The following is a 56,753-nucleotide window of genomic DNA, read 5'->3' on the forward strand; positions in this document are numbered from 1 at the left end:
GCCCAGAGCGCCGCGCCGACGATGCCCAGAGCGCCGCGCCGACGATCGTCTCGGGCAGCGGCAGGGGCAGGGCGGCCTGGCCGCAGCGTCGGATCAGCCGCGCGACGGTGGCGGCCGGGAGGCCGATCCCGCCCTCCGCCTCGGGCACCAGCGCCAGCGGCAGGCCGCCCGCGGCGAGCGCCGTCCAGAGATCGCCGGGCCAGGCGTCCGCATCCGTGGCCCCGTCGCAGGCCGACAGCAGCGTCGGCGTGAGGTTCTGGGCGAGCAGCCGCTCGACCTGATCCAGGACGATCCTGGCAAGCTCGTCGCCGGCACCGTCCGCCGCGTGTTCGGTCCCGCTCATCGCAGCCCCAGCCCCCGGGCGATGACGCCGCGCAGGACCTCACGGGTGCCGCCGCGCAGCGTGAAGGACGGCGCCCGCAGGGTCACGCCGCCCAGCGCCTCGCGGAAGGCGTCGCCCTGCGCCGTGAGGCTCGGCTCGACCGGCACGAGCCGCCGGGCGATCTCCGGCACCGCGCGCTCGAAGCTGTTGCCGACGTCCTTGACCAGAGCCGCCTCGACGCCCGGCACGATGCCCCGGTCGAGGAGGCGGGCCACCGAGGCCGACATGCCCAGCAGCGCGGTGAGCTGCGCCACCATCCGCCCGGTCTCGACCGCCTGGAACCGGTCCGGTTCCGGCCCGATCCGGTCGATGAGTTCGACGAGCAGCCGGTAATCCGACAGGAAACGGTCCGGCCCCGAGCGCTCGAAGGCGAGTTCCTCCGTGACGAGACCCCAGCCCGCGCCCTCGGCGCCGACCCGCATCGCGTCGGCGACGCGGTAATCGGTGAAGAACACCTCGTTGAACTCGTGGTGGCCCGACAGGTCGAGGATCGGCCGCACCGTCACCCCGGGGGCCGCCATGTCGACGATGAACTGGGTCAGGCCGCCGTGCCGGTCCGGCCCGGGCTCCCCCGTCCGGACGAGGGCCAGCAGGTAATCGACCTGATGGGCGTTCGTCGTCCAGATCTTGGAGCCGTTGATCACCCAGCCGTCGCCGTCGCGCACCGCGCGCGTCCGCACCGCGGCGAGGTCCGAGCCGGAATTCGGCTCGCTCATGCCGATGCCGAAGGCGCAGTCGCCCCGGCAGATGCGCGGCAGGATCGCCCGCTTGGCCGCCTCGGTGCCGTGCCGCAGGATCTGCGGTCCGGATTGGCGGTCGGCGATCCAGTGCGCGCCGCAGGGGGCGCCGGCGGCCAGCATCTCCTCCGTGACGACGAAGCGGACCAGGCCGGAGCGGGCGTGACCGCCATAGCTTTCCGGCAGGGTCAGGCCGATGAACCCGGCCGCCCCCGCGCGCCGGCTGAAGGCGGCGTCGAAGGTCGTCCAGGAGGTCCGGTGCGGCACGAAATGCCCGGCCGCCAGCTCGGCGTCCAGGAAGGCGCGGACGGAAGCGCGGGCGGCCTCGGCCTCGGCCGGAAGCGGCTCGGCATTGAAGCGGAAACTCTGCATCGGGGTTGTGTACTCGGCCGATCGTGCGGGTGGCGCCGGATCGCGCCGCTCAGCTCCCGTCGCGGCCCTGGAGGCCGGGAAAGAAGATCTCCTGCCAGTCGCTCGGCACCTTCCGCAGGAAGCCCTGCGTCGCCATCGCCTTGGCGAGGTTGACCATGCCCTTCGGCGCCACGTCGTAGACGATGGTCCCGTCGGTGAGGATCGCCTCGACCTGGGCGCGATCGATCTGAACCTGCTCGGAGGCGAGATAGATCGCCGCCGCGCGTTTCGGATCGCTGCGGATCAGCGCCACCGCATCCTCCATCCCGGCCAGGATCGCCTGCGCGACCTTCGGATTCGCATCGACGAAGCCCTGCTTGGCGTTCAGCGTCGCGGCGGTGATGTCGCCGTCGCCGATCAGGCCGGTGGAGGTCATGATCGCGCGCAGCTTGGGGTCCGCGCGCAGGACCTGCGTGAACGGCGGCGTCGAGAAGTAGCCGGCGATGCCCTGGCCGGCCCGCATGGCCGCGGTGGCGTCCGGATGCGGCAGGCTCACCATCAGCGCGTCGGCCTTGGCGGCATCGCCGAGCTGCTGCGCCGCCGCGATCCGCAGCAGGATCGCCTGGGGCGAGTTGAAGGCCGGGACCGCGATCTTGTCGCCGAAGGTGAAGTCCTTGAGCGCGGTGACGCCGGGCTTGCCGGTGAACAGCGTGTAGACGACCGAGCTCAGGGCGGTGAGGCTCTTGATCTGCTGGCGCCCGCGGGTCTTGTCCCAGGCGATCAGGGCGCCGGCGGAGCCGAGGGTGCCGAGCTCGACGCTGTCGGAGAGCAGCGCGTCGTTCATCGCCGTCGAGCCGCTGAAGCGGGTCAGCGTGACCGACAACCCGTCGAGCCCCGCCGCCTTGGCGCGCTTGTCGAACAGGCCTTCGCTCTGCGCGATCATCACCGGCAGGTAGACGAGGCCGTATTGCAGGCCGATGCGGACGGACGTCGTCTCGGCGCGCACCGCTCCCCCGACGACCGGTAGCATCAGCGCGGCGGCGAGGAGGCGCGCGGCGACGGCCGCGAGGCGGATCGGCATCGGCATTCCTCCCGGACAGGGCCGCATGTGTCGCGCGGTCTCCGGTGCCGGTCGGTCAGGCCAATCCGGCACGCGGAGAGTAGGGCAGAGGGCGGATCCGGCTTCAACCGCCATCGCCCATCTGTTGAAGAATATCACATGTGTGATGGAAGGCCGCGATCGCTCCGGCGCTATACTGCCGCCACGCGGCGACGCAGGCTCATGCCGCCGCCACCGGGGGATGCGCCGACCATGCGCCGCGAACACCACGAACCCTGTCGCGGACGAAAGGGGTCGGTTCGACCCGGGGGGCGAGCGGTGCCGATCCCGGGAACACGGTCCCGCGGGTTCGGGCGTGGGTGAGCGCGGCCGGACATCCGGCGCGATCGACGCGGGCCATGCGTGCACGGACCTGACCGTCGGGGCCGATCCGGCCGGCTCGGATCTGACCCTGGTGAAGTCCGCCGGACGGGTACTGCAGATCCTGGAGCTGTTCGACGAGATCCAGCGCGAGGCGCGCGTCTCCGAGATCGCGACCCGGCTGAACGTCCCGCAATCCTCGACGTCGGTGCTGCTGAAGAGCCTCGTCCGCCTCGGCTACCTCGACTACGACCCGGCGAGCCGCAGCTTCCTGCCGTCGCCCCGGGTGGCGCTCCTGGGCGCGTGGCTCGACAAGGGGCCGGTGCGCGACGGCAGCCTCGTGCGGATGCTCGAGCACCTGTCGGAGCGCGCGGGCGGCACAGTGATCCTCGCCGCGCGCAACGCGATCTTCTCGCAATACGTCCACGTCCTGCAGGCGCGCACCGCCATGCGCTTCCACGTCCCGCCCGGCACGCGCCGCCTCGTCATCTGGTCGGCGACCGGCACCGCGCTCCTCGCCGACAGCCCCGAGGCCGAGATCGGCCCGCTGGTCCGCCGCACGAACGCGGAGGCCCCGCCGGAACAGCCGCCGATCGCGCTCGCGGCCGTTCTGGCCAACCTGGCGCGGCTGCGGCGGGATGGGCACTTCTTCTCCCGCGGCCTCGTCACGCCGGGCGCCGGCTCGATCGCGGTGCCGCTGCCCAGGCGCATCGACGGCAAGGGCCGCCCTCTGGCGGTCGCGGTGTCCGGTCTGCTCGACGACTTCGTGCGTCGGGAAGCGGAGATCGTCGCGACGATCCACGACGCGGTCGCGCGGTTCCTGCCGGAGGAGCCGGGACACGACAGTCAGGCCGACGGCCTGGACGGGCGCGACAGGCCGCCTCTCCCGCTCGGGCGAGGGGACCCGCGCCTCATTCTGTGACGATGGCGTCGCTGTCGTGGACCGTGGCCGGAGGATCCGTCGCGGCCCTTAACCCTTTGTTTGACCCGTTCTCGCGCCGAACCGGTGACCGCGTCGGCGAAGAGCGCTCCCAGGCCGGCCGGCTTTGGCCTCCGAGGCCCGTGCACGGCTGCAGATCAAGGATTGCGGGGCTGCAGAGCACGGCTCCGCGCTAGTGAAGCTCAGAGCCCTGCAGCCTCGAACGCGACCAAGCGGAGACGTCATCATCGTGCCCGGCGCCCCAACCGCGCGCAGTTCCGAGCCGCCCGAGACGCCGTCGCGTCCGACGCTCACCGGCAATGCCGCCCTCGGCGTGACGCAGATCATCCTGTGGGGCGGCACGTTCTTCCTCACCGCGGTCGTCTCGGACCCGATCGTGGCGGATACCGGCTGGCCGCAGGCGATGGTGGTGGGCGCACTCTCGCTGGCGATCTTCGTCTCTAGCCTTCCGGCGCCCTTCGTCGGCCGCATGATCCGGCATCGCGGCGGACGGCCGGTCCTGGTGGTCGGCGCCCTGATCGTCGCCGCAGGTCTGGCTCTGATGGCGGCCGCGCAGAGCCTGCCGGTCTTCCTGATCGCCTGGGTGATCGCCGGCCTCGGCATGTCGGCGAGCCTCTACGACCCGCTCTTCGCGGCGATCGGCCAGGCCTATGGCGGTGCCGCGCGCGGGGCGATGACCCAGATCGCGATCTCGTCGGGCTTCGCTGTGTCACTGTGCTGGCCCGCGACGCGCGTCCTGGTCGATCACGTCGGCTGGCGCGGAGCCTGCCTCACCTACGCGATTCTGTGCGGCGCCGTGGTGGTACCGCTCTTCGCCTGGGCGCTCCCGTCCCTGCGCCGGGTCGCGGTCGAGCCGGCGGTGGCGCCCCGGCCCTACGAGCCGGCCGGCTCGGCCGGAGCCGCGCGCCTGCCGGCCGAGCGCCTCCTCGCCGTGACCTTCACGATGGCGGCGATGATCATGACCGCCGCCTCGGTGCAACTGCTCAACCTGCTCCAGATCCTGGGCGTCGGCGGGACCGCTGCGGTGGCCCTGACCGGCCTGATCGGTCCCGCCCAAGTGGGCGTGCGCGTCGTCGAACTCGCCTTCGGGCGCCGCGCCCATCCGGCCTGGTCCCTGCTGCTGTCGAGCGCCAGCGTCGGGCTGGGGCTCCTGCTGCTGGCGACGATCCCGTCCCTGGCGTGGCTCGCGATGCTGCTCTATGGCGCTGGCAACGGCATGCGCACCGTCGTTCGGGGCACGCTGCCGCTGGCGCTCTACGGACAGGGCGAATACGCGGCCGCGATGGGCCGGCTCGCCCGCCTCCCGCTCCTCGGCCAGGCGATCACGCCCCTGGCCTGCGGCTACATCGCCGAAGCGTTCGGCCTCCTGCCGCTGCTGGAGGTGATGCTGGCTGTGGCGGCGATCAATCTCGGCCTGTCCCTCTGGGTGTTCGGCTTCGCGATGCGCCGCCCGAGCGTGCCGGCCTGATCGGCGGGGGTAGACCCGATTTTGCCTGATTGACAGATTGTCGGACGATGTGCTCCATTCTGCTCGCGGATGAGATGCATCCGCGAGGAAGAGCCGGGTCAACCGGCCGCCTGAAGGAAACGCCCGCATGGACGCAGAGATCTACAAGATCTACGCGATCAAGTACGCGCATCATCACCGTATGGCCCGCGAAAACTTCATCGGCGGGGACATCCACGATGGCCCGATGCCGATTGATTACTTCGTCTGGGTCGTGGTCGGCGGCGGCAGGACGATCGTCGTCGACACGGGCTTCGACCGGGCGATGGCGACGAAGCGGGGCCGCGACATCGTGCGGCCGGTCGAGGAGGGCTTGGCCCGGATCGGCATCGACCCACTGCAGGTCGAGGACGTCGTCCTGACCCATCTGCACTACGACCATGCCGGCAACCACGACCTGTTTCCGAAGGCCCGCTTCCATGTCCAGGAACGCGAGATGGCCTTCTGCACCGGCCGGTGCATGTGTCACCCGGAGGTCCGCCACCCCTTCGCCGCCGAGGACGTGAAAGTGATGGTGGACCGGCTGTTCGATGACCGCGTCCGCTTCCGCGAGACGACCGACACGCTCTATCCGGGGATCACCCTTCACCGGGTCGGCGGCCACTCGGACGGCCTGCAGATCGTCCGGGTCCGGACCGCGCGCGGCTGGGTCGTGCTGGCCTCCGACGCCGCGCACTTCTACGCCAATATCGGACGCCGGCTCGCCTATCCGATCGTCTACAACGTCGGCGACATGTTCGAGGGCTACCGGACTGTCCGGCGTCTGGCCGAGTCCGAGGATCACATCATCCCGGGACACGATCCGCAGGTTCTCGCGATCTACCCGCCGGCAGCCGACGACGTCGCCGGCTGGATCGCGCGCGTCGACCTGCCCCCGACCGCTTCACCGACCACCTGACCGGAGGATTCCATGATCGTCGAGATGCGCGTCTACTACTGCGCCCCGACCCGCTTGCCGGCCCTGCTGGAGCGGTTCCGCTCCACGACGCTCGGCTTCTTCCAGAAATACGGCATCGAGCAGATCGGCTTCTGGACCACACTCGTCGGTCCCGACAACCACGCGCTCACCTACCTGCTCAAGTGGGACGACATGGCGCAGCGCGAGGCTCGCTGGAACGCGTTCCAGGCCGATCCGGACTGGATCGCCGCCCGCGCCGAGACCGAGAAGGACCGGCCGATCGTCGCCCGGATCGAGAACACCTTCCTCACCCCCACGGACTTCTCTGCCCTGCGCTGACGGGGACACGCGACGCCGGACCCGTCCGGTGGTCGCCCAGAAGGACAGTCACGGCATGGAACAGAGAACCATCGGCTTCATCGGTCTCGGCATGATGGGCGACCCCATGAGCCGGTGCCTCGCCAAGGCGGGGCACGCGCTCCGCCTGCTCGACGCGGATGCGGCCCGGACCGACGCGCTCGGCCGGGACCTTGGCGCGACGACCCTGACGCGGGAGAACGCGGCCGGGCTCGACCTGCTGATCACGATGCTGCCGAACTCGGCCATCGTCGAGGCGGTGCTGCTCGATGGGGGCTGGGCCGACGCGCTCACGGCCGGCGCCACCGTGATCGACATGAGCTCGTCGGAGCCGGTGCGGTCCCGCGCCCTCGGCGAGCGGCTTGCCGGAAAAGGGCTCGGCTATCTCGATGCGCCGGTCTCGGGCGGCGTGCGGCGGGCGGTGGACGGCACGCTCGCGATCCTCGTCGGCGGCGAGGCGGATCTCCTCGCCCGCTGGCGGCCGGTGCTGGAAGTGATGGGCACCTCCGTCCTGCATATCGGCCCGGCGGGAGCGGGCCATGCCGCCAAGGCGCTGAACAACTTCGTCTCCGCCGCGGGCCTGCTCGCCACCGTCGAGGCGCTGCACGTGGCGCAGCGCTTCGGGATCGCGCCGGAGGCCATGACCGATGTGCTCAACGCCTCGTCCGGGCGCAGCAACACCTCCGAGAACAAGGTGAAGCAGTTCATGCTCAGCGGCAGTTTCGCCTCGGGCTTCTCGCTGAAACTGATGGACAAGGATCTCGGCATCGCCGGTGCCCTGGCCGAGTCTGTCGACTACCCGCTCGGGTTCGGCCGGCACTGCATCGAGACCTGGCACGCGATCGCCGGGGTGGTCGAGCCCACGGCCGACCACACCGAGATGTACCGCCTGCTGGCCAAGGGGGCATGAGACGATGGCGCTCCCGGATCTGAGCCGCTTCTACATCGACGGAGCCTGGGTCGAGCCGGCCGCGGGCCGGCCGTTCCCGCTGATCGATCCCGCCACCGAGACGGCGTTCGGCACCCTCGCGCTCGGCAATGCCGAGGACGTCGACCGGGCCGTCCGCTCGGCCCGCGCCGCCTTCCCGGCCTTCTCGGAGACGGCGCCCGCCGCGCGCGTCGCGCTGCTGCGCCGGATCCTCGCGCTCTTCGAGGAGCGGTTCGAGACCTTCGCCGAGACGATCCGGCAGGAGATGGGCTCGCCCATCGGTTTCGCCCGCAAGGGTCAGGCGGCGCGGGGGCCGGCGCACCTCAGCGCGCTGATCGAGGTGATGGAGCGCTTCGCCTTCGAAGAAGATCGCGGCACCACCCGGATCCGGCGCGAGCCGATCGGCGTCTGCGGCCTGATCACGCCGTGGAACTGGCCGATCAACCAGATCGTCGTGAAGATCGCCCCGGCGCTCGCGGCCGGCTGCACGATGGTACTGAAGCCCAGCGAGTACTCGGCCGTCAGCGCGATGCTGTTCGCGCAGGTCCTGCACGACGCGGGCGTGCCGCCGGGCGTGTTCAACCTCGTGAACGGGGACGGCCCCGGCGTCGGCGCCGCGATCGCCGCACATCCGGGGATCGACATGGTCTCGTTCACCGGATCGACCCGCGCCGGGATCGAGATCGCCCGGGCGGCGGCCCCGACCATCAAGCGTGTCGCGCAGGAGCTCGGCGGCAAGTCCGCCAACATCCTGCTCGAGGACGTCGACTTCGAACAGGCGGTCCGGCGCGGCGTCGCGGCCTGCTGCACCAATTCCGGCCAGTCCTGCTCCATCCCGACGCGGATGCTCGTGCCCAGGGCGCGCATGGACGAGGCGGCCGCCATCGCGGCCGAGGCCGCGTCCGGTTTCAGGCTCGGCCCGACCGCGGATCCCGAGACCGACCTCGGCCCGGTGGTCAATCGCAGCCAGTACGAGCGGGTCGTGGGGTTGATCCGCACCGGCATCGCGGAGGGCGCGCGGCTCGTCGCCGGCGGCCCGGAGCGGCCGGACCACCTCGCCCACGGCTTCTACGTCCGCCCGACCGTGTTCGCCGACGTGACCCCCGACATGACCATCGCGCGCGAGGAGATCTTCGGCCCGGTCCTGTCGATCCTCGCCTACGACAGCGAGGACGACGCGGTGGCGATCGCCAACGGGTCGCGCTACGGGCTCGCCGCCTACGTGCAGGGGCGGGACCGCGACCGGGCGCGCGCGGTGGCGCGGCGGCTGATCGGCGGGCAGGTCCACATCAATTATCCGCCCCCGGACGTCCACGCGCCCTTCGGCGGCTACCGCCAGTCCGGCAACGGCCGGGAATGGGGCGAGGCGGGCCTCCTCGAATACCTCGAGACCAAGGCGATGATCGGCTTCGGCCTCGATTGACCAGCGCCGGCCTCTCGGCCCGCGCACGACGGCCGGCGGCTTCGCGCGTCGGCCACGATCAGGAGAACGATATGTCCGACGAGAGCGAGCTATTCGGCAAGGGTTTCGAGAACCGGAAGACCGTCCTCGGTGCCGCCCACGTGGAAAAATCCTGGGCCAACGCCGACGCGTTCAATCGCCCGGTCCAACAGCTGGTGACCGAATATTGCTGGGGCGCGGTCTGGGGCGACAAGACGCTGCCGTTCAAGACCCGCAGCATGCTCAACATCGCGATGCTGACCGCGATGAACCAGCACCACGAACTCGCGGTCCACGTCAAAGGCGCCCTCAACAACGGCGTGACGAAGGACGAGATCCAGGCGGTGCTGATGCAGGCACTCGTCTATTGCGGCGCCCCGGCGGCGCTCGCCGCCTTCCGGACCGCATCCGCGGCGATCGCCTCGTGGGACGCGGAGCAGGCCGGCGGACGCTGATCCCGCGGACCGATGCGCGGGCGCAAGCCCGCGCCTCCAGCACCGACGCAGTCAAAAAAATGCGCGGCACGATCACAGGGAGGGAGACGCCATGACGGTCACGTCGGCAGCCTTGGCAACGGATTCGGCGGGAGCGGTCTCGCCCGCGTCCCAGTCGATCGAGGAGAGGCGTCGGAGCGCTATCCGGGGTGCGTTCTTCTCCGAATACATCGACATGTTCGACATCTACCTGCCGGTGGTCGCGCTGGCGCCGGTGATGTTCATGTTCCAGCCGAAGAACCTGTCCCCTCAGGTGGAGACGGTCCTGGCGTCGCTGGTCTTCATCACCACCTTGCTCGGCCGCCCGATCGGCGCCCTGATCTTCGGTCTCATTGCCGACAGGGTCGGGCGCCGGGCCGCCTCGATCTACTCGGTGGCGGGCTTCGGCGTGATCACGCTGCTGATCGGCCTGCTGCCCGGCTACGAGACGCTCGGCCTCGCCTCGTACATCCTGCTGGTCCTGCTGCGGTTCCTCGACGGCATCTTCCTCGGCGGCGGCTACACGGGGGCGATGCCGCTCGCCATCGAGTATTCGAAGAAGGACAAGCGCGGCTTCGTCGGCGGACTGATCATCGCGGGCTTTCCGGCCGCCTATGTCAGCATCAACCTTATCACGATGCTGATGTTCTACCTGTTCCCGCTCAACGGACCCGGGTCGCCCTATACGGTCTGGGGCTGGCGGATCCCCTTCATCGTCGGCGCGGCGCTGGCCGGCCTGCTCGCCCTCTACTACGTCCACAAGGTCTCGGAATCGGAGGTCTGGAAGAAGGAGGCCGCCGCCGGGGCAGTCCAGGCCGAGACGTCGCCCATGTCGGGGCTGCTGTCCGGGAAGGGCGGCCGCGATCTCCTGCAAGTCCTGCTGCTGATGACCGGATTCTGGATGACCCAGAACATCATCACCATCTACATGCCGACCGGATTGCTGGTGAAGACCCTGCACCTCAACGGCTTCGCGCTGACCGCGACGCTGATGATCTGCTACACGATCCTGTTCTTCAGCTATATCGGCTCCGGCCTGCTGGGCCAGCTGATCGGCCGCCGACGCTTCTTCGTCATTGCCGGCCCGCTGATCGCGACCGTCGGCGCGTGGATCCTCTACACGCTGACCGTCACGCCCGAGATGGCGTTCGGGACCCGCGTGCTGCTGGTCAGCGTCCTGGCGGTCATCGTGACGTCGCCCTGGGGCGTGATCGTCACCTACATCAACGAGCGCTTCGCCACGGATGTCCGCGCCACCGGCTTCGGCATCGGGTTCAGCCTCTCGGTGGTGATCCCGTCCTTCTACGCCTTCTACATGGACTGGCTGAGCGCGCTGATGCCGCTCGCGCTGACGCCCGTGGTCCTGCTGATGATCGGCGGCGTGATCGGCACCGTGGGCGCGCTGATCGGCCCCGAGACCAAGGACGTCGATTTCGGCACCGGCCACTGAGCCGGCCGCCGCGCGGAGGACGCAGCATGAACGGGAATCGGATCGGCTTCATCGGGCTCGGCAACATGGGCGGCCGCATGACGCGACGCCTGACCGGGGCGGGCATCGCGGTCGTCGGCTTCGACACAGACCGGGAGGCCGCTTCCCGCTGGGGCGCGACGGCCGCCGCCTCCGCGGGCGCGGTCGTCGGAGAGGCCGACGTGATCCTGATGTCCCTGCCCGACAGCAAGGTGGTCGAGCGCGTCGTCCTCGGCGACGGCGGCATCCTCGCTAGATGCCGGGACGGGCAGATCGTCGTCGATCTCAGCACGGCGGCGGCGAGCTCGACGCGCCGCATCGCCGCCGCCCTGGCCGAGCGCGGCGTCGCCTACGTGGACGCGGGCATCTCGGGCGGCGCGGCGGCGGCCGAGACGGGCACGCTGACCCTGATGGTCGGCGGCGATCCGGCGGTGATCGACCGGCTCGGCTGGGTGTTCGCGCCGATCGCCCGGACGGTCGTCGTCATGGGCGGCTCCGGGGCAGGCCACACGACCAAGCTGCTCAACAACTTCCTGAACGCCGTCAGCCTCGCCGCCACCGCGGAGGTCATGGTCGCGGGCAAGAAGGCCGGGCTCGACCTGCACCGGCTCCTGAAGGTGCTGAACGCCTCCAGCGGCGTCAACTTCGCGACGCTGAACCGTTTTCCGAAGATCGTGGACGGCGATTACCTGGAAGGCGGCCTGACCGGCAGGCTGATGACCAAGGACGTCGTGCTCTACGCCGATCTCCTGCACGAACTCGGGGTCGCCTCACTCAACGCGTCCGGCCCGATGGCGAGCTTCGGCCTCGCCACGGCGCTCGGCTACGGCGACGTCATCTCCAACCGCGTCGTCGATGCCATCGGCGACATTTCCGGCGGCGTCCGGCTCCACGAGAACTGAGAGGATACGATGCAGATCTTCCACGGCCGCGAGAAGAGCGCGAAATCCGAGAGCCGCGGGGCGACCTTCACCGGACAGGTCTGGGCCGACCCGGTGATGCCGTCGACGGGCGGCGTCACCATCAACAACGTCTTCTTCACCCCGGGTGCGCGGACCTTCTGGCACACGCACGCGCAGGGCCAGATCCTGCAGGTGACCGCCGGCAAGGGCTGGATCTGCGTCGCGGGCCAGCCGGCGCAGCCGATCCGGGCGGGCGACACCGTCTGGATCCCCGCGGACGAGCGGCACTGGCATGGCGCGGCCGCCGACAGCTACCTGCTCCACACGGCGATCTCGCTCGGCAAGACCGACTGGCAGGACGAGGTGGTCGAGGCCGATTACGCCGGAGCCACGGCATGACCGGGACCGCGCCGAACCCGGAAGCCCTCCGGCACGCCGTCGCGGAGCAGCTCGGTTACTGGGACGAGGCGCAGGTCGCGCTGGCCGATCTGTCGCCCGGCTTCCTCGACGCCTGGGCTCGGTTGGCGACGGTCCCGGTCCGCAAGAATTATCTCGGCGCGAAGGACCGCGCCCTGATCGCGCTCTCGGCCGCGGCGGCAGCGACCCACCTGTACGCGCCCGGCGTTCGCCGCCAGATCCGCAACGCCCTCGACGCCGGCGCGACGGCCGACGAAATCATGGAGGTCCTGGCGCTGACGGCGACCCTCGGCATCCACGCCTGCAACATCGGCGTGCCGCTGCTGCTGGAGGTGCTGGAGGAGGCCGGCCAGCGGAGCGGCCCCGCGCCGCTGACGCCGCGGCAGGAGCAGCTGAAGGCGGATTTCACCCGCGACCGGGGCTATTGGCACACGTTCTGGGACGGTCTCCTCGAACTCGATCCCGACCTGTTCGAGGGGTATCTCGACTTCTCGGCCTGGCCCTGGCGCCACGGCGTCCTGACGCCGAAGATGAAGGAATTCGTCTACTGCGCCTTCGACGCGGCGGCGACGCACCTCTACGTGCCGGGCCTGAAGATGCACATGAAGAACGCCCTCGGTTACGGCGCGACCCAGGAAGAACTCATGGAGGTCCTCGAGATCGTCAGCCTGATCGGCATGCACGGCGCGGAGCTGGCCGCTCCGATCCTGCGCGACGAACTGGCCGCCCGGCGCCGGGCCTGACGGCCGAACCGGCCGACCGGACGACGGGCGCGACAACAGGCCGGCCTCGGGGCACATCTCGCAGCCTGCCTTGCCACCCGACGGCGCGCCATGCCACCCGTTCGGCTCGATATCGATCCGTGAACGCCAGGCGATGAACAAGATCAGGGCCATCCAGCCGGATACGCTCCGTCGAAAGGTGGAGGACGCAGTGCGCGAGGCGATCACCTCGGGCGTCTACGCGCCTGGCGAGCGGCTGATCGAGCGCGAATTGTGCGAGGGGCTCGGCGTCAGCCGCGCCTCCGTCCGCGAGGCTCTGCGCAGGCTGGAAGCCGAGAAGCTCGTCCATACGGTCCCGCATCGCGGCCCGGTCGTGGCTTCGATCTCGGTGGAGGAAGCGCGCCAGCTCTACGCGCTGCGCGCCGTCCTGGAGGGCTACGCGGCGCACGAATTCGCCATCCAGGCTTCGGACGCGGCGATCCTCGCGTTCGGGCAGGCGGCCCGGCTTCTGCGTGAGGCGGCCGGCAGCGGCGACACCGATCGCGTCCTGCGCGCCAAGGGCGTCCTGTACGATGTCATGCTCAGCAATTGCGGGAACGCTCTGGTCTGCGAGATCCTTCGCGGCTTCTACTCACGGATCAACCTGCTGCGCGCGACATCCCTGATGCATGCCGAGCGGCTGCCACACAGCCTCGCCGAGATCGACGCCCTGGTCGAAGCGTTTCAGGCCCGCGACGCCGCGAAAGCGGAGGCCCTGGCCCGACTCCACGTGACCAATGCGTGCGCGGTCGCCCTGAAGCAACTCGCGTTTCGTACCCAGCAGCAGACGCTCGATGCGGTAAGCTGAGTCGGCGTTGGTCTGTGGCTCAACGGGTCCCCCATCCCGCAGACCGGCAACAAGACTCGCGCCGAAACGTTGATCGACCTGCGCACGGCAGAGGTGACCCACGGGCCGCGGCGCGCGTCCGCGGGGGTCGCGCACGTCCCGCTGGAATGGGTCGACGGCGACAGCCACCGCCGGTCGCTCGAACCTGTCGGGGACGGGCCTCCCGCTCAGGTCGAGGTCCAAGCCTTGGCCGCCCGACCCAAACCGAGCGGCCTCCGGGAAACCCGACGCGGTTCAACACGCAGCTCTGGCCACAGATCGGCGTGGCCGACGCGCCGGTCGCGTGGCGCCGCGCCCTCGACCTTGCCGCGCGCAGCATGAGGCTCCCGGGCGGCTACGACTTCAACGATGACCGGACGGTGTCTGGATCGAAGGCATGGCGCAAGCCGCCCTGACGCTGCGGGCGCTGGGCCGCCGTCAGCAGACGGATCAGCTCCTCGATGGTCTCCGGCGCGAGGTCTCGCCGACGGGGTAGCTCTACGCTTCGAGCATCCCCCGCCTTACAGCGTGGCCAAGCGGCCGCACTACCTGCACGGCGTGTTGAACTGGTTGTGCAAGCCGTTCATCGTCCTGAGGCTGGCAGCACCGTCGATCTACTGGATCTTCGACATCCCGGCCTTCGAGGCGGACTACCTCTCCTTCCTGCGCTACGGCGTTCCCGCCCTCCTGGCGCTTTGGGTCTACGGCGGCTGGATCTCAGGCCGGCGTACGCTGACCCTATTCATGGAGGTGACCCACATCATGACCGCCCTGGCGATCACCCTCAGGCTCGCCTCGGCGGCAATCCGCCCCTTCGGTCGGCCCTTCAAGGTGACCGATAAGGGCGGTGACCGCGCGGTATCGATCGTACGCTGGCGCATGGCGGCGGGGTTCGGAGGGATTGCCCTCCTGTCGGCCGGCTCGATCGGGTGGTCCTTCGCATCCCCCTACGGAGCCACGGAGATCGCGCCGATCGACTTCTTCAACCTGATCTGGGCGGGCGTGGAGATGCTGTTCAGCTTCGTCGCGTTCCTGGTGTGCTTCGAGCGTCCGCGCGGGGCGGAGCGGTTCGTGGTCGGCGAGCCGACCCGGATCGAGGTCGACGGGTCCATGTACTCGGTGACGCTGGCGTGTCTGGGCCTGGAGAGCGCCCTCCTGCAGGCCGTGCTGCCGGACGGCGTGGCGCCCGGGACGCCGATGACGGCATGGATCGAGGAGGCCGGCTGGGTCTCGGCCCGCTTGGCAGAGTCGGTCGATGCCCGGATCGAGATCCGCCTCGACCCCGATTCCCAGCAGCGCAGAGCCCTGATCTTGCGTCTGTTCACAACGGCCATCGATCCCATCGCCCGCAGCGCCGACCTGGGCGTTGCCTTGCGCAGCCTCGCGCATCGATGCTTCCGGGCCGGCTGATCCGGTCCGCTGCGGTGACGCCAGGGGCGCGATCCCGATGCCGACCGTCGCACCGGCCGGGGGCTGCCCCCGGCCGTGCGGCCTGGTGCCGCGCGGGCGGGCCGGAGCAGGTCGCCGGCCCCGGGGGTGGCCAGCCGCCGGACGGGACGCGCGACCCAGCCCAGTCCTTTTAGACTATAGGAGCCAACCAGTTCGGCTGCTAACAGGCGCCCTGCAACCGCGACCGACCCGGTGAGAAGGCGAACCTCGGCTTGAACTTTCAAAGCGGCGCGGCCCAGAGCCTCGACCTGACGGCCTGTGATCGCGAGCCCATTCACGTCGTCGGCAGCATCCAGCCGCACGGGTTCCTGCTCTGCCTCGATTCCCGGTCCCGCGCCATCGTCCAGGCCAGCGCGAACGCGCCCGCGGCGGCGGCGGTCGGGACGATCCTCGACGCAGCGCTGCCCGACCTCGCCGCGGTGCTGCATCACTACCTCGACGCGGCGGAGCCCCACGACGGGGCTCTCTACCTCCGCACCGTGACGTTGGAGTCGGGCGGCGGACGCCAGGCCTACGAGGTGGCGGCGCATCGGGTCGACGACCTCGTGGTGGTGGAACTCGAGGAGATCGACGCGGCCGCAGTCGATTTCGGCGCCGACGTGCTCACCCCGCGCCTGCGGGCCTTCGTGGAGCGCCTGCATACCGCCCGCACCGTCGAGGACCTCTGCCAGTTCGTCGCCGAGGACATCCGCCACATCACGGGTCTCGATCGCGCCCTGGTCTACAGGTTCGACCGGGACTGGCACGGCACAGTGCTGGCGGAGGCCGGAAACGGCGTGCTGCCCTCCTACCTCGACCTGCGCTTCCCCGCCTCCGACATCCCCGTCCAGGCGCGGGAACTCTACCGGCGGAACCGCCTGCGCATCATCCCGGATGCCGGCTATGGTCCCGTGCCGATCCGGCCGACCACGACGCCGACGGGCAAGCCCCTCGACCTCAGCCAGTCAGTGCTGCGCTCGGTCTCGCCGGTCCATGTCGAGTACATGCGCAACATGGGCACGATGGCCTCCATGTCAGTGTCCATCCTGGTCGACGGCGCGCTCTGGGGCCTGATTTCCTGCCACAACCGCGAGCCCAAGCGCGTGCCGCTCCAGGCGCGCAATGCGTGTGACGTGCTCACCCAGATCTTCGCGCTGCAGCTCGCGGCCCGCGAGCGGGCCGCCCAGTCCGAGACGCGGCTGGCGCTCGGCGCCGTGCAGGCGCGCCTGCTCGGCTTCATGGCCGAGGAGGACAGCTTCGTCGACGGCCTGCTCAACCATCCCGACGACGTCCTGGCCCTGGTGAACGCGTCCGGTGCCGCGGTGGTGACGGCGGACCGCTGCCGGCGCCTCGGGGCGACGCCGACGGAGTCCGAGGTGCGCACCCTGTACCGCTGGCTGTCCGAGCGCGCGGACACGGACGAGGTCTTCGCCTCCGAAGCCCTGTCGGAGGCGTTTCCGCCCGCCGCGTCCTTCGCCGAGCGGGCGAGCGGCCTGCTCGCGATCTCGGTCTCGAAGAAATACGCGAGCTACATCCTCTGGTTCAGACCCGAGGTCGTGCGGACGGTCAAGTGGGGCGGCAACCCTGTGAAGGCCGTCGAGCCCGACCCCGCCGGGGGATCGGACCGGCTGCACCCGCGCAAGTCGTTCGAGATCTGGAAGGAAACCGTGAAGGGGCGCTCCCTGCCCTGGTCCGTTCCGGAGGTCGAGGCCGCCAAGGACCTGCGCGCCTCGGTGCTCGGCATCGTGCTGCGCCGGGCGGAGGAACTGGCCAGCATGAGCGAGGAGCTGCAGCGCTCGAACAAGGAACTGGAGGCCTTCTCCTACTCGGTCAGCCACGATCTGCGCGCGCCCTTCCGCCACATCGTCGGCTACGCGAACCTGCTCAAGAACCGCGAGGGGGCCACCCTGTCCGACAAGGGCCGGCACTACGTGGAGACGATCATCGAGGCGGCCTTCTCGGCCGGAACCCTGGTCGACAGCCTCCTGGCCTTCTCGCAGATGGGCCGGCACGCCTTGAACAAGGTCTGGGGCGACATGAACGCCCTGGTCGAGGAGGTCCGCCGCAAGGTTCTGCGCGACGTCCCGCCCGACCGGACCCTCCGCTGGGAGATCGCGCCCCTCGGCCGTGCCTACGGCGACCCGGTGATGCTGCGGCTCGTCCTCGAGAACCTGCTGTCGAACGCCGTGAAGTACACCCGCGACACCCGGGAGGCGGTGATCGCCGTGGGCAGCCTGCCGCCCCGGGACGGGGAGGCGGTCTACTACGTCCGCGACAACGGCGCCGGCTTCGACATGGCCTATGTCGACAAGCTGTTCGGCGTCTTCCAGCGCCTGCACCGGGTCGAGGAGTTCGAGGGCACCGGCATCGGCCTCGCCAACGTCCGCCGCATCGTCGAGCGCCACGGCGGACGGACCTGGGCCGATGGAACGCTCGGTCGGGGCGCCACCTTCTACTTCACCCTGCCCCTGCGGGAGGAGGCACACTGAGATGGCGGGACTGAAGCCCATCCTCCTGGTCGAGGACAACCCGAACGACATCGAGCTGACGCTGGCGGCCCTCGAATCGAGCCAGCTCGCCAACGAGATCGTCATCTGCCGCGACGGCGCCGAGGCCCTCGACTTCATCTACCGGCGGGGTGCGTACGAGAAGCGGCTGGCCCAGGATCCCGCCGTGGTCCTGCTCGATCTGAAATTGCCCAAGGTCGACGGGCTGGAGGTGCTCGCCAGGATCAAGGGCGACCCGGCCACCCGCAAGATCCCCGTGGTCATGCTGACCTCCTCCCGCGAGGAGACCGACCTGGTGCGGTCCTACGACCTCGGGGTGAACGCCTTCGTGGTGAAGCCCGTGGGCTTCGATGAGTTCTTCGTGGCGATCAAGGAGATCGGCGTGTTCTGGGCGCTGCTCAACGAGCCGCCGCCGTTCCGGGGAGGCTGGCCATCGAACGCGTGATCGGAAGCGCCGCGGGCTCGCTGCGCATCCTCCACCTGGAGGACAGCGACCTCGACGCCGAGCTGATCGAGGCCGAGCTGGAGATGCTCGGGCATCCGATCGAGATCGAGCGGGTGATGACCCGCGACGACTTCGCCCGCTCGGCGATGCCCGGCCGGCACGACCTGATCCTGGCGGACTACGTTTTGCCGACCTTCGACGGGGTAAGCGCCCTCGGCATCGCCCGGGCGCAATGCCCGGACATCCCGTTCATCTTCTGCTCGGGCACGCTCGGCGAGGACGTGGCCGTCGAGGCCCTGAAGAACGGCGCCACCGACTACGTCGTCAAGCAGCGCCTCGACCGGATGCCGCGCACGATCGTCCGGGCGCTGGCGGAGGCGCGGGCGCGTGCCGACAAGCGCGCCGCCGAGGCCGCCCTGCAGGCGCTCAACGAGACGCTGGAGGTGCGCATCGCCGAGCGCACCCGGGAACTCGCCGAGGCGAACGCCGCCCTGCAGGCTCAGATCGTGGAGCGGGAGCGGGCGGAGGACGCCCTGCGGCTCGCCCAGCGCCTCGACGCGGTCGGGCAGCTCACGAGCGGCGTCGCGCATGACTTCAACAACCTGCTCACGGTCATCGCCGGCAACATCGAGTTCCTGGAGCGCGCCGTCTCGGACGCCCGCTCGAAGCGCCGCCTCGACATGATGCGCGGAGCCGCCGAGCGTGGTGCCCGGCTCACGGCGCAGCTTCTCGCCTTCTCCCGGCGCCAGCGCCTGGAGCCGACGCCCGTCAGCCTGAACCAGACGGTCGGCTCGATGCGCGACCTGCTGCAGAGTTCCATCGGCGGCGCGGTCCGGATCGAGACGACGCTCCAGCCCGACCTGTGGCCGGCCCTGGTCGACGCCACCCAGATCGAACTCGTGATCCTCAACCTCGCCATCAACGCCCGCGACGCGATGGCGGTCGGCGGCCGGCTCGCCATCGAGACCGCCAACGTCAGCGTCACCGGGGCGCCGACGCGGCCCGAGCAGCCGTCGCCCGGCAGCTACGTCATGGTGGCGGTGAGCGACACCGGCACCGGCATGACGCCGGACGTCCTCGCCCGGGTGTTCGAGCCGTTCTTCACCACCAAGGAGGTCGGCAAGGGATCGGGTCTCGGGCTCGCCCAGGTCTACGGTTTCATCAAGCAGTCCGGCGGCGGCATCCGCATCGACACGGCTGCCGGCGAGGGCACCTCGATCAAGGTCTATCTGCCGCGGGCCGCGGAGACGGCGGCGCCCCGCGCCCTGGTGCCGATGGAAGCCGCGCGCCCGCGCCCGCCCGGGAACAAGCCCCAACTCCTGGTGGTCGACGACGACCCCGAGGTGCGCGAGGTGACCACGACCCGCCTGGTCGAGGCCGGCTACGCCGTGCGCGAGGCGGCCTCCGGCCTCCAGGCCCTGGCCGCCCTCGAGGCGGACCCGGGCGTCGACCTCGTGGTGATGGATTTCGCCATGCCCGGCATGAACGGGGCCGAGACGGCGGTGGAGATCCGGAAGCGCTGGCCGGCGCTGCCGGTGCTGTTCGTCACCGGCTTCGCCGATACCACGGCGCTGACGGAGGCCGGCACCGTCGGGGCCGACGGGATCGTGCTGAAGCCGTTCCGGGTGGGCGAGCTCGAGGGCAAGGTCGCCGCCGCGCTGGCGGCCCGCCCGACGGCACAGCTCCGCCTGATCTCGGGCCGCGACAAGAGCGCCTGAAGCGCCCGCGCGGCGGGCCGCCGGACGGCGCGACGCCGCCGGCCCGGTTGCGCCGCACCGCGTGCTGGGGCACCGATGGGGTGCGGACGCCGCGCGGCCCGCCACGCCGGCGCGATGGCCGCCGCCTCGGCCGGTCCTGCGACCGGTCCGGTGGTGTGAGGCCAAGGGACACACACCGTGGAGCCCGTCTGGATCCGATGTCTGAGATCGTGAGGACCGCGTTTCCACCCTTCCTCGCGGATGGCGGGGAGATGGGTGCCCGGATGCGCGCCCACGACTGGTCGGGTTCGCCGCTCGGACGGCCGGAGCGCTGGGCGCCCTGTCTGCAGGCGACGGTGAGCCTGATGCTCGGATCCCGATTCCCGATGTTCGTGGCGTTCGGACCCGACCTCGTGTTCCTCTACAACGAGGCCTACGCGGAGATCCTCGGCGACAAGCATCCCGCGGCGCTCGGCGACCGCTTCTGCAACATCTGGTCGGAGATCTGGCCGGAGATCAGGCCGCTGATCGACTCGGCGCTCGCCGGCGCGGCGACGTGGTCCGAGAACATGCCGCTGGTCATGAACCGGAACGGCTACGACGAGCCGACCCGGTTCACCTTCTCCTACTCGCCGGTGCGCGACGAGGCGGGCCGGGTCGCCGGCATGTTCTGCGTCTGCACGGAGACGACCGGCCGCGTCCGGGCCGAGGAGCGCCTGCGCGAGGCGGAGGCGCGGATCCGCGCGCTGACCGACCACCTCCCGGGGGGCTACGTCTTCCAGCTGGCCACCCCCCTCGACGGCTCGGACCGGCGCTTCCTCTACGTCTCGCAGGGGTTCGAGCGCATGACCGGCGTGGCGGCCGAGGCGGCGCTCGCCGATCCGGCCGCCGCCTACGACCTGATCCTGCCGGATTACCGGGCCGGGATCGCCGCGGCGGAGGCGACCGCCATCCGCGACCTCGCGCAGTTCGACGTCGAAGCGCCGATGCGGCGCCCGGACGGGAGCCTCGTCTGGACCCGTATCATCTCGGCGCCCCGTCGCGTCGGCGACATCGTGATCTGGGACGGGCTGCATCTCGACGACACGGCGCGGCGGCGGACCGAGGAGCAGCTGCGGGAGAGCGAGCGGCGCCTGCGGCTCGCCACCGAGGCGGCGGAGATCGGCCTCTGGGACGTCGACGTCGTCGCCGGCACCCTGTTCTGGCCGGCGCGGGTCAAGGCGATGTTCGGGATCTCGGCCGACGTGCCGGTCTCGATGGCCGATTACTACGCCGGCCTGCATCCCGAGGACCGGGAGGCCACGAGCGCGGCCTACGCCTCCGCCCTCGATCCGGTGCGGCGTGCCGTCTACGACGTGGAGTACCGTACCGTCGGCCTGGAGGACGGCATCGTGCGCTGGGTCGCCGCCAAGGGGCGCGGGATCTTCGAGGACGGGCGCTGCGTGCGCGTGGTCGGCACGGCGATCGACATCACCGCCCGCAAGCAGGCTGAGGAGGCCCTGCGCGCCAGCGAGGCGCAGTTCCGCGTCCTCTCGCAGGTGCTGCCGAATTTCGTCTGGGCGACCGACGCGGCCGGAGCCGCGGACTGGTTCAACGAGCGCGTCTATGCCTATGCGGGCCGGCCGCCGGGCAGCCTCGACGGCGCCGGGTGGCGGGCGGTCATCCATCCCGACGACCAGGAGCGGGTGGCCGAGGAATGGCTGGCAGCGGTCCGGTCGCGGACCGACTACCAGTCCGAGTATCGCCTGCGGCGCGCCGACGGGACCTTCCGCTGGTTCCTGGCGCGGGCTCAGCCGGTCCTGGCGGCCAATGGCACGGTCGCCCGCTGGGTCGGCACCAGCACCGACATCGACGACCAGAAGCGGCTCATGGCCGAACTCGTGCGCTTCAACGAGACCCTGGAGCAGCGCGTGGCCGAGCGTACGGCCGAGCACGACCGGGTCTGGCGCAACTCGCGCGATCTGCTCGCCGTGGTCGGAGCCGACGGCATATTCCGCGCCGTCAACCCGGCCTGGCACTCCATCCTCGGGCACGAGCCGGCCGAGGTGGTGGGCCGCAGCTTCCTGGACTTCGTCTGGCCCGAGGATGCGGATCCGACCCAGGCGGCGCTCGACGCGGCCGCCGCCGCGCACGACCTCACCGACTTCGAGAACCGCTACCGGCACAAGGACGGGACCCCCCGCCTGATCTCCTGGCGCACCTCTCTCGAGGGGGACCGGGTCTACGCCTACGGCCGCGACATCACCGCCGAGAAGGTCCAGGCCGAGGCGCTGCGGCACGCCGAGGAGGCGTTGCGGCAGTCGCAGAAGCTGGAGGCGGTGGGCCAGCTCACCGGCGGGGTGGCACACGACTTCAACAACCTGCTCACGATCATCCGCTCGTCGGTGGACTTCCTGCGCCGGCCCGATCTGGCGGAGGAGCGGCGCTCCCGCTACCTCAACGCCGTCTCGGAGACGGTGGACCGCGCGGCCAAGCTGACCGGGCAGCTCCTCGCCTTCGCGCGGCGGCAGGCGCTGAAACCCGAGACGCTCGATGTCGGGGCGCGGCTGCGCAGCGTGGCCGACCTGCTCGACACGGTCACGGGCGCCCGCATCACCGTCGTGACCGACCTGCCGGACCATCCCTGCTTCATCCGGGTCGACCTCAGCCAGTTCGAGACCGCCCTGGTCAACATGGCGGTGAACGCCCGGGATGCGATGGACGGCGCGGGCACGCTGACCCTGCGGCTGCGCTGCGGCGCGGCGCTGCCGCCGATCCGCGGCCATGCCGGCGCGCCCGGCCCGTTCGCGGCGGTCTCGCTCACGGATACCGGCTCGGGCATCGGGCCCGACGTGCTGGCCCGGGTGTTCGAGCCGTTCTTCACCACCAAGGAGGTCGGCAAGGGGACAGGCCTCGGCCTGTCCCAGGTGTTCGGCTTCGCCAAGCAATCCGGCGGGGACGTCGCGGTCGAGAGCGCGCCCGGCCGCGGCACCACCTTCACGCTCTACCTGCCGCAGGTCGAGCCCGAGGGCTCCGGCGGCGACGCCGCCGCCGAGACGGACGCCGTCGATCCCGGCGGCGCGGGGCAGCGGGTGCTGGTGGTGGAGGACAACATCGAGGTCGGCCGCTTCGCCACGCAGATCCTGGAGGATCTCGGCTACGAGACCACCTGGGCGGCGAATGCCGAGGCGGCCCTGGATCAGCTCGGGACCGACGGCGCGGTCTTCGACGTCGTGTTCTCCGACGTGGTCATGCCCGGCATGGGCGGGATCGCGCTGGCCCGGCTCCTCCGGGAGCGGATGCCGCACCTGCCGGTGGTGCTGGCCTCCGGCTACAGCCACGTCCTCGCCCAGGAGGGGACCCGCGGCTTCGAGCTGCTGCACAAGCCCTACTCCGCCGATCAGGTCTCCCGCATGCTGCGCAAGGTCATCGGCGCCAAGCGGGTGCAGCCGAAGGGCGGGCGCCCCTGACGTCCGGGCGGATCGGGGATCGGGTGACGCTCGTCCGGGCTCCGACAGGCTGACGATCGCGGCGCGGGGCCTAGATCAGGGGCATGCCCCGTCCTCCGCTCCCCATGACCCGCGCCGCCGGCCTCGAGGCCCTGGCCGCCTTCCTGTCCGGCCCCGGCGCGGCCTACGCGGCGGACCGGAACACGGATCGCGGACCCGACGGGACCCCGACGACCTCGGTGCTGTCGCCCTACCTGCGCCGCCGGCTGCTGACCGAGGACGAGGTCGCCCGGGCGGCGCAGCGCGCCTTCGGCCCGAAGGGGGCGGAGAGCTTCGTCTCCGAGGTGTTCTGGCGAACCTACTTCAAGGGTCACCTCGAGACCCACCCGGGCGCCTGGACGGCCTATCGCGACGGGCTGGCAGCGGCGCGGGCGCGTCTCGCGGCCGAGCCCGGCCTGCGCCGGACCTACGAGGGGGCCGCGGCGGGGTGCACGGGGCTCGACGGCTTCGACGCCTGGGCCGCCCAGCTCGTCGAGACCGGCTGGCTGCACAACCATGCCCGCATGTGGTTCGCGTCGATCTGGATCTTCACCCTGCGCCTGCCCTGGGAACTGGGGGCGGACCTGTTCCTGCGGCATCTCCTCGACGGCGATCCGGCCAGCAACACCCTGTCCTGGCGGTGGGTGGCGGGCCTCCACACCCCGGGCAAGTCCTACCGCGCCCGCCGCGACAACATCCGCCGCTACACGGAGGGCCGCCACGATCCCGCCGGGCTCGACGAGACGGCCGCGCCGCTGGAGGAGGCGATGCCCCCGCGGGAGGTGCCCCTGGCCCCCGCCGACGCCCCGCCGGACGGCGCGGCCGCCCTGCTCCTGCACCTCGACGACCTTCATCCGGAGAGCCTTCCGCTCGGGGCCGCGCGCGTGGTCCGGATCGGCGGCCTCCTCGCCCACGCGGAGGGGGCGGCCGACCGGGTCCGCGCGGCCGACGCGGCTGCCCTGGCCGATGCCCTGGGCCGGGCGGAGGCCCATTTCGGCTGCGCGGCCGCGCCGGTGCGGGAGGGCTGGGCCGGCGACCTGCCCGTGGTGACGGCCTGGACCCCCGTCGGCCCCTCGGCGGACGCCCTGCCGCAGGGCTGCCTCCGGGTTCGCCGGGCCTGGGATTCCGCGGCCTGGCCCCGGGCGACCCGCGGCTTCTTCCGCCTCCGCAGCGCCATCCCCGACCTGATGGAGGCCTGACGCCGCAGGCGGGCGTCGCCCCGCGCTCGCGACGCCATGTGTCCGGGACAGCGGGACGACGCCCGCGCCCGGAGGTTCCGCCATGGACAGGGTCCTGTACGCGCTCGTCACGATCCTGGAGTCGGTGCTCGGGATCTTCGGCGTGCGGGCGCTCTACGAGCAGCCGGCCTACACGGTGGTCGAGCGCCTCGACCGCGGGGTCGAGATCCGGGGCTACGCGCCCCGTCTGGCGGTCGAGACCGACGCCCGCGGCCAGGGCGACGGCGCCGCCTTCGGGCGGCTGTTCCGCTACATCGCCGGCGCGAACCGGGCGGGCGCGCGCATCGCCATGACCGCGCCGGTAGAGAGCGACGGGCAGCGCATCGCCATGACGGTCCCGGTGGAGCAGGACGGGACCGGCACGATGCGGTTCTTCCTGCCGCGCGCGGTGGCGGCTGCCGGCGCGCCCGCGCCGACCGAGTCCGGGATCCGGCTGGTTGAGGTCCCGGCCGAGCGGATCGCGGCGTTACGCTTCTCGGGGCGCCTCACCCCGGAGGCGCGGGCCGCGCAGACGCGCGTCCTCACCGACGTGCTGTTGGCGGCCGGCCGGAGAGCCGACGGGCCGCCGTTCGTCATGGGATACGATCCGCCCTTCGCGATCCCGTTCCTGCGTCGGAACGAGGTGGCCGTCCGCCTCGCATCCCTGTGAGTTCCGGGGCCGGCCAGCCCCGGCGGTCGCGCCGGATCGGCCCGCCCGCGTTCGTTGCGCAATCATCCCGGGTAGATCGTCTGAATACTCCCAATACCTGGAGATAAGCTTCTGATTTTGTGATCTTTTGGACACATTGACCGCCATTCGAGCATCCGGACCGCAGAAGACGGGGATTAAACAAAATGTGAGTTGAGGTCCGGATCCGACCCGACATCAGTCAGGCTCGCGCAGCCGACGAGAAGCGGCGCGCCATGAAGTCAGGTTGGGGGAAGACATGCACGCCCTACGAGGCAGCTTGATCGCGTCGGTGGCCCTGCTGCCGGTGGCCGCCCAGGCTCAACAAGCCGTCACGCTCGGGGAGATCAGTGTCGTCTCGACGTCGCCGGTGGGTGCGGGCGGCGGCAATTCCAGCGGCGCCCAGATCCTCGACACCGACGCCCAGACCGCGCCGACGCTGCCGGCACCGGCCGGCGGGGTGCGCCTGCGCGGCGCCGAGCAGCCGCTCAACAAGATCCCCAGCACGGTGGAATCGGTCACGGCGCGGCAGATCGAGATCGACCGGGGCTCCGACAACGTGATCGCCACGCTGGCGCGGCAGACGCCCGGGGTGAACCTCAGCGACTCCCAGGGCAATTCGAACCGGGTCGATCTCACCTACCGCGGCTTCACCGCCTCGTCCGTGCAGGGCGTGCCGCAGGGGCTGGCGGTCTACCAGAACGGCGTGCGCATCAACGAGGCGTTCGGCGACGTCGTCAACTTCGACCTGATCCCGCCGCAGGCGATCCAGCGCATCGACGTGGTCACCGGCAACCCGGTCTTCGGCCTCAACGCCATCGGCGGCGCGGTCAATTTCCAGATGAAGAACGGCTTCACCTGGCAGGGCACCGAGATCTCGGCCTGGGGCGGCTCGGATGCCCGGACGGCCGGCTACGTCGAATACGGCAAGATCTCGGACAACTGGAGCTTCTACTTCACGGGCGACGGCCTGAACGACCGCGGCTGGCGTTACGAGAACCCGAGCACGATCGGGCGGCTCTACGCCGATCTCGGCTACCGCTCGCAGGATTCGGAGTTCCACCTGATCGGGCTGGCCGCCCGCAGCTTCTACGGCGCGGCGGCCGCCACGCCGGTGGACTTCACCCACATCGATCCGCGGGCGATCTTCACCAACCCCCAGACGCAGACGACCCAGGTCGGCTCGCTCCAGCTCACCGGCCGGGTCGACCTCTCGCCGACCTGGGACATCGCCGGCAACGCCTATTACCGGCGCTTCAGCGAGCGGTACGTCGACGGCAACCAGGGCAACTTCGAGAACTGCAGCAGCCGCGGCAGCTTCCGGGGCTTCCTCTGCTACCAGGACGACGCGTTCAACGTGAACGCGCCGCCGGCCAGCCAGGCGGCCGCCCGCCGCGCCTACGCCAACCAGTTCACGATCCTGGGCCTGAACGGCCGGCCGATCCCCTTCCGCAACGTCCCCTACGGAACGATCGACACCACCTTGACCGAGGCCGAGGGCTACGGGGGCTCGCTGCAGGCCACCAACCGCGACCGGATCCTCGGCCTGCCCAACACCTTCGTGGTCGGCGGCAGCGTCGATGCAGCGACGTTCGCGTTCAAGTCGCAGAGCACCCTGGGTGTCATCAACCCGGATCTGTCGATCACCACCGATCCAAACAACCCCTATTACGGGATCATCCCCGGGCTCGGGACCTCCTTCCTCCGGACGGCGGCCGCCCTCGGCATCGCCCCGACCTCGGTCACCGGGTCGACGCTGTATCTCGGCCTCTACGCCACCGACACGCTCGACCTCACCGACCGCCTGTCGCTCACCGCGGGCTTCCGCCTGAACTACGCGCGGATCGAGACGCACGATCAGACCACCTTCGCGCCGGACCTCAACGCCGCGCACGAATTCACCAAGGTCAACCCGCTGGCGGGCCTGACCTACCAGTTCGACCCGGCGCTCAACCTCTATGGCAGCTACTCGGAGTCGAACCGGGCGCCCACGCCCCTGGAGCTGTCCTGCGCCAACCCGAGCCAGCCCTGCCTGCTGCCGAACTCGCTGGTGTCCGACCCGCCGCTCAAGCAGGTCAGCGGCCGGACCTACGAGGTCGGCTTCCGGGGTGTGATCCCGAGCTTCCTGTCGGGCGGCGCACTCACCTACAAGGCCGGCGTCTTCCGAACCGACCTGACCAACGACATCATCGCGATCGCGGTCGGCGGCAACGCGGCGCGGGCCTATTACACCAACGTGCCATCGACCCGGCGTCAGGGCATCGAAGTCGGCGGTGAGTACGCCGTCACCCCCGACCTGATGATCTATGCCAACTACGCCCTGATCGACGCGACCTTCCAGTTCGACCAGACCCTGTCCTCCCCGAATAACCCGCTGGCCAATGCCGACGGATCGATCGAGGTGCGCAAGGGCAACAAGATCCCGCTCATTCCGGATCACCAGATCAAGGCCGGATTCGAGTACAGCATCACGCCGAACTGGCGGCTCGGGCTGAACGTGTCGGCCTTCTCCGCCTCCTATTACCGGGGCGACGAGTCGAACCTCAACCGCAAGCTGCCGGCCTACTACGTGATGAACCTGACGACGAAGTACCAGGTCACCAAGAATCTGGAGATCTTCGGACTGATCACGAACCTGACCAACAACCGCTACGCCACGTTCGGCACCTTCGCTCAACCGGGGGCGATTGCCGGCAGCCTGTCGATCAACGATCCGCGGACCACGACCCTGGCCCAGCCGCTGTCGCTCTATGCCGGCCTGACCTACCGGTTCGGAGCGGACCCGGTGCCGATGGCCCCGGAGCCGATCATCCGGAAATACTGATCCCGTTTCCGGGACACTGATGCGAGGCGCCGCGGGGGATGCGGCGCCTCCGCCCTGATGACGCGCCTGCCGTCCGCGGCCGGCCGGCGGGTCGCCTCGCTGCAAACCCAGGTGCCGGCGCTCCCCCCTCCGGTCACGAAGCGCCCCACGCCGTGCCTCTGCACCACCACTGCCGACCGCGGCGACGAGGGAAGGGCCTGAACGGCCCCCCGCCCAACCCTGCGCGATCTCCTGCGCAGGACCCTGACGGCGCGATCCCGGGCGACGCCAGCGCAGGGAACGGCGCCCCCGCCCGCGCCTACGACGCGGACGGCCGGCTCGTGATGCGAGCTTCGACCGCGGCGACCGTGAGAACGCGCCCTCGGGCAGCGGGGAGGTCCACGCCGGACGCCCCCCCGCGCCGCGCTCAGGCCGCGTCCGGCATGCGGTCGAGGAGCTTGTCGAGGGTGATCGGATAGTCGCGCACGCGGATGCCGGTCGCGTTGTAGACCGCGTTCGCCACCGCGGCGGCGATCCCCGAAATGCCGAGCTCGCCCACACCCTTCGCCTTCATGGGCGAGGACATCGGATCGACCTCGTCGAGGAAGATCACGTCCTGGTGCGGGATGTCGGCATGGACCGGCACCTCGTATCCGGCCAGATCGTGGTTGGCGAAGAAGCCGCGCTTCGTATCGACCGCCAGCTCCTCCATCAGGGCTGCCCCGGCGCCCATGACCATCCCGCCGATGACCTGGCTGCGGGCCGATTTCGGATTGAGGATGCGCCCGGCCGCGCAGACCGCCAGCATCCGCCGGACCCGGATCTCGGCGGTGTCGACATCGACGCCGACCTCGACGAAATGCGCCCCGAAGGTCGAGACCTGCTGCGACTTCGAGAACTTGCCGAACTCGATCGCGTCCTCGGCCACGAGCTCGCCGTCGGCAGCGGCCTGGGCCAGCGGGATGGCGCGGTTGCCGGCGCGGACCTCGCCGTCCTCGAACACCGCGTCGGTGGCGTTGAAGCCGAGCTTCTGCGCGACCGCCTCCCGCAGCTTCACGCAGGCCGCGTAGACGCCCGCGGTCGACGAGTTGGCGCCGAACTGGCCGCCCGAGCCCGACGAGACAGGGAAGTCCGAGTCGCCGAGCCGCGCCACGACCCGGTCGAGGGGCACGCCCATCATCTCGGCGGCGGTCTGCGCGAGGATCGTGTAGCTGCCGGTGCCGATGTCGGTCATGTCGGTCTCGACCGTGACCGTTCCGGTGCCGTCCAGGCGCACCCGGGCGCCCGACTTCATCACCATGTTGTCGCGGAAGGCCGCCGCCATGCCGAGGCCGACGAGCCACTGCCCGTCCCGAACCTGACCCGGCTTCGGGTTGCGCTTGGCCCATCCGAACCGCTCGGCGCCGAGCCTGAGGCAGCCGACGAGGTCGCGGTGGGAGAAGCGCAGGTCCGGCTGGGTCGGGACGACCTGCGTGTCGTTGCGGATGCGGAACGCCACCGGGTCGAGGCCGAGCTTCTCCGCCATCTCGTCCATGGCGACCTCGAGCACCGCCAGACCCGGAGCCTCGCCGGGGGCGCGCATGGCGTTGCCCTCGGGCAGGTCGAGACGGGCGAGCTTCATGGCGGTCAGGCGGTTCGCCCCCGCGTAGAGGTACTTGGTCTGGTTGACCGCCGTCTCGGGATCGCCGTCCGGCAGGTTGCCGGAGGTGCTCTCGTGGGCGATCGCCGTGATGGTGCCGTCCCGCGTCGCGCCGATCCGGACCCGCTGGATCGTGGCCGGGCGGTGCGTGGTGTTGTTGGCGATCAGGGGACGCGTCAGCGCCACCTTCACGGGGCGGCCCGCCGCCTTGGCGGCCAGCGCCGCCAGCACCGCGTCGGCGCGCACGAACAGCTTGCCGCCGAAGCCGCCGCCGACATACGGCGCGTCGAGGCGGACCTTGTCCTTCGGCAGGCCGAGCATCTTGGCGAGGCTGCCGTGGCCCCAGCCGATCATCTGGTTGGCGGTCCAGAGCGTGACGCGGTCGCCGTCCCAGGCCGCCGTCGTGGCGTGCGGCTCCATCATGGCGTGGCTCTCGTCGGCGGTCGTGTAGGCCGCGTCGAGGGTCACGGGCGCCTGCGCGAAGGCCCCCTCGAAGTCGCCGACGCGCTCCTCGCCGTCGCCGCCACTGCCCTCGCCGGTCCCGGCCGGGACCGGCTCGGCGGTCTTCGCCGCCGCCGCGAGGTCGAAGGCACCCGCCTCGGGGGCGTAGTCGACCTCGACCAGGAAGGACGCCGCCCGGGCCTGCTCGAAGGTCTCGGCCACCACGACGGCGATCGCTTGGTGGTAGTGCTGGATCACGTCGCCGCCGAACAGGTAGGCGACGTTCATCACGCCGCGCTCGATCCGCGGCGTGTCGAGGGTGGTGACGACCGCGATGACGCCGGGGGCCTGCCGCGCGGCCGCGGTGTCGATGCCGCGGACGCGGCCCTTGGCGATGGCCGAGCCGAGCACGTAGCCGTAGGCGGCCTCGGGCGCCGCGTCGTGGCGCTCGTAGGCGTAGGGGGCGGTGCCGGTGGTCTTGTACTTGCCGTCGATGCGGTCGGTGGCGTGGCCCACGACCTTGAGGCGGTCGATCGGGTTCGGGCCGGCGGGGGTGTCGAACTTCATGGCTCAGGCCCTCGCTTGATTGAGCGCGGCGCCGAGGGTCCGCTCGGCGAGCTTCAGCTTGTAGGCGTTCTCGGGGGTCGGCTTGGCGCCGGCGAAGACCCGGTCGGTCACCGCCTTGGCGCCCTTCGGCAGGTCGGCCTCGGCCGCCTCGTCCCGCCAGGGCTTGGCGGCGACGCCGCCGAAGGCGACGTGCCCGGTGCCGTCCTTGGCCAGGATGGCGGCCACCGAAACCAGCGCGTAGGCATAGGAGGCCCGGTCGCGGACCTTGCGGTAGATATGCGTGCCCTCGACCGGAAGGGGCAGCGTCACCGCGGTGATCAACTCGCCGGGCTTGAGGTTCGTGTCGCGCTCGGGCGCGTCGCCGGGCAGGCGGTGGAACTCGGCGATCGAGATTTTTCGCGCGGCGCCCTCGGCGTCGATTGTCTCGACGGTGGCGTCGAGCACGCGCATGGCCACCGCCATGTCGCCCGGATGCGTGGCGATGCAGGCCTCGCTGCCGCCGATCACCGCGAGCTGGCGGCTCACTCCGTCCAGCGCCGAGCATCCAGAGCCCGGCTGGCGCTTGTTGCAGGCCTGGGCCGTATCGTAAAAATACGGGCAGCGGGTCCGCTGCAGCAGGTTGCCGGCGGTGGTCGCCTTGTTGCGCAGCTGGCCCGAGGCGCCCGCGAGAAGCGCGCGGGCGAGGACCCCGTACTCCTTGCGCACCCGCGGATGGGCCGCGAGGTCGGTGTTGCGCACCAGGGCGCCGATGCGCAGGCCGCCCTCCGCGGTCGCTTCCACCCTGTCGAGGCCGAGGCCGTTCACGTCCACGAGGTGGCGCGGGGTCTCGATCTGCAGCTTCATCAGGTCGAGGAGATTCGTGCCGCCGGCGATGAACTTGGCGTCGGGCGTGCGGGCCACGGCGGCGGCGGCCTCGGCAGGCGTATTCGGGCGCTCGTACGTGAAGGACTTCATGCCTGCCCCCCGGCGACTTCGGTCATCGCCGCGACGATGTTGGAATAGGCGCCGCAGCGGCAGATGTTGCCGCTCATGCGCTCGCGGATCTCGGCCTCGGTGACCCGGGGCGCGGCGTCGAGGTCGACGGTGACGTGGCTCGGGATGCCGGCCTTGATCTCCTCCAGGACGGCCACGCCCGAGCAGATCTGGCCCGGGGTGCAGTAGCCGCACTGGTAGCCATCGTGCTTCACGAAGGCCGCCTGCATCGGGTGGAGGGTATCGGGCTGCCCGAGCCCCTCGATCGTGGTGATCTCGGCACCCTGATGCATGATCGCCAGGGTCAGGCAGGCGTTGATGCGCCGCCCGTCGACGATCATCGTGCAGGCGCCGCACTGGCCGTGGTCGCAGCCCTTCTTGGACCCGGTCAGGTGCAGGTGCTCGCGCGCGGCGTCGAGCAGGCTGGTGCGGGTGTCGAGTTCGAGGGTGCGCCGCTCGCCGTTCACCGTGAAGGTGACCGTGGCGAGGACCGGCGCGTCGGCCCGGGCGGTGGTCTGTGTGGTGCCGGCACCCTGCTCCTGGGGCGCGGCGGCGGTAGCTCCCACCATCAAGTCTTTCTCCGGTTCAGATCGCAAGAGCAGGGACGGGGCGTCTCCGTGTCCGGGCCGAGGCCGCCGCCGACACGCGCCGGTCCATCGAGGACGGGATACAAGGGGACACACCGACACCCTGGATTGGCTCCAAGGTAGCGCCCACGCCCGCGATGGTCAGGGGTCGGGGGGATCGTCTTCGCAAAAATTGCAGGCCCCGAAGTCGGAGGCCGCGCGGTCGCCGGCCCGACCGATGACGCGACGCATGGGCAGCGGTCGCGTCGTGGCGCTGCGGGGCGCGCCCGGCGGCGGCCGGGCGTCGGCGCCAAACGAAAGGGCCGGCCCGAAGGCCGGCCCTCACGGTCCGCGCCGCGGGGATGCTTACTCGGCCGCCGTCATCTCGGCGGTGTAGTGGCCGCACCAGTCCTGGGCGGCGACCACCGGCCAGAGTCCCTTTGACTCGGGCGCCGGCTGGCTGACCGGCGGGTTGAAGCGGCACAGGCCGCCATCGTTCTGCGCGACGGCGCCATTGCCCTTGTGTTCGTCGAAGAAGCGGCAGGTCTCGCACGTGGCGTTCATCATCAGGCTCCTGTGGTGCCGGCGGCCGGGGGACGGTTCCGGCTGGAACGGAGAGGCTGGACCTTAGAAACGATCCAATCTGCCCAGCCAACGTCCCGTCCATCCGGCAGGTTCCCAACCCGGTGCCCGGCGCGGTCGCTCAGCCGACCGCCGACAGGATCGGTCCCGCCGGTGCCGACGCCTCCGCGGAACCGCCGACCGCCGCGGCGTAGTCGGCGATCGGGCGCGGCTTGCCGAACAGGTAGCCCTGCATCTCGCCGCAGGCCTCCTCGGTGAGAAACGTCATCTGCGCGTGGGTCTCGACGCCCTCCGCGACGACGCCCATGCCGAGGCTGCGGCCGAGGCTGAGCACGGCGCGCACGATCACGGCCGCCTGGGGTCCGGTCCCGAGCTGCGCCACGAAGGAGCGGTCGATCTTCAGCCTGTCGAACGGGAAGGCCTGGAGGGTGGCGAGGGAGGCGTAGCCGGTCCCGAAATCATCCATGCTGATCCGGATGCCGTAGCTCTTCAGGCGCCGGAGGATGCCGACGGCCCGCGCCATGTCGTTGATGATGATGCTCTCGGTGACCTCCAGCTCCAGGCGGTCCGGCAACAGTCCGGTCTCGGCCAGGATGGCCAGGACGGTCTCGGGCAGGTCCGGTTTCTGGAACTGCCGCGGGGAGAGGTTGACGGCGACCTTCAGGGGCTGCGCCCAGTGCGCCGCCTCGCGGCAGGCCTCGCGCAGCACCCAGTCGCCGAGCGCCACGATCACACCGGTCTCCTCGGCGACCGGCACGAAGACGCTCGGCGCGACGCTGCCGCGGACCGGATGGGTCCAGCGCAGGAGCGCCTCGAACCCGACGAGCGCACCCGTGTGGCCGTCCACCTGCGGTTGGTAGTGCAGGCTCAGGGTGCCGTCGTCCAGCGCCTGGCGCAGGTCGCGTTCGAGCACCCGGCGCTCCTCGGCCTCCTCGTCCATGGCGGGGGTATGGCGGGGGTGAAGATCCGGAACGTGCCGCGGCCCCCGGCCTTCGCGCGGTAGAGGGCGAGGTCGGCGCGCCGGTACAGGGGCTCCGCCTCCGTCCCGTGCTCGGGCGCCTGGGCGATGCCGATGCTGAGGCCGACGCCGATCCGGTGACCGGCCACGCTGAACGGACTCCCGAAGAGCGCGATCAGGCGCTCGGCCAGGACACCGGCCTCTGCCGATCCCCCGGCGGAGAGCACCGCGAATTCGTCGCCCCCGAGCCGGGCCACCGCGCCCTCCCCCGAGATCGCCCGAAGGCCGGCCGCCACGCGCCGCAGGAGCTCGTCTCCGGCCTGATGGCCGAGGCTGTCGTTCACGCTCTTGAAGCCGTCGAGGTCGAGGTACAGGATCGCGCAGGCGCCGCCGCGCTGGATGAGGTCCGCGAGGCTGCGCTCGAGGGTCTCGTGGAACAACGCCCGGTTCGGCAGGCCGGTGAGCACGTCGTGGCGGGCCAGGCGGGCCACCTCGGCCTCCGCGGCCTTCCGCTTGGTGATGTCGGTGAAGGTCCGCACGAAGCCGCCATCCGCCAGGGGCACGGTACGAATCTCGAGGACGAGGCCGTTCGGCCGCGCCCGCTCGTGGACCTGGGTCTGCCCGGCCTCGCCGCGCTCGATCCTGGCCCGGATCGAGCGATCCGGGCGCCGGCGCTCGCGGCGACGGGCCTCGTGGCGCAGTACCGCCCGGTAGTTCGGCTGCGCCTGCATCATCGGCCGGGGCAGGTCGAGGAGCGCCAGCGCCCGCTCGTTGCACACGCGCACCACGCCGCCCGCATCGACCATGATCAGACCCTGGTCCATGCTGTCGAGGGTGGCGTCGAGCAGCAGGGCCTTCTCCCGCAGCATGCGGCCCTGACGGGCCAGGGCGGTGTTGATCCGGCGCAGATGGTCCAGCATCAGGGTCAGGGCCGCGAAGGCCAGGATTACCGCCATCATCGCGGCGATGCCGCCGGCCAGCACACCGCGGGCGAGGCCGCGCTGCGGGACCGCCTGGGCCGGGTCCGGCACCACCCGGGCGGCCGCCATGGCGAGGAAGTGCAGGATCGCGATGGCGAGGGTCAGGACGGTGGCGGCGGCGAGCCGGGCACGGCCACCCGCGCTCCCGACATGGATGGCCATCCCGACCGCCGCGAGCAGGCAGCCCGCCGCAATCGCCGTGACGGCCAGGGCCGGATCCCAGGTGAAGTGGCCCGGCAGCCGCACGCCGGCGATGCCGAGGAAATGCATGCCGGTGATGCCAACCCCCAGCACCAGGCCGGAACCGGCCCCCGCTCAGGACCGCGGTGCGGTCCGGGCGAACAGGAAGGCCCCGGTGGCCGCCGCGACGGCGACGACCAAGGAGAGCAGGGTCGTGCGCGGCGCGTAGCCCAGCACCACGCCTGGATCGTAGCCGAGCATGCCGATGAACTGCGTGCTCCAGATCCCGGCCCCGATCGAGAATCCCGACGCCAGGAGCCAGATCGGCCGGTACCCGTCCGTGCCGAGCTGGACACGCTGTTCCAGCCGCAGACCGACCGCGCAGGAGATCCAACACACGCAGGCCGCCAGCGCGACCACCCGACCGGTGTGTTCCTCGCTCAGGCCGGCGAATGCGCGATACATCGAGGAGCCCCGGCCATCTGCGATGGACGGAAGCCTAGCGTAAGAATACCAATTAGAAGTTGCATATTGACCGACCGATCACGGAAGCGCGATCGTCGGCGGACTGCTTTCGCGAGGAACGCAGCCCTATTGGGCTGTCCGGTTACCGATCGGGATTGGATCCCGGGTTCGGCGCGGCAGCCGATCGTCGCCCGATGTGGAGCCTGGTGGCCGCCCGGTCGCCTTCAGAGGCGGCCATCGCCCCGCCGCGCCGCGAAACCCACCAGCAATTGCTGGAGTTCGTCCTCGTGGACGAGACGTGCCGCCTCCTCGGGCCGGAACCATTGCAGTGTCCGCTGTTCCCGCTCCGGCCAGCGCTCGTGCTGGGCCTCGACCCGGAGCGGGTAGACGCGCACCCTGCAGGGGAAGGCGCGCCCATGATCGAACCGCTTCTGATAGTGATACCGGCCGACCGGGTTCGCCGCGATCTCTCCCTCGAGCCCGGCCTCTTCGTAGGCTTCCCGCTGGGCGGCCTGATGGGGCTTGCGGCCGGTCATCGGCCAACCCTTCGGGATGATCCAGCGCCCGGTGTCCCGCGAGGTGATCAGAAGGATCTCGATCCGACCATCCGAATCGACGCGAAACGGCAGGGCCGCGACCTGCTTGAGCGGCTTGACGGGCGCCTTCTGGAGCAGCTTCTTCAGGCTCGGCCGCTTGGATGCCGTTTTCAGTTCTGACCTCGGGACTGTGAGGGGACGGGAGTTCTGCGGATGTTTCTGCAGGGGATGAACACCTGGCGCTTTGATATAGTTTAACACATTCGAATTGCAGCAGGCGCGGATTGCCATCGAGCCATGCCTGTAACGCGGCGCTCAACCTTCGCCGGCGAGCTTGCCTTGGGGCGGGCAGTCCGCGAAAACTTCTGCATCATACGGCCACGAGGCGCGGCATGCCTGTCGAGATTGAGCGCAAGTTCATCGCGAACCCATCGGTTCTGGCGCTGTGCCAGGCAGGGATCCCACTCGTTCAAGGCTATCTCTACACCGATGCGGCCAACACGATCCGCGTCCGTCGCGCCGGGGAGCACACCTTCGTCACGTGGAAAAGCCCGCGCCGCGGCGTCAGCCGGGACGAGGTTGAGTTCCCCATCGCGCCGGAGGACGGCGCGGCGCTCCTCGCCACGGTGCCGCCGGAGCGGCGGCTGGAGAAGACTCGCTACCGGATCGCGCATGCCGGCGCGGTCTGGGACGTCGACGTGTTCGGCGGGGCGCTCTCGGGCCTGATCCTGGCGGAGATCGAGCTGACGCACGAGGATCAGCCGGTAGATCTGCCGCCCTGGGTCGAAGGGGAGGTCACCGACGACGCGCGCTACCGCAACTCGCGGCTCGCCGCGGGACGGGTGCCGGAGCGGCAGGCGGCCTGACCGGCACGGCGTCCGTTAGAACGAGGACCCGAACATCCGGAAGCGTCCCCCAATTTGAACGGGATGCCCCGGAGACTGATCACTTGGACGCAGGCCGTTACCGCCGGCGTACCGCGCCCACGCTTCGTCGGATGGGCCGAGGCGATCGTGGTCGGCATCTGCGCCGACGACCGATTGAGCCGATTCTGGACTCGGTGGAGCCCCTGGCCGAGGACGTCGGGGTCACGGCCTGGATACAGCAGCGGGCGCCCAGCAGAGTTGTGAGGCCTGGCTGCGCGGATGGCTCGAAAACGTCAGGCCGTTCTTCGCCTGACGGCAGGATCGAACGGCAGCCGTCCTCCCCCGGGGATTCAGCGAAGAAAATGCGGGAGCCGGCGCTTCCAGCGTTCGCCGGGGCGCAACTCGGCCGCCCGCCGCCCTGTCGCACCCCGCGGCGATGGCCCCTGACCGGCCGCGGCCGGCACGGGCGGCGCCTCGTCGACGGGCGGAGCCGGCGGTGCGATCGGACGCGGTCGCGAGACTGTCCGCGAGGCGACGTCCGGACCGGCCGCGGGAACGCGCGCCGAGCGCGGACGCCGCACCCGCGTCTCCGGCACGGTCGTGGCGGCGGGTGCGGCATCCGCCTCGGCCGGGGCCTGGAACATGGGCACGAGGCTCGGCAGGACGCGCCGAACCGGTGCCTCCGGCTCCTTCCGCTCCGGGCGGGGCGCCGGCGCCGGCGCCGGCCCCGCCCCCGCCCCCGCCATCGCGGCCTGCGCGAGTTCCGGCCACAGGGTCTTGTCCGGGTGCCGACGCGCATCGGCGGACGTCAGCGATGTGCGGGCCGAACGGGTCTGCTTGACTTCGACCATGAACGGTCGCGCGCTACGGCGCTTCATGTAAGTTGATCCTTGGAAGCATTCGAGCCCGCATGTCGGGGGCACGAACACGCCGAGGTTAAGCCTGATCTCGGCCCTTGTCCAGAAAGTCGAACACGTACTCGTTAAATTTTCTTGTAGTTGAGAGCGGCTCGCATCCTATCCGCGTGCGGCGCCGGGAAACAGAATTCGTGTTCGCGCGATCAGGCAGCCTGTGCGGAGGCGTGAACCCGGGTTCGTTGCTGTGCGGCGGGATGGGCCGCGTCGAACAGGGCGCGATAGAGCGCGGCGGGCGTCCGCGCCTGTCCGCCGCCATCCGTGATCGCGACGTCGGCCATGCCGGCTGCGATCAGACTCATGCCCTGGTCGAGGGCGGTCAGCACCGAGGCGTGCTGGTAGGCGAAGCGGCGCGCGGACAGGCGTGCGGTGACGGTGAAGTTCATGATGGCAATCCTGAAAGTCCGAGCCTCGGCGAGGATCGGACGGCAACGAGGCGCCCGGCGGACGCACGTGCTCGGGCGACGCCGCCACAGCAGCCGGCGTCCCGGCTTCGTCCCGCCCAATAAAGTTTTTGTCTTGACGAAAACTTGTCTAGACCGGAGGTCCTCCCAAAAACCCGCAATCGACGGCACGGCTGTGCCTTTGCCAGTCGGGGTGCGGTCCCGGTCCCGGTCCCAGTCGCGGCGCCGATCCGGGCAGGGCCAGGTACAGAAGGGGTCGCCGCGTCTCGGCCTCCCCAGGCGGGCCGCAGCCCTGGCGCCGCCGATGCGCGTCCGTCCGAGCTTTCGACGCAGGAGATCCGCCGCGATGCGGAGGGCTCCATGGGCAACGCGAACCACAACTCCAGGAAATTCGGCGCGCCTCCGTGCAATTTTTGCGTGCCGACCTCTACCGTGCGGGTCGCCTGTTACATTATGAATGCCGGGGCCAGTCCGAGCGCCGGAGCCCGACCTCCGATGGGATCCAAGTCACCCCCTCCCGATCGACACCCCGGGGCTGCGGCCTCGGAGGACGACCCGTTCGATCGCCGCGTGCCACCATCCGCGACGGGACGGCTCCTGCAGCGGATCGCCGAGGCCCTGCAGATCCCGGCGGCCGCCCTGTACACCCAAAGCGGCGGGGGGCGGAACGATGCGACCCCCGGCGAGGCGGAGACCGAGGCCCTGCTGCGGGCCTACCGGCGGATCGACGATCCGCAGCTACGCCGTCGCCTCCTGATCCTCACGCAGGGCCTGGCGGAGCGCGGCTGAGCGGGGCCGCCCGTGACAGGGCTGGCCCGCTGCGTGCTAACCTTCGGCTGATTTCAACGCGGAAGCGAGTCGGCATGCTGAACAGACGATCCTTCGTGGCTTTGTCGGGGGCCGCACTCGCCGCGCCCGCCCTCGCGCAGAGCCCGGCCTCCCGGGTCCTGAAGTTCATCCCGCAGGCCGACCTCACGGTGCTCGATCCGATCTGGACGACCGCCTACGTCACGCGGAACCACGGTCTCGCGGTGTTCGACACGCTCTACGGTACCGATGCCGCCTACGCGGCCCAGCCGCAGATGGTGGCGGGCCATACGGTCGAATCCGACGGCAAGCTCTGGCGCCTGACCCTTCGGCCGGGCCTGACCTTTCACGATGGCAGCCCGGTTCTCGGCCGCGACTGCGTGGCGAGCATCGCCCGCTGGGGCAAGCGCGACGCGATGGGCCAGACGCTCATGGCCTACACCGAGGAGCTTTCGGCCCCCGACGACCGGACCATCCAGTTCCGCCTGAAGAAGCCCTTCGCGCTCCTGCCGGAGGCCCTCGGCAAGGTCGGCTCCTCGATCTGCGCGATCATGCCGGAGCGGCTCGCCAAGACCGATCCGTTCACCCAGGTGACCGAGATGGTCGGTAGCGGCCCGTTCCGCTTCAAGGCGGACGAGCGGGTGGTCGGCGCCCGGGTCGTCTACGAGCGCTTCGACAAATACGTCCCCCGCGAGGACGGCACGCCGCAATGGACCTCGGGTCCGAAGCGCGCCTTCATCGACCGGGTCGAGTGGCATGTCATCCCCGATCAGGCCACCGCCGCCTCGGCCATGCAGACTGGCGAGATGGATTGGTGGGAGCAGCCGCCGGCCGATCTCGTGCCCACGCTCGGCGGGCTGACGACGCGGATCACCGACCCGACCGGCCTCATCGGCTGCCTGCGGATGAACCAGCTCCAGCCGCCCTTCGACAACCCGGCGATCCGGCAGGTGCTGCTGAAGGTCATCGACCAGACCGACTTCATGCAGGCGGTGACCGGCACCGACCCCAAACTGATCCATGTGCCGACCGGGTTCTTCTGCCCGGGCCTGCCCATGGCGAGCACTGTCGGGCTGGACGCCCTGACCGGCAAGCGCGACGACGCGGCCGCCAAGGCGGCGCTGGCGGCGGCGGGCTACAAGGGCGAAAAGGTGGTGCTGATGGGCGCCTCGGACTTCCCGAGCCTGAAGGCGCTCGCCGACGTGGCGGCCGACATGCTCACGCGCGCCGGCTTCAACGTCGACTACCAGATCATGGACTGGGGCTCGGTGGTGCAGCGGCGCGCCAAGAAGGACCCGGTCGCCCAGGGCGGGTGGAGCGCCTTCTGCACCTTCTGGGCCGGGCTCGACCAGGCCAACCCGGCGGTCAGCGCCTTCCTGCGCGGGACGGGGGCGAGCGCGGCGATCGGGTGGCCGACCAGCGCGGCGATCGAGGGGCTGCGCGATCAGTGGCTGGACGCCCCCGACACCGCCGCCCGGAAGAAGCTCGCAGACGCGCTTCAGCAGCAGGCCTTCACCGACCTGCCGTACCTGCCCCTCGGGCAATACTTCAACCAGACCTCGTTCAAGCCGTCCCTGACGGGCGTCCTCGACGGCGTGCCGGTGTTCTGGAACGTGAAGAAGGGCTGAGCGGGCCGGGCATCGGCACGCGGATTCATCCCGCGCGGCGCGGACGTCTCACGCGGCCGGGGGCCGAGCGGCGGCGTGCCGCTCGAAGGCCCTCTCCGTCGTCGCGTCCGCAGGGGCGACGGGTCGCCGATGCGGCGGCGGCCCGGCCGAAGCCCGGTCCGGGGATCGCCAGCGGCGTCCGGGCCTACGCTGGCGCCCCAACCGTCAAGGGATCCGGTCCTCCGAAGGCTCGGAAGCGCTTCCCAGGCGCGCCGGCTGCGGGTTAAGCAGGGGCGGCACAGGTCACCCCCAGAGATGACCAGCCCGCGAGGAAGCCCGAGATGACACGCCCTGTCCGCCGCCCATGTGGCTGCGGACGGTGCCGTCCGGCCCCGTGCGGGCTCGGCCGTGACCTGGATCGATCCGGACCCGCGCGGTCCGGCCGGAACCCATGACACGCCGCGAGGACAGGCCCCATGACAGGCTCCTTCGACGACACCGCCCTGGAACGCTCGGCGATGCGCCGGATCGGCTGGCGGCTCGTGCCGTTCCTGATCCTCGCGTACTTCGTCTCCTTCCTCGACCGCGTGAATGTCGGCTTCGCGGCGATCCAGATGAACCACGACGTCGGCCTGTCCGCGACGATGTTCGGCTGGGGCGCGGGGATCTTCTTCCTCGGCTACTTCCTGATGGAGATCCCCAGCAACCTGATGCTGGAGCGCTACGGGGCGCGGCTGTGGATCGCGCGGATCATGGCGACCTGGGGGCTGATCTCCGCCGCCATGGCCCTGGTCCAGGGGCCGTGGTCCTTCATCGGCCTGCGCTTCCTGCTCGGCGTGGCCGAGGCGGGCTTCTTCCCCGGCGTGATCCTCTACCTCACCTACTGGTTCCCCTCCGCCTACCGGGCGCGGATCGTCGGGATCTTCATGATCTCGATCCCGATCTCGTCCTTCCTCGGCTCGCCGATCTCCGGGGCGCTCCTCGGCCTGAACGGCTGGGGGCTGCGCGGCTGGCAATGGCTCTTCATCCTCGAGGGCCTGCCGGCGGTGCTGATGGCCTTCGCGGTGCTGTGGCTGCTCCCGGACGGCCCGCGGGATGCGGCCTGGCTGCCCGCGGACGAGCGGGACTGGCTGAAGCGACAGCTCCAGGCCGAGGCGGCGCGCAACACCCGGCGAGGCCAATCCGGGTCGCCCTCCATGTGGGAGGTGCTGCGCGACCGGCGGCTCGCCCTCTTCGCCGCCATCTATTTCGGCTCGACGGCGAGCAGTTACGGGCTGTCGTTCTGGACGCCGCAGATCGTCAAGAGCTTCGGCCTCGGCAATTTCGAGACCGGGCTCCTGAACAGCATCCCGTACGGATTCGCCTCGGTGGCCATGGTCCTCTGGGGCCGGCACAGCGACCGGACGGCCGAGCGGCGCTGGCACCTCGCCGTGGCGTTCCTGGTCCTGGCACTCGGCCTCGCGGCCGGCACGGTCCTCTCGGGGCTCGGCCCGGTCGTGGCGGCCCTGACGGTCGCGGCGGTGGGCGTCTACATGCTGAAAGGCCCCTTCTGGGCGCTGGCGACGGAACAGATGCCGCCCGCGGCGGCGGCGGCGAGCATCGCGGCCATCAACGCGGTCGGCAATCTCGGCGGCTTCCTCGGTCCCTACCTGATCGGCGCGATCAAGGACGGGACCGGCAGCTTCACCTTGAGCCTCCTGCCCCTGGTGGTGTTCGCCCTGCTCTCGGCCGGCCTGTCGCTCGTGCCGGGCCGCTCCGCCGGACCGGACCGCAGCGCGCATCGGCCTTCGGCGGTCTGACCGGGGGGCAAGGCGGCCCCCGCGGCCTCGGCGGCCGCACCTCCACCGCTGGTGCGGCCGCTGCAGGTCCCCCGAACGACACCGGGGCCGCTTCCTCTCGGAAGCGGCCCCGGCGGGCATCGTGCGGTCCCGGGCGAAGATCGCGGTCCTGTCGGACCCCGATCTTCGGACCCGTCGATCGGGTCTTAGTAGGATCCGAACTTGTAGTTTAGGCCGGCGCGGACGACGGCGAACTYGTCGGAGCGGCGGCCGACGCCGCTGTAGACGACCGGGAAGTTGTTGGCGGCGTTGACGACGAGCGCGCCCTGGCTGCGGGTGTTGCGGTCGAGGTTGACGTACAGGCCTTCGACCTTGAGCGTCACCGCCGAGGAGCGGAAGAAGTTCAGGAACGACTCGGTGGGCAGGGCGTACTCGATGCCGCCGCCGACGGCCCAGCCGGTGCGGAAGCTGTCGTTGCCGGCATAGCCGCCGAACGAGCGGTCGGCGCTGCCCGAGCCGTAGGCGAAGCCGCCGGTGCCGTACACGAGGGTGCGGTCGAAGGCGTAGCCGAGGCGGCCGCGCACGGTGCCGAAGAAGTCGAGGCTGGAGAGGCCGCGCGGATCGGTGACGTAGTAGCCGGGGGCCAGGGCGCCATTGATGAAGGCGCTGTTCCGGTTACGGCCGAAGTCGAGGTACTGGGCATCGGCCTCGACGCCGAACACGACGCCGGAGCCGGGGGTCAGCTGCCAGTTGTAGCCGATCTGACCACCGCCGGAGAAGCCGTCCTGGCTGCTGTTGCGGAAGGTGGCGACGGTGCCGGGGGCGGCGTAGGGGAACGGCACGCCGAAGCTGTTGCCGGTGGAGCGGCTGCTGGCGTCGAAGGCGTAGCCGGCGTTGATACCGAAGTAGGCGCCCGTCCAGGTGAACACCGGGACCGGGGTGAACACCGGCGGCGGAGCGGCCCGGCGCGGAAGGTCGGCGGCCGAAGCGGCGCCGGTGAGGGCCGTGAAGGCGGCGAGCGAAGCCAGGAGCTTGGTCATGTCGGTCATCCAGAGTTGTGATCTGACAGCAAGGCTACCGGGCACTGAGGAAAATAGCTGTAGTTTTACGGACACACCGCCCGATGATGAGCCGCGGTGTCATAGTAAATCGTTTATGAAGACAAGGCGGAAACCCGAAATACATCGCGCGGCCCCAGAAAGAGCGCGGCAACATTTTGGTCGCGCTTTGGTTGCACAGGATCGGGCACTCGGACGTCGCCCGTTGCATCAGAGCCACAGGCGGGTCGTGCGGCCCGCACGCGAAAAGGCCAGGGTCGGCCTATCGGTCGTGATCCGGCCGCGGGCCACGCCGCCTATCACCGCAGTGGCGCCATCCGTCGATCCCCCGGACCCTCGATGCTCCCGCGATCGCGCGCCCGGTGAGACGCCGACATGTCCGTGTCGTCGGATTACCGACTTCGGCATGAGCGGCCGGCTCGGATGACGGCTCGACTATCGATCGGGTGTCCCGATCCGAGGTTATCACTCCCGTTACCACTGGGAAAATAGACGGGATCGAGACTCGTTGTTCCGGCTGACCGATCGATGGGGATCCCCCTGCCATGCATGTGAGAGTCCGCCTCGACGGCGCGAACCCGCTCCGCTGGCACATCGCGCTGGTGAATCGGCTCGCCGCCCTGCCCGGGATCGGGACCGTGAGCGTCGATGCCCGGCCCAGCCCGGTGGAGTGGCCGGCCCAGGCCGATCTGCTGTTCCGGCTGGAGGCCCTGATCTTCCGGCTGAGTCCGAACGGATCGTCGCCCGTGCCGCCCGCGGACCTCTCCGCCTGGGCCAGTCCCGCGGCCGCGGACCTCGTGCTCGACCTGTGCGGCGATGCGGTCGCCTCCGGCCCCATCTGGCGCCCGGCCTATGACGGCGGCCTCGGCGAGACCGCCCTGCTCGCGAGCCTGCTCGCCGGCCGCGTGCCGCGGCTCGACCTGCTCGAGGGCCGCACAGTCATCGCCTCCGGCCGTCTCGGATCGGATTACCGGGGTTCCATAGCCCTGTCCTTCGAGGACGCGCTGGCGCGGACGATCACGATCGTCGCCGCCGCGCTGCGGGACCGGTTGGCGGGCCGTGGCGGAACCGCGATGCCCGTCGCGGCCGCGGCGGCGGTGCCCGCGCCGCCGGAGCGGATCCTGGCATCCAGACCGGCGCGGCTGCTTGCCCGCAGCCTCGTCGGCCGCCTGTACAGGCTGTGCTATCACGCGCCGCACTGGCGCACCGGATGGCGGACCCTGCGCGGACCGGACCTGATCGACCTCGGACGGCATCCCGAGGGGGGCTGGCATGTCCTGCCCGACGATGGGCGGCGCTTCTACGCCGATCCGTTTCCCCTCGCCTCCGGCGGCACGACGCACGTCTTCGTCGAGGAATTCCCCCACGCGACCGGCAAGGCGATCATCTCGGCGGTCCGCTTCGGCCAGGACGGACCCGAGGGGCCGCCGGTCCCGGTCCTGGAGGAGCCGTACCATCTCTCCTACCCGTTCGTGTTCGCGCGGGACGGCGCCGTCTGGATGGTGCCGGAGAGTTCGGCGGCGGGCACGGTCGACCTCTACCGGGCGACGCGCTACCCCGGGGGCTGGGTGAAGGAGGCGACGCTGCTGTCCGGAGTGGTCGCGAGCGACGCGACGCTCCTCGAACACGGCGGCCGCTGGTGGATCTTCGCCACCGTCCGCGATGCCCCGCCTGGCGCCCCACCGGGATCGGGCTGCCACCACGACGCGCTGTTCCTCTGGTCGGCGCCTGACTTCCGCGGGCCGTACACGCCGCATCCGGCCAACCCCGTGCTGATCGACCCGTCGGTCGCCCGGCCTGCCGGACGGATCGTGGCGCGCAATGGAACCCTGATCCGACCGGTCCAGGATTGTGCGGAGGGTTACGGCCGCGCCCTGTCGCTGGCGCGGATCGACCGGCTCGATCCGGACGGGTTCGCCCAGACCATCGTCGGCCGGATCGAACCGGGTGCCGCCTGGCCCGGCCGGTGCCTGCACACGCTCAACGCCGACGGCGGCCTCGAATGCATCGACGGATCCGGCCGGGCCTCGCGCCTCAGGGCGCGGTTCGGCGCCTGAGCGGACCCGCCTGGGCCGGCCACCCGTTCATGCGCACCAATCCCTGAGCGACCGGGGGTTTCCGTCGCGGCATCGGCGGTTGCCGTTGCAAAACCCGCCCGAATCCGGCGTGCGCCGCGATGGAAGGCCCCGCGGCCCGGAACCAGCCGGCGTGTTCCGTGTTCGCTCACGAACCCGGAGACACGTCGCCCCCATGGTCATGATCCTCATCTGCTTTCTCGCGCCATGGCTCGCCATGTTCCTGCGCGGAAAGGTGTTTCAAGGCATCCTCTGCATCATCCTGCATCTCACGATCATCGGCTGGATCCCGGCGACGATCTGGGCGCTGATCGTCACCCGGCGAGAGGCGGCCTGACGGTCTCACCGGGCCGGCAGCGGCCCGGAATGCGGCCGGACCCAGGTGCCGACCGTCCGATGAATCCGGTGCGCGGCGCGGGCCGGTGAACCCCGCGCATCTCGGCCGGGGCCGGCCGACGCGGCGTGCGGGCTGGCGACCCCGGTAGGGCTCGAACCTACGACCTGCCGCTTAGAAGGCGGCTGCTCTATCCAGCTGAGCTACGGAGTCGGGAGGCCAGGCGGTCCCAGAAGCCACGGGCTCGCCCGGGGGTCAAGCGTGCGGCCCGCACCTCCGCCGGAGCCTGTGGTGTCCCGCGTGCGCACCCCGACGGTTGCGCTCTCCTCCGATCGGGGTTGCGCCGACGGGCGGATCCGGACAAGCCGGGTCGCGGTTCATGCCCGGGCGCCGCGCCCGTGTCCGGAGACCGAGGTTGCCGCCGCCTCCCACAGCATCGCCGCCCGAACGCACCCGCCGGGTCGCCGCGGAACGCGGCAGCCTGAACCGGCCCGGCGCGGACCTCGGCCGCCTTCCCACCGGTCTCGACCTCCGGGGCGTGCGGCTCGTGGAGGGTGTGCGCGCCGCCTTCGCGTTCGGCGTCGTCATCCTGATCAACATCTGGGTGCAGTGGCCGCCCCTGCTCACCATGGCGCTCGCGGCGAACCTCGCCTGCTTCTGCGACAATGGCGGACCCATGCGGGCACGCCTGCGCGTCCTCACCGCCTTCTCGTTCCTCGGCGGGCTGCTCTGGGCGGGCCTCGGCCTGATCCAGCCCCTGGGGCTCCCCGTCGTCGTGCCGGTGGCCTGCGCGCTGATCTTCGCCTGCTCCTACGCGCGGGTCTGGAGCGTGCAGGCGCAGTCGGCCGGGAACGTCCTCGTCGTGGTGCTGTGCATCGCCCTCGACCGGCCGCTCGGCCCGGAGCAGGCCGGGATCACCGTGCTGATGTTCGCGGCGGGGGGGCTCTGGGCGACCTTCCTGGCCCTGGTCATCTGGCGGCTGCATCCCTACCGCCCGGCGCACCGGGCGGTGGCGGAGGTCTGGCACAATCTCGCGCGCCTCTGCGGTGACCTGGAACGGCTCGTCGCCCTGCCGGAACCCGACACCGCCGCCTTCGACGGCCATGCCCGGGGCCATCGGCGGGGCGTCCGGGCGAGCATCGAGACCGCGCGGACCATGATCCTCGACCTCGCCCGCTCCCGCGAGCGGGTCTCGGACCGCACCGCCCAGGCGCTGCTGCGCCTGGAGAGCGCCGAGCAGATCTTCTCCGCCCTGATCGCCGTCGGCGAGCTGATCGACAGCCGTCCCGATACGAGCCGCCGAGCCCTCGCCAAGATCTTCCTGCGGCGCCTGCGCCCGCTCCTCGTGACCATCGCCCGGGCGATCCGCGACGACGTCAGCCTCGACCTCGCGCGCCTGGAGCACTCGATCGCCCGGGCGGCCGAGGGACTCTCGGACGATCCGACCCTGGCGCGCCTCGCCGACCGGATCGTCGGCCGGGTGCGGATCGGCGCCAAGCTCTCGACGCCGGAGGGCTACCGGCCCGGCGGGACCTTCCTGGACGGCGGCAGCCTCGACCGCTGGACGCGCTATGTCGGGCCGCTGCAGCAGAATTTCACGCTGGCATCGCCCAATCTGCGCCACGCTCTGCGGGCAAGCGCCGTCGCGGCGCCCGCGCTCGCCGCCACCCTGACCTATGCGGGCGCCTTCACGCACTGGCTGGTGATGACTGTGGTTCTGACCATGCAGCCCTTCTACGCGGCGACGTGGCAGCGGGCGCTGGAGCGGATCGGCGGCACGGTGCTGGGCGGCCTCGCCGGCGCGGTGCTCGCCTATTATGCCACGACCCCGCTCGCGGAGGCCGGGCTGATCCTGGTGCTGAGCATCGTCGGCTTCGCGGCCCGCCAGATCTCGTACGGCTTCTTCGTGGCCTGCCTGACGCCCCTCGTGGTTCTGCTCGTCGAACTGCTCGAGCCCGGCCACAGCTCCTGGGAGATCGTCGCCATGCGGGCGGGCTTCACGGTCCTGGGCGGGCTGATCGCGGTGGCGAGCTGCCTTGTGCTCTGGCCGATCTGGGAGCCCGATCAGGTTCGCCAGGAATTGCGGCGGGCGCTGAAGGCCCATGCGGGCTTCGCCGAATCCGTCCTGCGGGCACCCGCCGGACCGGACCGGGAGGCCGCGATCCTGACCCGGACCCGGGCGGCCGGCCTCGCCCTCAACGATCTGGAAGCGGCCCTGTCGCGCGCCCTGCAGCAGCCGCGCGCCGGCCACCATCCGGAGGTGGAATCGGCCCTCGTGGCCGACGCGACCCTGCGCCGGATCAGCGCCCGGCTCACGGTGCTGCGGCACGCCGCCGAAGCGGCCGCCCCCGAGGCGGAGCCCTGGCGGGCCTGGACCGCCGCGACCCTGGCGGCCCTGGGCGCGGACCAACCGCTGCCCGAGCGTCCCGGCCTCGATCGGGGCCAATCCCTGACCCGGCTCGTGAGCCAGGTCGATCTTCTGGTCGGAACCCTGCGCCCGGGGGAGATCCGCCGGCAATCCGCCGACGGGTCAGAGGGCGAGGCCGCGGCCGCTGGTTCCGGCGTGGCGCACCCGGTCCGGACGTCCTGACCAGCGGGTGCGCGACGCGGACCCGCGGTTCACCGGCAGGTCCGTCCCGGCGCGTTAGAACCGCGGCAGGGCGTTGGCCGGGCCTCCAGCATGCGGGCCGGCATAGCGGTAGGCGGGCGCCGGCTCGGCGCGGACGGTATCCTGCCGCAGGAGGGAGCCGGTGCCGACCCAGCCCGAATAGGCCGAGGCCGGGTAGGGCGAATGCCGCGAATCCAGGCCCTGGGCCAGGGCCGGGGTTGCGACGGCCGCGACCAGGGCGGCGGCGGCGAGCATGCGAACGGTCATGGGGATCTCCAAACGTCTGCGTCTGACTTCAGCGGGAAGTCATCCGGTCAATCGTGTCGCGTGAGGAAGATCGTCGGGTCGGCGGTCTTGATCACTCGGGCTTTGCTTGATCACTCGGGCTTTGCTTGGCCGAATGTGACCTCTCAACGGGGATACTCTGCCTCGGGTTCGGCCGGGGCCGTGCGCTGGCGCACGACGGAGACGGCCCGGCCCCGGAGACCGGCACGGCGCCCCGGTCGGACCGGACCCGGCCGGGGGTGCGTCCCGCGCGGAAGCGTGCCACAGACCGCGCCGAACGGAATCCCCCGGAAGCCCCTGACATGAAGTTGATCGTCGGCCTCGGAAATCCGGGCGCGCGTTACGCGGGCAACCGGCACAATATCGGCTTCCTCGCCGTCGACGCCATCGCCCGCCAGCACCGGGCGAGCCCGTTCCGCCACCGCTTCCAGGGGGAGGCCGCCGAGGCGGTGCTGGGCACGGAGCGGGCGATCCTCCTGAAGCCCTCGACCTTCATGAACGAGTCCGGCCGCGCGGTCTCGGAGGCGCAGCGCTTCTACAAGATCCCGCTGGCCGACGTGATCGTGCTCCACGACGAACTCGACCTCGCCCCCGCCAAGCTGCGGGTGAAGCTGGGCGGCGGCAATGCCGGCCATAACGGCCTGCGCTCGATCACCGCGCAGTGCGGCAACGACTATCGCCGGGTCCGCCTCGGCATCGGCCATCCCGGCGACAAAGCGCTGGTCCATGCCTACGTGCTCAACGATTTCGGCAAGGCCGAACTGCCCTGGGTGGACGACCTCTGCCGGGCCGTGGCCGACCACGCGGACCTGCTCGCCGCCGGCGAGGATGCGGGCTTCCAGAACAAAGTCCACCTCGCCATGGCCGGCCGCGGCTGGGACGCGGTGAAGACCCTGGGCGCCCGAAATTGACACGCCCCCACGGGGACGGGATATCGAGGCGGGCGAGAGGGTCCGAGGTAGGCCGTGTGCCACACGCCCGGCTGTCGGCGGTTCGATTGCCTCCCGGTAGCCGCGGCCCGGCTCGCCGGTGCCGCGCGTACTCGACCGAGGACAGGGCGCACGGCGCCCTGTTCGAGGGCCTGACCCTCATCAACCCTTTCCGCGCGTCGCCCGGCGACGTGCTTCAACGGAACTGAGTCCATGGGCTTCAAATGCGGCATCGTCGGCCTGCCGAACGTCGGCAAGTCGACCCTCTTCAACGCACTGACGCAGACGGCGGCCGCCCAGGCGGCGAACTACCCGTTCTGCACCATCGAGCCGAACGTCGGCGAGGTGGCGGTGCCGGATCCGCGACTCGATGACCTCGCCCGCATCGCCTCCTCGAAGGAGATCATCCCGACGCGGCTGACCTTCGTGGACATCGCCGGCCTCGTGCGCGGCGCCTCCAAGGGCGAGGGCCTGGGCAACCAGTTTCTGGCCAACATTCGCGAGGTCGACGCCATCGCCCACGTGGTCCGGTGCTTCACGGACGGCGACGTCACCCACGTGGAGGGCAAGGTCGACCCGGCGGCCGACATCGAGACCATCGAGACCGAGCTGATGCTCGCCGACCTCGACAGCCTGGAGCGCCGCGCCGTCGCCCTGGAGAAGAAGGCCAAGGGCGCCGACAAGGAAGCCAAGGAGAGCCTCGACCTCGTCAACCGGGCGCTGCCGCTCCTGCGGGAGGGCAAGCCGGCGCGGCTGGTGGAGCGCAAGCCCGACGAGGAGAAGCTGTTCCAGTCCCTCGGCCTGATGACCGCCAAGCCCGTCCTCTACGTCTGCAATGTCGATGAGCCCGACGCCGACAAGGGCAACGCCTATTCGGAGGCGGTCTTCGCCCGCGCCAAGGCGGAGGGCGCCGTGGCGGTGGTGGTCTCGGCCAAGATCGAGAGCGAGATCGCCGTGATGCCGGAAGCCGACCAGGCGGAGTTCCTGGAGGCGGTGGGGCTCACGGAGCCCGGCCTCAACCGGGTGATCCGGGCCGGCTACGATCTCCTCGGCCTCGTCACCTATTTCACGGTCGGCCCCAAGGAGGCCCGCGCCTGGACGATCACCAAGGGCACCCGTGCCCCGGGGGCGGCCGGGGTGATCCACTCGGATTTCGAGAAGGGCTTCATCCGGGCCGAGACCATCGCGTTCAAGGATTACACCACGCTGAACGGCGAATCCGGGGCTCGGGACGCCGGCAAGCTCCGCCTGGAGGGCAAGGAGTACGTGGTGCAGGACGGCGACGTGCTGCATTTCCGCTTCGCCAACTGATCCTTCCATCCCGGACGCGCCCGCCCATGCCCGACCCCGCCCTCGAGGATTTCGCTGTCGGCGACGTGATCGTCGGCGAGCCGCTCACCGTCACCCGCGACGCCATCGTGGGCTTCGCCGAGCAGTTCGACTTCCAGCCCTTTCACCTCGACGAGGCAGCCGCGGAAGGGACCTTCGCGGGCCGGCTGATCGGGTCCGGCTGGCACACGGCGGCTTTGGGCATGCGGCTGCTCCAGCAGGGGCCGTTCAAGGGCGGCTCGTCGCTGGGCGCGCCGGGGATCGACGAGTTGCGCTGGCTCGCGCCGGTCCTGCCGGGGGACGCCCTGACGCTGACCTTCCGGGTCGCAGGAACCCGCGATTCGACCTCGAAGCCCGGGCTCGGCTTCGTCACCGCCGAGGTCGCCGTCGGAAACCCGCGCGGCGAGACGGTGCTGACCCAGCGCTTCACCTTCATGCTTGCCCGCCGCGGCACCGACCCCCTGCCCCCGCGGCCCGTGGAGATCGGCGAACCGGGACCGGTCGCGGAGCCGCAGGACGCCGAGATCCTGCCGTTCCTGCGGGACGCCGAGATCGGCGCCGTGCGGGAGCTGGGCGCCTACCCGTTCACCGCCGAGGCGATCGTGGCCTTCGCCCAGGCCTACGATCCGCAGGCCTTCCACCTCGACCACGCGGCGGCCAAGCGCAGCCATTTCGGCGGCCTGTGCGCCTCCGGCTGGCACACGGCCGCCGCCTACATGAACCGGATGCTCACGACCCGCGCCCGCGACGCCGCCTACACGGCGACCCGCGGCCCGGTCCCGGAGGCCGGCCCCTCTCCCGGGTTCAAGGCCTTACGCTGGCTGAAGCCCGTCTACGCGGGCGACACGTTGCGGTTCAGCGCGAAGCTGACCGACAAGCGCGCCTCCGCCTCGCGGCCAGGCTGGGGACTGGCCTTCGCCCGCAACACCGGGGTGAACCAGCGCGGCGAGCCGGTTTTCTCCTTCGACAGCGCGGTCTTCCACCAGTGGGAGCCGTGAGCGCGCCGGGGTCGCTCCCGCGCGTTGACATCCGGGACACGGACGGGATCGGGCAGGCATGTATCAGAAGAAGCTCGGCAGCACGGGGCTGTTCGTCTCGGAACTCTGCCTCGGCACCATGACCTTCGGCGGCGGGACCGGGATGTGGCGCCAGATCGGCGCCCTCGACCAGGCGGAGGCCGGGCGCCTCGTCGGGCGGGCGCTCGATGCCGGGATCAACTTCATCGACACGGCCGACGTCTACGCGGAGGGGCTCTCGGAGCAGATCACCGGCCAGGCCCTGCGCGACCTCAAGGTCTCGCGCGACAGCGTCGTCGTCGCCACCAAGGGCTACGGGCCGATGGGGCCGGGGGCGAACGCCAAGGGCGCCTCGCGCCTGCACCTGATCGATGCCTGCAAGGCGAGCCTGAAGCGGCTCCAGCTCGACCATATCGACCTCTACCAGATCCACGGCTTCGACCCGGCGACGTCGATCGAGGAGCAGGTGCGCGCCCTCGACATCCTCGTGCAGCACGGCCACGTCCGCTACGTCGGCGTCTCGAACTGGGCGGCGTGGCAGATCGTGAAGGCGCTGGGGATCAGCGAGCGGGCCGGGCTCGCCCGCTTCGAGACCCTGCAGGCCTACTATTCCATCGCCGGCCGCGACCTGGAGCGGGAGATCGTCCCGATGCTGCGCTCGGAGGGGCTCGGCCTCCTGGTCTGGAGCCCGCTGGCCGGAGGCCTGCTCAGCGGCAAGTATGCCGGCGGCGCGGGCGAGGGCCGGCGCGCGAGCTTCGACTTCCCGCCGGTGGACCGCCCCCGGGCCGAAGCCTGCATCGAGGCCATGCGGCAGGTGGCGGAGGCACGCGGCGTCTCGGTGGCCCAGGTGGCGCTCGCCTGGCTGCTGCACCGCCAGGCGGTGACCAGCGTGATCGTCGGCGCCAAGCGGCTCGACCAGCTGGAGGACAACATCGCGGCGACCGAACTCAGCCTCAGCGACGCGGAACTCGACGCCCTCGACGCGGTGAGCGTCCTGCCGGCGGAGTATCCGGGCTGGATGTTCGAGCGCCAGGGCGCCCGGGCGCAGCAGCTCGCGGAATCGGGCCGGCCCGGGGTGCGGTGAGGCGGCTCACGCCGCCTTCCGACGCTCCGGGTAAAGCCCGTACAGCCCCGCGGCGCCAATGACCCAGACCGGCTCCTGTCGCCTCTTTAACCGATCCTGCTAAGGTAGGAACGGAGGTCGGCCTATGACGGAGTTACTGGAGAAGGCGGTCGCAGCGGTGCGTCGGATGTCCGTTGCCGAACAGGATACCATCGCCCAGGCCATCCTCAGCCTCGCGCAGCTCGCTGAGCCGCTCGACATCGAGCCCGAAAACGTGGCCGCCGTCACGGCGGGCCTGGACCAAGCCGATCGCGGCGCGTTCGTGGAAGGTGAAGCGGCCGCGAGCGTCGCGGCTACTTTCGCACGTGTCCGTGAAAGATCGTGAGACTGCGTCTCACACCGCAGGCACTCGCAGACGTGGAGACCATCGCGACGTATCTGGAAAGCCGGAATCCGCTCGGCGCGCAACGCGTCGAGGCGGCGATTCAGGACGCGCTCATCCTCATCGGCCGGTATCCCGAGATCGGCTCGATCGGGCGTCAGCGCGTTCGCCGTCTGGCGCTGCCCCGCTATCCGTACCTGATCTTCTACCGTGTGGACGAGCCCGCGGATGTCATCGCGATCCTGGCGATCCGGCATGCGGCCAGAAAGCCGGCCGGCCAATCCTAGAGCGGGCGAAGTCGTCTTCCGTCCGTCGCCCCACAGGCCAAGCCGCGCCCCTGTCCGCCCCCTGCCCTCACGCCGCCTTCCGGCGCTCCGGGTAGAGCCCGTACAGCCCCGCGGCGCTGGCCTCGCAGATCCCGCGCTCGGTGATGATCCCGGTCACCAGCCGGGACGGGGTCACGTCGAAGGCGGGGTTGGCCACGGGGCTTCCGGGGGAGACCACCTCGATCGTGGCGAAGCCGCCGTCGGCGAGCCGCCCGGTCATGTGGGTGACCTCGCGCCCGTCGCGCTCCTCGATCGGGATCTCCTTCACCCCGTCGTCGAGCGTCCAGTCGATCGTCGAGAACGGCAGGGCCGCGTAGAACGGCACGCGGTTGTCGTGCGCCGCCAGGGCCTTCAGGTAGGTGCCGATCTTGTTGCAGACGTCGCCGCTCGCCGTCGTGCGGTCCGAGCCGACGATGCACAGGTCGACCCCGCCGTGCTGCATCAGGTGCCCGCCGGCATTGTCGGCGATGACCGTGTGCGGCACCCCGTGGCCGTTCAGCTCGAAGGCGGTGAGCGCGGCACCCTGGCTGCGCGGCCGGGTCTCGTCGACCAGGACGTGCACCGGCACGCCCCGTTCGTGGGCGGCGTAGATCGGCGCCAGTGCGGTGCCCCAATCCACCGTGGCGAGCCAACCGGCGTTGCAATGGGTCAGCACGGTCACCGGCCGGTCGCCGCCCCTGGCCCTGTGCAGGTCGGCGATGACCTGGCTGCCGTGGGCGCCGATGGCGCGGCAGCTCGCCACGTCCTCCTCGGCGATGCGGCCCGCCTCCGCGAAGGCGCAGGCGAAGCGCTCGTCGGGCGCGACCTGCCGCAGGTTGGCGGAGAGCCGGTCGAGCGCCCAGCGCAGGTTGATCGCCGTGGGGCGCGTCGCCGCGAGCACCGCCACCGCCCGGTCGATCCCATCCGTGGAGGCATCCGCCCGCATGGCCAGCGCCAGCCCGTAGGCCGCTGTGACGCCGATCAGCGGGGCGCCGCGCACGATCATGGTGCGGATCGCTACTGCGGCGTCCTCCAGCGTGGCGAGGCGCTTCAGCTCGAACGCGAAGGGCAGGCGGGTCTGGTCGATCACCTGGACGCTGACGCCGTCCGGGTCCGGGAAGATCGTGCGGTAGGGCTGGCCGTCGATATTCATGGCCGGTCCTGTGCCACAGCGGGGCGGATTTTGCACCCTCCGCACGGGGCGCTGATCGAGCCCCGGCGGCCCGGGCGTGGGCCGGTCAGCCTTCCTCAACCTTAGCGGCTCGTTAAGGGGGCCGTGCCTAGCCTCTCGGGCAAGTCCCCGTTCTGCGTCCGGTCCCGCATGCGCTCGCTTCGCCGTCCCGCATCGCCCTACGACACCTTCGTCGACAGCGTTCGCCCGTTCCTGGGCAAGCGCCTGACGGAACTCGGCGGGTTCGTGCTGTTCACCGGCGCGGTCGCGCTGACCGTGGCGCTGGCCACGTGGTCGATCGACGACCCGAGCCTCAATCACGCCACCGACCATGCCGCCCACAACGTCCTCGGCCAGCCTGGCGCCGTGGTGGCCGACCTCGCCATGCAGATCCTCGGCCTCGGGTCGCTCGCCTTCGTGCTGCCCCCGGCCCTCTGGGGCGTCCGGCTGATGCGCGAGCGCAACCTGCCCGAGGGGGGCCTGCGCATCGCCCTCTGGATCATCGGCTTCTGCGCGGCGAGCGCGGTGGCGAGCGCTCTGCCGCCCACGACCCGCTGGCCGCTGCCCACCGGCCTCGGCGGGGTGGCCGGCGACGGCCTGCTGTCGATGGCACGGGTGATCGTCGGGGCGGTCTCGTCCGCGGCGGCCCACCTCGTCGGCTTCGCCTACGCCGCCGTGGCGATCCTGAGCCTGACCGGCGCCTGCCGCTTCGGGGCGGTCGAGGAGGAGACCCTGCACGACGACCCCTACCCCGTCCGCCGCGCGCCCGTGCGGGGCCGGGACCCGGCCCGCGATGAGCGGGAGGATTCCGACGAGCCGAGCCTCGGCCTCGTGGGTGTCGGCGCCCTCGCGCAGGGGCTGATGGGCCTCCGCCACGCCGCGGCCGACCGGATCGCGGCGTGGCGCGCGGGCCGGGCCGAGCCGATCGACGGTGCTTCGCCGGCCCTGGCGGCCCGGCGCGCCTTCACGGATGCGGACCTGCCCTGGGCCGACCACCTGCCCGAGGGGCGGGAGCCAGGCGCGAGCCGGCGCGAGCCGGTCTTCGACGCGGCGGAGGACGCATCTCCGGGGATGCCCGCCCGCCGGGGGCCGCCGTCGCAGGCCGACGCGGATGCCGTCGAGACCCTGGGCGCCTTCGAGCCACCGCAGCGCCCGGTGCCACAGCGGGCCGAGCCGACGGCCTCACGCGTCGCCCCGCCGGCCGCCGCCCCCGTACCGGCCCGCCGCGCGCCCGCGCCGCCGGTCCGTCCGGAGGATTACGCCCTGCCGGCCCTCGACCTGCTGGCCGCCCCCCGCGGTCCCTCCCAGGCGAGCCTGGTCTCGGCCGATGCCCTGGAGCAGAACGCCACACTGCTCGAGGCAACGCTCGGCGATTTCGGCGTGCGCGGCGACATCCTGGCGGTGCGGCCCGGTCCGGTCGTGACCCTCTACGAGCTGGAGCCGGCGCCCGGCACCAAGTCCAGCCGCGTCATCGCGCTGGCCGACGACATCGCCCGGTCGATGTCGGCGGTCTCGGCCCGCGTCGCGGTGGTGCCCGGCCGGAACGCCATCGGTATCGAGCTGCCCAACGCCAAGCGCGAGACCGTCTACCTGCGCGAACTCCTGGCCTCGACGGATTTCGCCGAGAGCAAGCACAAGCTGGCCCTGTGCCTGGGCAAGAACATCGGCGGCGAGCCGATCATCGCCGACCTCGCGCGCATGCCGCACCTGCTGGTCGCCGGCACCACCGGCTCGGGCAAGTCGGTGGCGATCAACACCATGATCCTGTCGCTGCTCTACCGGCTGAAGCCCGAGGAGTGCCGCCTGATCATGGTCGATCCGAAGATGCTGGAGCTGTCGGTCTACGACGGCATCCCGCACCTGCTCTCCCCCGTGG

Annotated in this window: 49 protein-coding genes, 1 tRNA gene and 1 pseudogene; 34 read left to right on the top strand and 17 right to left on the bottom strand. The window is 71.0% G+C overall.

Translation table 11 applies throughout. The features are described from left to right. The 3 genes and pseudogenes from ACXJKQ_RS17050 to ACXJKQ_RS17060 all read right to left on the bottom strand — a co-directional run. Positions 1-343, bottom strand: a pseudogene (locus ACXJKQ_RS17050) (acyl-CoA dehydrogenase family protein); the annotation flags it as partial. Then, positions 340-1,491 (bottom strand): acyl-CoA dehydrogenase family protein, encoded by a 1,152-nt coding sequence (locus ACXJKQ_RS17055; RefSeq protein ID WP_457106921.1) that lies wholly within the window; start codon positions 1,489-1,491, stop codon positions 340-342. The pseudogene ACXJKQ_RS17050 and the gene ACXJKQ_RS17055, both read right to left, overlap by 4 nt. Before the next feature lie 49 nt (positions 1,492-1,540). Then, the gene (locus tag ACXJKQ_RS17060; RefSeq protein WP_457106922.1) at positions 1,541-2,551 is read right to left on the bottom strand and encodes an ABC transporter substrate-binding protein; all 1,011 of its coding nucleotides are present in this window, start codon (positions 2,549-2,551) and stop codon (positions 1,541-1,543) included. Positions 2,552-2,885: 334 nt separating this feature from the next. Between ACXJKQ_RS17060 and ACXJKQ_RS17065 the strand changes: the two genes are divergently transcribed. The 20 genes from ACXJKQ_RS17065 (at position 2,886) to ACXJKQ_RS17160 (ending at position 28,081) form a co-directional block, all read left to right on the top strand. Next, the gene (locus ACXJKQ_RS17065) at positions 2,886-3,812 is read left to right on the top strand and encodes an IclR family transcriptional regulator (protein ID WP_457106923.1); all 927 of its coding nucleotides are present in this window, start codon (positions 2,886-2,888) and stop codon (positions 3,810-3,812) included. 247 nt (positions 3,813-4,059) lie between these two features. Next, positions 4,060-5,298, top strand: a complete 1,239-nt coding sequence (locus ACXJKQ_RS17070) for an MFS transporter (RefSeq protein WP_457106924.1) — start codon at positions 4,060-4,062, stop codon at positions 5,296-5,298. Between the two features lie 127 nt (positions 5,299-5,425). Further along, positions 5,426-6,235, top strand: coding sequence for an N-acyl homoserine lactonase family protein (locus tag ACXJKQ_RS17075; RefSeq protein WP_457106925.1), 810 nt, complete (start codon positions 5,426-5,428; stop codon positions 6,233-6,235). 12 nt (positions 6,236-6,247) lie between these two features. Further along, positions 6,248-6,574 (top strand): NIPSNAP family protein, encoded by a 327-nt coding sequence (locus ACXJKQ_RS17080; protein ID WP_012320199.1) that lies wholly within the window; start codon positions 6,248-6,250, stop codon positions 6,572-6,574. A 55-nt stretch (positions 6,575-6,629) separates the two neighbouring features. Beyond that, positions 6,630-7,502, top strand: coding sequence for an NAD(P)-dependent oxidoreductase (locus ACXJKQ_RS17085; RefSeq protein ID WP_457106926.1), 873 nt, complete (start codon positions 6,630-6,632; stop codon positions 7,500-7,502). Between the two features lie 4 nt (positions 7,503-7,506). After that, a complete protein-coding gene (locus ACXJKQ_RS17090; RefSeq protein WP_457106927.1) occupies positions 7,507-8,943 on the top strand; it encodes an aldehyde dehydrogenase family protein in 1,437 nt (478 codons plus the stop codon). Between the two features lie 71 nt (positions 8,944-9,014). Further along, positions 9,015-9,416: a carboxymuconolactone decarboxylase family protein gene (locus ACXJKQ_RS17095; protein ID WP_457106928.1), complete on the top strand. Its 402-nt coding sequence runs from the start codon at positions 9,015-9,017 to the stop codon at positions 9,414-9,416. Positions 9,417-9,507: 91 nt separating this feature from the next. After that, a complete protein-coding gene (locus ACXJKQ_RS17100; RefSeq protein ID WP_457106929.1) occupies positions 9,508-10,884 on the top strand; it encodes an MFS transporter in 1,377 nt (458 codons plus the stop codon). Beyond that, positions 10,881-11,804, top strand: a complete 924-nt coding sequence (locus tag ACXJKQ_RS17105) for an NAD(P)-dependent oxidoreductase (protein WP_457106966.1) — start codon at positions 10,881-10,883, stop codon at positions 11,802-11,804. Before ACXJKQ_RS17100 ends, ACXJKQ_RS17105 begins: the two co-directional genes overlap by 4 nt. 9 nt (positions 11,805-11,813) lie before the next feature. After that, on the top strand, positions 11,814-12,203 hold the full coding sequence (locus ACXJKQ_RS17110) for a cupin domain-containing protein (RefSeq protein ID WP_457106930.1): 390 nt from the start codon (positions 11,814-11,816) through the stop codon (positions 12,201-12,203). Beyond that, a complete protein-coding gene (locus ACXJKQ_RS17115) occupies positions 12,200-12,964 on the top strand; it encodes a carboxymuconolactone decarboxylase family protein (protein ID WP_457106931.1) in 765 nt (254 codons plus the stop codon). The genes ACXJKQ_RS17110 and ACXJKQ_RS17115 overlap by 4 nt, the downstream gene beginning before the upstream one ends. A gap of 133 nt (positions 12,965-13,097) precedes the next feature. Further along, positions 13,098-13,790: a GntR family transcriptional regulator gene (locus ACXJKQ_RS17120; protein ID WP_457106932.1), complete on the top strand. Its 693-nt coding sequence runs from the start codon at positions 13,098-13,100 to the stop codon at positions 13,788-13,790. Between the two features lie 546 nt (positions 13,791-14,336). Next, positions 14,337-15,218 carry a hypothetical protein gene (locus tag ACXJKQ_RS17125; RefSeq protein ID WP_457106933.1) on the top strand — a complete coding sequence of 294 codons (882 nt, stop codon included), beginning with the start codon at positions 14,337-14,339 and terminating at the stop codon, positions 15,216-15,218. A gap of 251 nt (positions 15,219-15,469) precedes the next feature. Continuing rightward, the gene (locus ACXJKQ_RS17130; RefSeq protein WP_457106934.1) at positions 15,470-17,725 is read left to right on the top strand and encodes an ATP-binding protein; all 2,256 of its coding nucleotides are present in this window, start codon (positions 15,470-15,472) and stop codon (positions 17,723-17,725) included. A 1-nt stretch (position 17,726) separates the two neighbouring features. Continuing rightward, positions 17,727-18,188 carry a response regulator gene (locus tag ACXJKQ_RS17135; RefSeq protein ID WP_457106935.1) on the top strand — a complete coding sequence of 154 codons (462 nt, stop codon included), beginning with the start codon at positions 17,727-17,729 and terminating at the stop codon, positions 18,186-18,188. Further along, on the top strand, positions 18,185-19,906 hold the full coding sequence (locus tag ACXJKQ_RS17140; protein ID WP_457106936.1) for a response regulator: 1,722 nt from the start codon (positions 18,185-18,187) through the stop codon (positions 19,904-19,906). Before ACXJKQ_RS17135 ends, ACXJKQ_RS17140 begins: the two co-directional genes overlap by 4 nt. Positions 19,907-20,103: 197 nt before the next feature. Beyond that, a complete protein-coding gene (locus ACXJKQ_RS17145) occupies positions 20,104-23,334 on the top strand; it encodes a PAS domain-containing protein (protein WP_457106937.1) in 3,231 nt (1,076 codons plus the stop codon). An 83-nt stretch (positions 23,335-23,417) separates the two neighbouring features. Then, on the top strand, positions 23,418-24,551 hold the full coding sequence (locus ACXJKQ_RS17150; RefSeq protein WP_457106938.1) for an FAD-binding domain-containing protein: 1,134 nt from the start codon (positions 23,418-23,420) through the stop codon (positions 24,549-24,551). Positions 24,552-24,633: 82 nt separating this feature from the next. Next, complete coding sequence (locus ACXJKQ_RS17155; protein WP_457106939.1) at positions 24,634-25,239, top strand: SOUL family heme-binding protein; 606 nt, start codon at positions 24,634-24,636, stop codon at positions 25,237-25,239. 277 nt (positions 25,240-25,516) lie between these two features. Then, positions 25,517-28,081 carry a TonB-dependent receptor gene (locus tag ACXJKQ_RS17160; protein ID WP_457106940.1) on the top strand — a complete coding sequence of 855 codons (2,565 nt, stop codon included), beginning with the start codon at positions 25,517-25,519 and terminating at the stop codon, positions 28,079-28,081. A gap of 406 nt (positions 28,082-28,487) precedes the next feature. Here ACXJKQ_RS17160 and paoC read toward each other — a convergent pair whose 3' ends face one another. The 8 genes from paoC to ACXJKQ_RS17200 form a co-directional block, all read right to left on the bottom strand. Then, entirely contained in the window at positions 28,488-30,707 is a 2,220-nt protein-coding gene (gene paoC, locus ACXJKQ_RS17165; RefSeq protein WP_457106941.1) for an aldehyde oxidoreductase molybdenum-binding subunit PaoC, read from the bottom strand. 3 nt (positions 30,708-30,710) lie between these two features. Continuing rightward, positions 30,711-31,661, bottom strand: coding sequence for an FAD binding domain-containing protein (locus tag ACXJKQ_RS17170; RefSeq protein ID WP_457106942.1), 951 nt, complete (start codon positions 31,659-31,661; stop codon positions 30,711-30,713). Then, complete coding sequence (gene paoA / locus ACXJKQ_RS17175) at positions 31,658-32,248, bottom strand: aldehyde dehydrogenase iron-sulfur subunit PaoA (RefSeq protein WP_457106943.1); 591 nt, start codon at positions 32,246-32,248, stop codon at positions 31,658-31,660. Before paoA ends, ACXJKQ_RS17170 begins: the two co-directional genes overlap by 4 nt. Positions 32,249-32,611: 363 nt before the next feature. Beyond that, complete coding sequence (locus ACXJKQ_RS17180) at positions 32,612-32,812, bottom strand: hypothetical protein (RefSeq protein WP_457106944.1); 201 nt, start codon at positions 32,810-32,812, stop codon at positions 32,612-32,614. Positions 32,813-32,948: 136 nt separating this feature from the next. Then, complete coding sequence (locus ACXJKQ_RS17185; protein ID WP_457106945.1) at positions 32,949-33,767, bottom strand: putative bifunctional diguanylate cyclase/phosphodiesterase; 819 nt, start codon at positions 33,765-33,767, stop codon at positions 32,949-32,951. Then, entirely contained in the window at positions 33,695-35,059 is a 1,365-nt protein-coding gene (locus ACXJKQ_RS17190; protein WP_457106946.1) for a diguanylate cyclase domain-containing protein, read from the bottom strand. The genes ACXJKQ_RS17185 and ACXJKQ_RS17190 overlap by 73 nt, the downstream gene beginning before the upstream one ends. A 21-nt stretch (positions 35,060-35,080) precedes the next feature. Next, complete coding sequence (locus tag ACXJKQ_RS17195; RefSeq protein ID WP_457106947.1) at positions 35,081-35,410, bottom strand: MHYT domain-containing protein; 330 nt, start codon at positions 35,408-35,410, stop codon at positions 35,081-35,083. Positions 35,411-35,634: 224 nt separating this feature from the next. Then, complete coding sequence (locus ACXJKQ_RS17200) at positions 35,635-36,093, bottom strand: NUDIX hydrolase (protein WP_457106967.1); 459 nt, start codon at positions 36,091-36,093, stop codon at positions 35,635-35,637. A gap of 245 nt (positions 36,094-36,338) precedes the next feature. Here ACXJKQ_RS17200 and ACXJKQ_RS17205 point away from each other — a divergent pair, with 245 nt between their 5' ends. Then, the gene (locus ACXJKQ_RS17205) at positions 36,339-36,812 is read left to right on the top strand and encodes a CYTH domain-containing protein (protein ID WP_457106948.1); all 474 of its coding nucleotides are present in this window, start codon (positions 36,339-36,341) and stop codon (positions 36,810-36,812) included. A 350-nt stretch (positions 36,813-37,162) separates the two neighbouring features. Here the strand turns inward: ACXJKQ_RS17205 and ACXJKQ_RS17210 are convergent, their stop codons facing one another. Together ACXJKQ_RS17210 and ACXJKQ_RS17215 are read right to left on the bottom strand one after the other, a co-directional pair. Continuing rightward, a complete protein-coding gene (locus ACXJKQ_RS17210) occupies positions 37,163-37,690 on the bottom strand; it encodes a hypothetical protein (protein WP_457106949.1) in 528 nt (175 codons plus the stop codon). A 182-nt stretch (positions 37,691-37,872) separates the two neighbouring features. Continuing rightward, positions 37,873-38,112: a hypothetical protein gene (locus ACXJKQ_RS17215; protein ID WP_457106950.1), complete on the bottom strand. Its 240-nt coding sequence runs from the start codon at positions 38,110-38,112 to the stop codon at positions 37,873-37,875. 588 nt (positions 38,113-38,700) lie between these two features. On the opposite strand from ACXJKQ_RS17215, the gene ACXJKQ_RS17220 reads away from it, so the two are divergent. The 3 genes from ACXJKQ_RS17220 to ACXJKQ_RS17230 all read left to right on the top strand — a co-directional run bounded on the left by ACXJKQ_RS17220 (position 38,701) and on the right by ACXJKQ_RS17230 (position 42,343). After that, entirely contained in the window at positions 38,701-38,919 is a 219-nt protein-coding gene (locus tag ACXJKQ_RS17220) for a hypothetical protein (protein ID WP_457106951.1), read from the top strand. A gap of 74 nt (positions 38,920-38,993) precedes the next feature. Further along, positions 38,994-40,565: an ABC transporter substrate-binding protein gene (locus ACXJKQ_RS17225; RefSeq protein ID WP_457106952.1), complete on the top strand. Its 1,572-nt coding sequence runs from the start codon at positions 38,994-38,996 to the stop codon at positions 40,563-40,565. Between the two features lie 455 nt (positions 40,566-41,020). After that, positions 41,021-42,343 carry an MFS transporter gene (locus tag ACXJKQ_RS17230; protein WP_457106953.1) on the top strand — a complete coding sequence of 441 codons (1,323 nt, stop codon included), beginning with the start codon at positions 41,021-41,023 and terminating at the stop codon, positions 42,341-42,343. A 185-nt stretch (positions 42,344-42,528) separates the two neighbouring features. Here the strand turns inward: ACXJKQ_RS17230 and ACXJKQ_RS17235 are convergent, their stop codons facing one another. Then, positions 42,529-43,362 carry an outer membrane protein gene (locus ACXJKQ_RS17235; RefSeq protein ID WP_457106954.1) on the bottom strand — a complete coding sequence of 278 codons (834 nt, stop codon included), beginning with the start codon at positions 43,360-43,362 and terminating at the stop codon, positions 42,529-42,531. A gap of 563 nt (positions 43,363-43,925) precedes the next feature. Between ACXJKQ_RS17235 and ACXJKQ_RS17240 the strand changes: the two genes are divergently transcribed. Together ACXJKQ_RS17240 and ACXJKQ_RS17245 are read left to right on the top strand one after the other, a co-directional pair. Further along, positions 43,926-45,437 (top strand): glucosamine inositolphosphorylceramide transferase family protein, encoded by a 1,512-nt coding sequence (locus ACXJKQ_RS17240; protein ID WP_457106955.1) that lies wholly within the window; start codon positions 43,926-43,928, stop codon positions 45,435-45,437. A 193-nt stretch (positions 45,438-45,630) separates the two neighbouring features. Then, positions 45,631-45,792, top strand: a complete 162-nt coding sequence (locus ACXJKQ_RS17245; protein ID WP_457106956.1) for a YqaE/Pmp3 family membrane protein — start codon at positions 45,631-45,633, stop codon at positions 45,790-45,792. Positions 45,793-45,925: 133 nt separating this feature from the next. On the opposite strand, the gene ACXJKQ_RS17250 is transcribed toward ACXJKQ_RS17245, so the two are convergent. Beyond that, positions 45,926-46,002, bottom strand: a tRNA-Arg gene (locus ACXJKQ_RS17250). Between the two features lie 166 nt (positions 46,003-46,168). Between ACXJKQ_RS17250 and ACXJKQ_RS17255 the strand changes: the two genes are divergently transcribed. After that, a complete protein-coding gene (locus ACXJKQ_RS17255; RefSeq protein WP_457106957.1) occupies positions 46,169-48,379 on the top strand; it encodes an FUSC family protein in 2,211 nt (736 codons plus the stop codon). Between the two features lie 54 nt (positions 48,380-48,433). Here ACXJKQ_RS17255 and ACXJKQ_RS17260 read toward each other — a convergent pair whose 3' ends face one another. Further along, positions 48,434-48,664: a hypothetical protein gene (locus tag ACXJKQ_RS17260; protein ID WP_457106958.1), complete on the bottom strand. Its 231-nt coding sequence runs from the start codon at positions 48,662-48,664 to the stop codon at positions 48,434-48,436. Positions 48,665-48,984: 320 nt separating this feature from the next. On the opposite strand from ACXJKQ_RS17260, the gene pth reads away from it, so the two are divergent. The 6 genes from pth (at position 48,985) to ACXJKQ_RS17290 (ending at position 53,688) form a co-directional block, all read left to right on the top strand. Further along, positions 48,985-49,593 carry an aminoacyl-tRNA hydrolase gene (pth, locus tag ACXJKQ_RS17265; protein ID WP_457106959.1) on the top strand — a complete coding sequence of 203 codons (609 nt, stop codon included), beginning with the start codon at positions 48,985-48,987 and terminating at the stop codon, positions 49,591-49,593. A 231-nt stretch (positions 49,594-49,824) separates the two neighbouring features. Continuing rightward, positions 49,825-50,922, top strand: coding sequence for a redox-regulated ATPase YchF (ychF, locus tag ACXJKQ_RS17270; RefSeq protein ID WP_457106960.1), 1,098 nt, complete (start codon positions 49,825-49,827; stop codon positions 50,920-50,922). 26 nt (positions 50,923-50,948) lie between these two features. Continuing rightward, complete coding sequence (locus ACXJKQ_RS17275; protein WP_457106961.1) at positions 50,949-51,938, top strand: MaoC/PaaZ C-terminal domain-containing protein; 990 nt, start codon at positions 50,949-50,951, stop codon at positions 51,936-51,938. Between the two features lie 58 nt (positions 51,939-51,996). Beyond that, positions 51,997-53,040 carry an aldo/keto reductase gene (locus ACXJKQ_RS17280; protein WP_457106962.1) on the top strand — a complete coding sequence of 348 codons (1,044 nt, stop codon included), beginning with the start codon at positions 51,997-51,999 and terminating at the stop codon, positions 53,038-53,040. 124 nt (positions 53,041-53,164) lie between these two features. After that, entirely contained in the window at positions 53,165-53,404 is a 240-nt protein-coding gene (locus ACXJKQ_RS17285) for an acetyltransferase (RefSeq protein ID WP_457106963.1), read from the top strand. Further along, complete coding sequence (locus ACXJKQ_RS17290; protein WP_457106964.1) at positions 53,401-53,688, top strand: type II toxin-antitoxin system RelE/ParE family toxin; 288 nt, start codon at positions 53,401-53,403, stop codon at positions 53,686-53,688. Before ACXJKQ_RS17285 ends, ACXJKQ_RS17290 begins: the two co-directional genes overlap by 4 nt. Positions 53,689-53,755: 67 nt before the next feature. Here ACXJKQ_RS17290 and mtnA read toward each other — a convergent pair whose 3' ends face one another. After that, positions 53,756-54,859: an S-methyl-5-thioribose-1-phosphate isomerase gene (gene mtnA, locus ACXJKQ_RS17295; protein WP_457106965.1), complete on the bottom strand. Its 1,104-nt coding sequence runs from the start codon at positions 54,857-54,859 to the stop codon at positions 53,756-53,758. 168 nt (positions 54,860-55,027) lie between these two features. Between mtnA and ACXJKQ_RS17300 the strand changes: the two genes are divergently transcribed. Continuing rightward, positions 55,028-56,753 (top strand): DNA translocase FtsK 4TM domain-containing protein (locus tag ACXJKQ_RS17300; RefSeq protein ID WP_457106968.1); only part of this gene is annotated, 1,726 nt, incomplete at its 3' end.

It is taken from the genome of Methylobacterium sp. P5_C11 (genome assembly GCF_054049775.1).

What these genes read in the sequence shown, in the direction of transcription:
- ACXJKQ_RS17055 (WP_457106921.1), bottom strand. Translation starts at nt 1,491, where the DNA reads ATGCAGAGTTTCCGCTTCAATGCCGAGCCGCTTCCGGCCGAGGCCGAG.
- ACXJKQ_RS17060 (WP_457106922.1), bottom strand. Translation starts at nt 2,551, where the DNA reads ATGCCGATCCGCCTCGCGGCCGTCGCCGCGCGCCTCCTCGCCGCCGCG.
- ACXJKQ_RS17075 (WP_457106925.1), top strand. Translation starts at nt 5,426, where the DNA reads ATGGACGCAGAGATCTACAAGATCTACGCGATCAAGTACGCGCATCAT.
- ACXJKQ_RS17080 (WP_012320199.1), top strand. Translation starts at nt 6,248, where the DNA reads ATGATCGTCGAGATGCGCGTCTACTACTGCGCCCCGACCCGCTTGCCG.
- ACXJKQ_RS17085 (WP_457106926.1), top strand. Translation starts at nt 6,630, where the DNA reads ATGGAACAGAGAACCATCGGCTTCATCGGTCTCGGCATGATGGGCGAC.
- ACXJKQ_RS17090 (WP_457106927.1), top strand. Translation starts at nt 7,507, where the DNA reads ATGGCGCTCCCGGATCTGAGCCGCTTCTACATCGACGGAGCCTGGGTC.
- ACXJKQ_RS17095 (WP_457106928.1), top strand. Translation starts at nt 9,015, where the DNA reads ATGTCCGACGAGAGCGAGCTATTCGGCAAGGGTTTCGAGAACCGGAAG.
- ACXJKQ_RS17100 (WP_457106929.1), top strand. Translation starts at nt 9,508, where the DNA reads ATGACGGTCACGTCGGCAGCCTTGGCAACGGATTCGGCGGGAGCGGTC.
- ACXJKQ_RS17110 (WP_457106930.1), top strand. Translation starts at nt 11,814, where the DNA reads ATGCAGATCTTCCACGGCCGCGAGAAGAGCGCGAAATCCGAGAGCCGC.
- ACXJKQ_RS17115 (WP_457106931.1), top strand. Translation starts at nt 12,200, where the DNA reads ATGACCGGGACCGCGCCGAACCCGGAAGCCCTCCGGCACGCCGTCGCG.
- ACXJKQ_RS17120 (WP_457106932.1), top strand. Translation starts at nt 13,098, where the DNA reads ATGAACAAGATCAGGGCCATCCAGCCGGATACGCTCCGTCGAAAGGTG.
- ACXJKQ_RS17135 (WP_457106935.1), top strand. Translation starts at nt 17,727, where the DNA reads ATGGCGGGACTGAAGCCCATCCTCCTGGTCGAGGACAACCCGAACGAC.
- ACXJKQ_RS17145 (WP_457106937.1), top strand. Translation starts at nt 20,104, where the DNA reads ATGTCTGAGATCGTGAGGACCGCGTTTCCACCCTTCCTCGCGGATGGC.
- ACXJKQ_RS17150 (WP_457106938.1), top strand. Translation starts at nt 23,418, where the DNA reads ATGCCCCGTCCTCCGCTCCCCATGACCCGCGCCGCCGGCCTCGAGGCC.
- ACXJKQ_RS17155 (WP_457106939.1), top strand. Translation starts at nt 24,634, where the DNA reads ATGGACAGGGTCCTGTACGCGCTCGTCACGATCCTGGAGTCGGTGCTC.
- ACXJKQ_RS17160 (WP_457106940.1), top strand. Translation starts at nt 25,517, where the DNA reads ATGCACGCCCTACGAGGCAGCTTGATCGCGTCGGTGGCCCTGCTGCCG.
- paoC (WP_457106941.1), bottom strand. Translation starts at nt 30,707, where the DNA reads ATGAAGTTCGACACCCCCGCCGGCCCGAACCCGATCGACCGCCTCAAG.
- ACXJKQ_RS17170 (WP_457106942.1), bottom strand. Translation starts at nt 31,661, where the DNA reads ATGAAGTCCTTCACGTACGAGCGCCCGAATACGCCTGCCGAGGCCGCC.
- paoA (WP_457106943.1), bottom strand. Translation starts at nt 32,248, where the DNA reads ATGGTGGGAGCTACCGCCGCCGCGCCCCAGGAGCAGGGTGCCGGCACC.
- ACXJKQ_RS17180 (WP_457106944.1), bottom strand. Translation starts at nt 32,812, where the DNA reads ATGATGAACGCCACGTGCGAGACCTGCCGCTTCTTCGACGAACACAAG.
- ACXJKQ_RS17185 (WP_457106945.1), bottom strand. Translation starts at nt 33,767, where the DNA reads ATGGACGAGGAGGCCGAGGAGCGCCGGGTGCTCGAACGCGACCTGCGC.
- ACXJKQ_RS17195 (WP_457106947.1), bottom strand. Translation starts at nt 35,410, where the DNA reads ATGTATCGCGCATTCGCCGGCCTGAGCGAGGAACACACCGGTCGGGTG.
- ACXJKQ_RS17205 (WP_457106948.1), top strand. Translation starts at nt 36,339, where the DNA reads ATGCCTGTCGAGATTGAGCGCAAGTTCATCGCGAACCCATCGGTTCTG.
- ACXJKQ_RS17210 (WP_457106949.1), bottom strand. Translation starts at nt 37,690, where the DNA reads ATGAAGCGCCGTAGCGCGCGACCGTTCATGGTCGAAGTCAAGCAGACC.
- ACXJKQ_RS17215 (WP_457106950.1), bottom strand. Translation starts at nt 38,112, where the DNA reads ATGAACTTCACCGTCACCGCACGCCTGTCCGCGCGCCGCTTCGCCTAC.
- ACXJKQ_RS17225 (WP_457106952.1), top strand. Translation starts at nt 38,994, where the DNA reads ATGCTGAACAGACGATCCTTCGTGGCTTTGTCGGGGGCCGCACTCGCC.
- ACXJKQ_RS17230 (WP_457106953.1), top strand. Translation starts at nt 41,021, where the DNA reads ATGACAGGCTCCTTCGACGACACCGCCCTGGAACGCTCGGCGATGCGC.
- ACXJKQ_RS17240 (WP_457106955.1), top strand. Translation starts at nt 43,926, where the DNA reads ATGCATGTGAGAGTCCGCCTCGACGGCGCGAACCCGCTCCGCTGGCAC.
- ACXJKQ_RS17245 (WP_457106956.1), top strand. Translation starts at nt 45,631, where the DNA reads ATGGTCATGATCCTCATCTGCTTTCTCGCGCCATGGCTCGCCATGTTC.
- ACXJKQ_RS17255 (WP_457106957.1), top strand. Translation starts at nt 46,169, where the DNA reads ATGCCCGGGCGCCGCGCCCGTGTCCGGAGACCGAGGTTGCCGCCGCCT.
- ACXJKQ_RS17260 (WP_457106958.1), bottom strand. Translation starts at nt 48,664, where the DNA reads ATGACCGTTCGCATGCTCGCCGCCGCCGCCCTGGTCGCGGCCGTCGCA.
- pth (WP_457106959.1), top strand. Translation starts at nt 48,985, where the DNA reads ATGAAGTTGATCGTCGGCCTCGGAAATCCGGGCGCGCGTTACGCGGGC.
- ychF (WP_457106960.1), top strand. Translation starts at nt 49,825, where the DNA reads ATGGGCTTCAAATGCGGCATCGTCGGCCTGCCGAACGTCGGCAAGTCG.
- ACXJKQ_RS17275 (WP_457106961.1), top strand. Translation starts at nt 50,949, where the DNA reads ATGCCCGACCCCGCCCTCGAGGATTTCGCTGTCGGCGACGTGATCGTC.
- ACXJKQ_RS17280 (WP_457106962.1), top strand. Translation starts at nt 51,997, where the DNA reads ATGTATCAGAAGAAGCTCGGCAGCACGGGGCTGTTCGTCTCGGAACTC.
- ACXJKQ_RS17285 (WP_457106963.1), top strand. Translation starts at nt 53,165, where the DNA reads ATGACGGAGTTACTGGAGAAGGCGGTCGCAGCGGTGCGTCGGATGTCC.
- mtnA (WP_457106965.1), bottom strand. Translation starts at nt 54,859, where the DNA reads ATGAATATCGACGGCCAGCCCTACCGCACGATCTTCCCGGACCCGGAC.